The organism is Clostridium carnis, assembly GCF_054657435.1.
In genome coordinates, this window is sequence record NZ_BAAHYS010000001.1 from 1,293,014 (window position 1) to 1,337,500 (window position 44,487).

Sequence of the window (44,487 nt, forward strand, 5' to 3'; positions counted from 1 at the left end):
GTACTTGTCACTATCTTTACAAGATATAAATATAGGGATAGAATCCTTTACTGCTACAACATCAACTTCATTGCGAACTGTTTTTATATTATCATTCCATAGAAATATTACACCACTTTTAACTTGATCAATATCTTTAATTTCATTTATCATAATATTAGTAGCCATTTCTAACCATGTACCACTTTTAAATATAAAACCTTTTAAATAATCATTTAGAAATTCCACTTCAATATCATCATTATTTATTTTTTTATAGTCTATTCCCTGCATTTCCTTAAGTTTAACTAATATTTTTTCTAGTAATGTTTTTTCATTTTCATCTAGCATCTTCATTTTAACTATAACTTTTTTGGGATTTTGATAATCATGAGTAAAAATATTAGCATCATATAGTTTTTGCTTATGTTTATGCCATAAGTTAATATTTTTAGAAATTTTCCTTGTTAAATATACTAAATCTTCCTTAGTACATAAACTAGTAGAATCATCTAAAACTTCCCCTCCTGATGCTCTTACTATATGATTTATTTCTAAGTCATCAAATTCTTCTTTTAAAATATCTATTTCATTTCCTAATGTATATAAAATTTTATCTTTTATATCAACATAAATTGTTTTAATATTACTATCCCTACAGATTTTAGATAACATTAAAGAATTAATTCTTTTCCCCCCAGTTAAATTTACTAATATCTCTTTATCTTTATTTGAATTTATAATTAATTGAAGATCTTTATAGCTACCTTCATTTACTGTAATATCTTTAAAAATAACCTTAGGCATATAATTCTCATAATATTGTTTTATAGATGATATCCCTTGTTCTTCATTTGAATCTCTTATAAAAATAACTTCCCTAGGTTTGAATTTTTTAGTAGCTAATATACTACCTTGATTGTGTTCATCTAATTGGTTAATTAGTATATCTATGCTCATACCTATACCTTCTTTTCTAATTTAAACATATTCTTTATTAATTTACCCAAATATAATTCTTTATATTAGAAAAGAGAGAATTCATAAAAAAATTCTCTCTTTCCGTAGTTTAAAATAATTTTCTTGCTAAATATACTCCTGAGCATGATGCCATCATTAATCCTCTTGTTAAACCAGCTCCATCCCCAATTGCATGTAAATTTTTGATATTTGTTTCTAAATTTTCATCAAGTTTTATAGCATTAGAATAAAATTTAATTTCTGGACCATAAAGTAAATTATCTGGATTTGCAAATCCTTTTACTACTTTATCCATCTCTAAAATAAAGTTTACTATATTAGTCATTGTTCTATATGGAATTCCAAGTGTAATATCCCCTGGCATAGCAGTTTTTAAAGTTGCCTCTACTGAGTTATTTTCAAGTTCCTTTTTCCAAGTTCTTTTTCCATTTAATATATCTCCAAATCTTTGAACTACAACATCTCCATTAGATAAAAGGTTAGTAAGCTCTGCAACTTTATGAGCATACTCTATAGGCTTATTAAATGGTTCTGTGAACTTGTGTGAAGAAAGTATTGCAAAGTTTGTATTTACACTTTTCTTTTCTTTATAAGCATGTCCATTAGCTAAGGAAATCCCTGAATCATAGACTTCTGCTGCAACAAACCCATCTGGATTTTGGCAGAATGTTCTTACCTTATCCTTAAATGGTGCTATCTCTCCAATAAACTTACCTTCATACATTAATTCATTAACCTTTTGAATATCTCCCTCAGATTTCATTTCAAATCTTACTCCGATATCAACTACTCCAACAGATTTAGTTATATTATGTTTATCACATAAATCCGATAAAAAATCTGCCCCATTTCTTCCTACTGATACTACTATTTTTTCACCATAGTAATTTTGACTTTCTGTTATTACCCCAACAGCCTGTCCATCTTCTATTATTAAATCTTTAACTGGACTTTGAAATATTATTTCTACTCCATTCTCTATTAAATAATCCTCTAACTTTCCATATAATTCTCTAGACTTTTCTGTCCCTAAATGTCTTATTGGAATATCTACTAAATTTATATCATGGCTTTTAGCTTTATTTTTAATTTTTTTGATTTCATCTTTATGCTCTACACCTGCAATATTTTTTTCTCCACCAAATTCTAAGTAAATTTCATCACAGTAATCTATTAAATCCTTAGTATGTTTATGTCCTATAACCTCTGGTAAATTTCCCCCTACTAATACTTCCTCTACTTCTGTATCATATAATGATAACTTTGCATCTGAGAACGCTCCAGCTCCAGCAAACCCGGTAGTTATATGACAGTAAGGCTTACACTTCACACATCTATTTAATTTAGGAATTGGACAATACCTTTTATGAACTGACCTTCCTTTTTCTATAATAAGAATCTTTTTTTCTGGGCTAATTTTATTAAGTTCATATGCTGTAAAAACTCCACTTGGACCAGCTCCTATTATTATTACATCATATTTATTATTCTTTTTAGACATATAATAACCCCCTTATATTTGCGAATGTTTTCGTAAATCCAATAATTATTATACGCCTTTTTCTTCTTATATCAATGCTTTTTTTATTATTTTTATAAATTAAAGCATTTTTACAAGCTATTTGTGAACATTAAGTAAATATTTTAACTATATAACAAATATGATTTTAAAAATTTTAACTCTATATTGATTATTTTATCTGAAGTTTAACTATTGATATAATTTTCTAAAATAAAAAAAGACTTTGCAAACTGCAAAGCCTTACAATGGTACGGCGGAGAGGATTCGAACCCCCGACCAACTGGTTCGTAGCCAGCTACTCTATCCAACTGAGCTACCACCGCATATTGATTTTTAACATATTTATATTAACATAGATATTTGAATAAATCAAGTAAACCTATTTAATTTAGGATGGGTTTTATACCCCATCTTAAATTAAATATATATCTGAAAACTCTATTTCTAACATTTGAATTTTATCACTACGATTTAGTGGCCTATCTTCATCTACTTCTACTAGCCTACAAATAGGTAGTGTTACTATAAACTCAGAACCCTTTCCTTCTTCACTATTTAATGTAACTTTTCCATCATGAGCTTTAGTTAAATAATTTACTAAATCTAATCCTATTCCACTACCCCCATTTTCTCTATTACTCTTTTGAGATATTTGATAAAATCTATCAAATATTTTTTCTCTACTTTCTTTAGATATTCCTGGGCCTTCATCTCTTACTGATATATTAATGTTTTCATCTTCTACAAAAATATTAATATATATATTAGAATCTTTTGGAGAAAATTTAATGGCATTTGAAATTAAATTCATTACTATTCTATCTATAAGTTCAGGATCTACAGCCATTATACACTCTTCCTCATTTGTATCGAAAACCAATTGTATATTTTTTTGTTTAGCATATTTATCTACGCACCCAACTGTCCCCTCAACCATTGAGATAATATCAATATTCCTTTTATTAAGCATATAATAGTTATTCTCAAACTTAGTGGTATCAATAAGATTATTTATTAACTTTAACATTTTAAGACTATTACGCTTTACTAATCCCATATACTCTAAAGCCTTTTTGTCCATAACATTAACATTACCATAATCAATACATTGCATAACACTTAATATTACATTTAGATGAGCTCTTAAATCATGAGATATATTTAATAAAAAATTTTCCTGTCTCATGTTTTTATCTTTTAATTCTTTTATTGTATCTCTTACTTGGTTATAATACTCTTCATCAATATCGTTCTTTGGTATTTCATATAATAGTTTTTTCGCTAGATTACCTAAATTCCCTTCTTCTAAATACCCCTTATTGATCATGTGTATAAATCCTTTCCCACAAATCTATTAAAATTTTTACCACATTATATCTAGTTTACCATATTGACATTTTATCAACAACCATTTTATTCTTTTTTTCCATTTATTTTACATTTTAACTAATTAAAGTTAGCAAAACTTCCTTCTGTTGTTGCTTTTATTTCTAATTTTTTCTCTACTCTTTCCTTTAATTCAGGTACATGAGATATAATTCCAACTAATCTTCCACCCATTTGTAATTCTAATAAGCAACTTATTGCATTATCTAAAGATTCTGGGTCTAGCGTTCCAAATCCTTCATCTACAAACATAGTATCTAGTTTAATCCCACCTGATGATGATTGAATTACATCAGATAAACCTAAAGCTAAAGATAGTGATGCTTTAAAGCTTTCTCCCCCAGATAATGTTTTTACATGTCTTAACTTCCCTGTATAATTATCAAAAACTTCTAATTCCAATCCCTTTTGACCAGTACCTTTACTCTTATCTTCCTTTCTTTTTAAGATAAATCTTTCTCCTGTCATTTTAGATAATCTTAAATTTGCTGCATCTATAATTTCTTGGAAATATGCTGCTAAAACATAGCTTTCAAATGTTATATACGGGCTTTGTCTTCCATTTGATAAATTCGCTAATTCTCCAACAACTTTATATTTCTCTTCTAATCTAATTAAATTTTCACTTAGCTTTTTAACTATCTTATATCTTGAATCATTATTAGCTATCTTAGCATATAATAGCTTAATCTTTTCTTCTAACTCTTTTTCAATTAACGAGTAGTTAGTTATTTCCTCATTTAAATTGCTTAAATCTTTGAATTTAATATCCTTTGTTTTTTCACAAAGATTATTAAACTTATCTTTTAAAGACCTTAGATTTTCCTCGTAATCTTTAATAAAAGCATCTATTTTATTTATCTCGTCTTTACTAATTTTATATTTCTTATATTCTTCTATATCAATAAACTCTAACTCTATTAACTTTTCTTGATACCTTAACTTTTCTTGATTTTCCTTCTCTATAGAATTTTTTAATACTTTCTCAATTGTATTTTTATTTCCATTCAATATAGAATATTCTTTAGAAATGTTACTTTCCTTAATCTTTGCATTTTGAAGAGACTTTTTCATATCTTCTAATATATTTTTCTTATTGTTTATTATATCATTTAGATTATTTAAACTAGAAAATTCATTTGGTATATCACTTCCTAAGGTTTTTAAAGCTTCTTCTTCTGCTTGTAACTTTCCAAACGTATCTAGTTTGTTTTTTTCTAATACTTCTAGTGATTCTTCTAAAACCTTTAAATCTAACTTTAAGATTTCAACTTCTTTTTCTATATTAAATTTATTTTTAATTATAACTTCTATTTCTATTTTTCTTTTTATTAAATTATCAATTTCTAGTCTTATTTTTCCGCCTATTTCTTTAATATCCTTTATTAAATTATTATTAAATTCTAATTTCATACCAATTACATTAGAGATTTGTTCTAATGCTGGTATAATTATTTCATTGCTTTTTAATTTAATATTTTCACTTAATACTTTTATGCTGTTTAAATATTCATCTGTTTCATTTTTTATCTTTTCATACTTTTCCTTTTGATTTTTAAGTTCATATTCACTTGGTACATTTAATTGTTTTATAGCTGGCATAGGATGTTCTTTTGATCCACAAACCGGACATTCAGTTCCTTCTTTTAAAGCTTCTGCAAGTATTCCTGCCTGACCTTTTCTAAAGTTTAACTCTAGTCTATCATAGTAATTTTTACTTTCTGTATAACATTTTTCTATTTCTTTAAATTTATTAGATTTATTATTATATTCAATCTTTAACTCATTTAAGCTTGTAATCTCTTTATAAACCTTTAAAAGCTGTTCCCTTACTCTTTTCTTTTCATTTTCGTTATTATTTAGCTCTATAAGCTCTTTTTCTAATTGATTTATTTCTTTTAACATTAATTCATTTTGTTCTTGTTTTAATATATTATTTTTCCTTTTTTCCTTAAAGGTCTCTATATTATTAACTATCTCATTATGATTGTGTCTTAAACTTTCTAATATTTTTTTTCTTTCATCTATTTTATATAGTTTATTTAATTTTTCTTCTAATAAAAGAATTTCTTTATTGATATTTTCTCTTTGACATTCATTTTTTTCTTCAAGCTCTAAATTTTTTCTACATCGTTCTAATTCTTCACCCTTTAAAATTAATTCCTTTTCTATTCTTTCTAATTCTTTTTTATTATCCTCTTTATTTTTTACTTTTTCTAAATAAGAACTTTCTATTATTTCAATTTCTAATGCCTTTTTTCCCTTTTCGCTTAACTGTTTCTTATCATCAATTTCTTCTTTTCTTTTAAAGTATTCTGTTAACTTAGTTTCTGTATATTCTTTTTCTTTTAAAAGATCATTATTTCCGCTTCCTCTTATTAAATCTTCGTTAGCCTTTCCCTTTTTATCTTTTATATCCTTTAATTTTTTATCTAATTCCTTTATTTCTCTATTATCAATATTTAATATTTCTTCAATTTTATCTAAGGCAACTTTAGTATCTTCATATTGACTAAACTCTACATTGTCATCACTTTTTATTCCCTTTAAATTGCTATCTACCTCTGTTCTTCCTCTATCTACTTCTTGCTTTATAGCTAATGCCTTATCCTTTAACCTCATTTGAATTGCCTGATAATCATACGTTCCAAATATCTTTCTAAATATAGCTTCTCTATCCTTTGATTCAGATAATAATAATTTTCTAAACTCACCTTGTGGAAGCATTACTATTTGTTTAAATTGTTCCTTGTTAATACCTAAAATCTCTTCAATTTTTTCTGTAACAGCTGAATATTTAGTTATTATCTTTTCGTTAGGTAAATGTAATTCTCCTTCTGCTCCATGTGATGTGTAACCTTCACCTTTTTTCTTTTTCTTAAACTGTTGTGGCGCTCTTTTGACTAAATAAACTTCTCCTCTAAATTCAAACTCTAATTGAACATACGTCTCATCTTCATCCTTTGCAAAGTCGCTTCTTAGACTATCATTTTCTCTAACACTCCCACTTGCAACTCCAAAAAGAGCATAGCTTATTGCATCGAATATAGTTGTTTTTCCAGCTCCTGTTGGTCCCGTAACTAAAAATATATTTTGTCCTTCAAGTTTATTAAAATCAATTACTTGCTTATTTGCATAAGGTCCAAATGCAGACATAATAAGTTTAATTGGTCTCATTTTTTCACCTCCCCATTTATAGTTTCATCTATTATACTTTTAATTAAATCTCTCTTTACCTCTGAAAATTCTCCAGCTCCCATAGCTTCATAGTATTCTGTAAAAAGTTCTAACTTACTTTTATTCCTATGTCCATGAGCTACTGAATTTAAAGAATCATTTTTCCCCTTAATATTTTCCCTTTTTAGCAACATAACATTTGGATAAACACTCCTTAACTTTTGAATTGGATCTATTAATTCCCCTTCATCAGTTAATATAGCCTGTATATAATCCACTCTCCCAGCTTTCTCATCATAACCTGCTTTTATAAGCTCATCTATAGGTCCAATAATTGTTCTCAAATCCCTTTTAGCTTTTAGCTCTATATGATTAATATCTAAGTTTCTTTCACTATCTATATTAACTATAGTTACTCCTTTTTTATGATTAATCTCGGAGAAAGAATACTTTAATAAAGATCCTGAATATCTTATTTTATCTGATCCTACTTTTTGTTTACCATGTAAATGCCCTAACGCAACATAATCAAACGAACTAAATATGTTTCCATCTATTAAGTCTGTGCCTCCTATAGATAAAGGTCTTTCTGATTCTGATGCTTCTAAATCCGCAGCTTCATATATTTTTTCTTCAGCATCTAAAGCCTTTTCTCTATTCATAGTAACGTATCCATGAGTTATTAATATATTTCGATCTTCTTTATTAATTTTTTCTTCTATTTTTCCAACTAAAAATTTCATTGCATCATTATGATCTTTAATTTCATTATTATTATAATACTTTCTTACTTGTGAGGGATGAACATATGGTAGTAAATAAAAATTAACATTTCCATCTTTATCTTTAATAGTTACTTTTTTCACTTCTTCCTTTAAGGTTCCCTCCATATATAATCCTTGTTTTTCAAATAAACCACTTCCAAAATCTATTCTTTCTCCGCTGTCATGGTTTCCTGCAATGGCTAATACATTAATCTTTAAATTTAATACTACTTCACTAAAAAAACTATTTAATAGCTCTACAGCCTCTACAGGTGCTATAGACCTATCATATATATCTCCTGCTATAATTAATACATCTGGCTTTTCATTTATAATTAATTCTTTCAATTTGCCTAATATATGAATCTGATCATCTATCATCGAAAAATCATTTACTATTTTTCCTATGTGCCAATCTCCTGTATGAATTATTTTCATAAATTTATCTCCTTTTTTTCTAATTATCTATTTTAATTATACCTAATTACACTCCTTATTTACATTATGTAAAACTTATAATTAAATTTATTTAATTATTTTTAATCATTTATACACATTATATATTTATAAGTTTTATATAATTAAAATATTAATATTTTAGGAGGTTTATTATGGCTTTAGGGATTTTATCAATCATTTTTTTAGTTATATTAATAGTATCTATAGCTTTAATTTTCGCTATATTTTACAAAAAAGGATTTCTGTTAAAAAATAAGTTTATTTTTATTTCTACTATAATATTTTTATTTATTTTAACTTTTATGAGCTATACTGGACTACCAGCTAACTTTATATTACAAAAATCAATAGTATTATTTGGTGGTTTACTGACTATTATATCTATAATCTTATACTTTCTAAAAAAAGATATGTTTGTAGCTGTAAAGACTTTATTAATATTATCTTTACTAATAAATCTAGGCATACTTTTTATTTAATTGTTTATATATCTCTAAAATAAAAAATAACCAATAGCAGATTTAATCTGATATTGGTTATTTTTATTTTTAAACATTTTTTTGATCTCTTATATAGTTTATTGAAAATACTAAATACATTGCCCCAATTAAAACTGAAAAATACCTTAATGGAATTATTAAGCCTAATATTGTAGGTAATGTCATTGCAAATATTGAAAGTTTTAATATATCTGCATAAGCTATTTTTACCCTCTGCATTCTTACTGCTAATATTCCTGCAACTGATACTACAAGTGCATTTATTAGGAATAACAAATATGTTGTGAATATAGTTGGTAAAAATATAAAATATTTTAATACTGCAACTTTATCTACTATAGATAATAAGACCTCATTATCTATATGGTTAGACATAAAAGGTATTTCTGTATACTTTAATTTATATTCATTTCCATTATTTCTAGCAATTATACCATCATTAAAAAATACTGCTGACATATCTTTATGAACTACTATATTTCTAACTAATTCTGATTCATCCATAGATTTTGTACTATCAAATAGAATTATACTACTTCCTTCTTCTTTCTTGTATGTAGACTGTTTTAAATTTAAAATGCCATTATTAATTTCAAACTCAAAATTTTCACTTGATAATACCTCTCTCGAACTTTTTTCTAAAACTGTTATTATCGTTAACTGAGTTACTCCAATTAATATACCAACTATCAAACTTAATACTAAAGAATATATTAACGTCTTGCTAAAACTTTCTTTTAATAAAAGTGAATAGTCCTTAATACTAAACATGCTAGTTTTAATTTTTGCTATAAAACTCATATTTTCTTTCATAATACCTCCACTTATAAGCCATGTATTGCTTTACTAATTATTTTATCATATATAAATTTATTAATAAACATAAGTTAATTTTTTTAAAGTTAATTTTTTAAGATTAAAGATTAGATTTTTTGTTAAGTATTATATATAGACATATAAACATAAGGAGGCATTTAAATGTTTTATAATAAAACAAAACGAAGAAGTAAATTTAATATATTTAAATTATTTTTTCTTTGTATTTTATTTGCTCTATTAGGGTTTAGCTTTAATCTTTACTCTAATATGAACTATTCAACTGTTACAAATGAATTCTATACTTCATTTAATAATTATGAGTTTGATAAGGCAAAAAACATTATAGATTCAAAAAGAAAATACTTATTATTCAAAAAAGGTCTCTTATCAAAGGATTTAACTACATATTTTACAGACGTAGTAAATAAAGTCTGTACTTCTATTAAAGAAGATAAAATAAATGATAATCAAGCTCTAACTATTTTAACAGAAATAAAAAAATACAATGTATTAAACTCATCTTTAGATAAGTTAATAGAATCTTTTAATACCTCAAATACTGGATATGTAGAAAATACTGAACAAAATGGTAGTAATTTAGACCTCGGAATTAAATCTCTTAATTCAAAAAAATATTCTAATGCATTAGATTACTTTAATTCTATACCTAAAAATTTAAAAGATGACTATGCTAAGGCTCAAGAATATATAAAAAAGTGTAAAATATTATATAAAGAAGATTTACTAAAGCAAGCTGATGAGCTAATTGCAAATAAATACTATACTAAAGCAATAGATTTACTCTCATCTTATGATAAGAAAATTCTATCTTCAAATGATAAAGATATTTCTGGTAAAATAAATTCTACTAAAATGTTTAAAGAAGAATATTTAGCAAACCTTCAAGGAGAAGATTCCGAATATACATCAAATGCTATATTAGATACTATTACACCTAAAAATATTAATACTTTAAATATTGAAAGTAAAACTCCATATTTTATTTATTTAAATATTAAGGAACAAAAAACTTATATTTACAATGGTTCAAAAAACAATTGGAATTTAGAAAAAACATTATCATGTTCTACAGGCCTTCCAGGTAAAGAAACACCCAAAGGTGTATTTGCTATTACAGGCCGTGGTGAATGGTTCTTTTCTGAAGAATTTATGCAAGGGGGAAAATATTGGGTTCAGTTTATGGGCGACTATTTGTTTCACTCATTACCTTTTGATGAAACTCAAAGTAAAGTATTAGATGATACTTTAGGAACTCCCGCATCCCATGGTTGTATTCGATTAGAAGTAGAAGATTCTAAATGGATTTATGATAATGTAGGTAATAATACAAAAATTATAATAAACTAACTCTGCAAAGCCCTAATTTTAGGGTTTTGTTTTATTTCTATATTTTTTATAAGTTATGCTATTATATTTATATAAATACTAATAGTTAAAGGATGGATATATTAATGAAGATTATCATTCCTAAGGATGTTCAATTTATTATAGATACTTTTTATGAAAATGGATATAAAGCTTATATGGTAGGTGGATGTGTTAGAGATAGTATTCTAAACACTTCTCCAACGGATTATGATATTGCTACTTCTGCATTACCAGAAGACACAATTAAATTATTAAAAAAAACTGTTCCAACTGGATTACAACACGGAACTATAACTGTAATAATAAATAATGTGTCCTATGAAGTTACTACATTTAGATCTGATGGTGATTATAAGGATAATAGACGACCTGACTCAGTAAAATTTGTAAGTAGCATAAAAGATGACTTATCTAGAAGAGATTTTACTATAAATGCTTTAGCTTATAACAACTATGATGGCCTTATAGATTATTTTGATGGAATTGCTGATATTAGTAAAAAGATATTAACCTGTGTTGGAAACCCTAATGAGAGATTTAAAGAAGATGCTCTTAGAATGCTTAGAGCTATTAGATTTAGCTGTCAATTAGGTTTTAATATAAGTGATGATACCTATGATGCTATAAAATATAACTATTCTTTAGTTAAAAATATAAGTTCCGAACGTATTAGAGATGAATTATGTAAAATACTTGTATCAAATGAACCAACTAAAGGACTTCAACTATTAGCTGATACAGGAATATTACAAATTATACTTCCTGATATATATAGCTTAATAGACTATACACCTAATTGTAATAATCATAATAGAGACGTATTTAAACATACCCTGAAAGTTATAAATAATACTTATAATAATCTTATTTTAAGGCTTTCCGCTTTATTTCATGATGTAGGCAAATTAAATACAATGACTTTTTTAGAAAATGGTCATTGCTATTTTCCAGGACATAGTGAAGAAAGTTCTATTATGACAAAAAAGATATTATCATCTCTTTCATTTGATAATAAAACAATTAATAGAGTTTGTTCTATAATTAATAAACATTTAGTCTTAAATGTTTCCTATCTACCTACTGATGGTGAAATTAAAAGGTTAATAAACAAAGTTGGAAAGGATAATATATTTTTATTATTTTATTTACAACGAGCAGATACTAAAGCTCTTTGGAATCCTGACCCATTTTTAAAAAAGATAGCTTTTATGGAAAAAAGGTGTTCATCAATACTTGAAAATAATGAACCTCTTACAATAAAAGATTTATCTATAAATGGCAACAAATTAATTTCTCACTTTAACTTAAAACCTGGAAAACAAGTTGGAGAAATATTAGATTTTCTTCTTGATAAAGTATTAGATAATAGTTCTTTAAACGATGAACCTACTTTAATAGGGCTTGCAGAAGAATACTTATATATTAGCTATTAAAATCTAACTATATTTTTACTTAAATCTAATCATATTTTATCTTAAACCTAGTTAATATCTTATCTAAAAATAAACTATAGCTTTATATAAATTAAATTTTATATAAAGCTATAGCCTTTTTATTTATATTAATTCTAGTTATCTACAGAATTAGTAAATATGTCATTATTGCAAATGTTATCTTTAAATGATATATTCGCTCCTAAATAATTCAATCCACTTTCAACTCTTTGTTTAAATAAAATGAATATAAATAGCTTTCTTTAACCTTTTTATTTGTTATCTTTTCTATGGCTTCTTTGTAATACTTTATCTGAACCTTATACTTTTCTACAAGTTCAGCTTCTTTTCCATCTTCTATATAGTCTGTCTTATAATCTAATAGCACTATTCCATCCTCTTCTTCAAAGAAACAATCAATTATCCCTTGAAGTCTCACCATTTCATCTTTATAAATATCTTCTTGTAATTCTTTGTCTATAAAAATACTACTTACTTCTGTAAAAAATGGTAGTTCTTTTTGAACCTTATAACCTTTATTATAAGCTTTAAGAAGCCTTTTTCCTAGACTACTTTTAAAGAACAATTCTATCTTTTTATAATTTATAACTTTAGCTTCCTCACTTGTTAGTAACTCTTTATTAATCATATCATGAACTTGTTCCTTAATATCATCTACTATGCTAACTTTTTTAAAATCAATTTTTTGCATTACAAAGTGCATTATAGTTCCTTTTTCAGCTGCTGATAAGCCTTTTTTTTCTTGTAAAAACTTAGGTTTTACTATTTCCTTATCTCCATATATTTTCACAGTTTGCATTTCTTCTTCATATTCATTGTCATAAGCAGCTCTTTTTAAATCAGAGACCGATATATTACTTGGAATATTTGAAGCTTTTGAATATTTATAGTTATACCCAAGTCTTCTTTCTATTTCTTTATCCACAGTTTCAACTTCAGAATTTATAAACAGTTTTTTTTCTTCATTTTTATCCACAGGTTCATTATTTTTGTCCACAGTTAATAAGTTTTTATTCCAAAAATCTATACTCCATGTGGAAAAGTCATTAGTTATAATATCTGAAGATGCTCCAACATAATTTCTTAGTGGTTCTCCACATCTATGTTTACATAAAGCCATTCCTATCCAATCTAAATAACTCTTCCCCTTTAAAACTTCTGATGGTAATATTATCTCTTCATCTAATGAAGCTGCTGCTATCCAATTAGATACTGTTTTTTCTAAATTTCTAGTTGCTCCAGTAATAATAAGTTTTTCCTTTGCCCTTGTAAATGCAACATATAGTATTCTCATCTCTTCTGATAAAGTTTCAAGTCTTATTCTCTTTTTAATTGCCTCTTTAGGTAAAGTGCTATAAGAATTTCTCTTTTCTAAATCTACATATTCTGGCCCAAAACCTAAGTCATCATGATACAATATTGAATTATTTAAATCCATAAGATTAAATTGTTTTCCAACACCACTTGTAAATACTACCGGAAACTCTAGCCCCTTACTTTTATGAATACTCATAATCCTGACAACATCTTCATTTTCACCAAGAATTTTTGCACTTCCCATATCTCCAGATGATTTTCTTAACTTATTAATAAAATTAATAAAGTTAAAGAGACCTTTAAAGCTAGTTTGCTCAAATTGTTTAGCTCTTTGGAATAATATTTTTAAATTTGCCTGTCTTAGCTTTCCATTTGGCATAGCTCCAACATATCCATAATAAGATGTATCCATATATAGATACCAAATAAACTCATCAATTGGTGTATATATAGATTTTCTTCTCCATATATCTAAGTTTTTAAGTACTTCTTCACACTTCTTCTTTAAATTATCATCTACTTCGTATTCACCTTTAACTATCCCCTCTATAATTTCATAGAAGTATTTCTCTTTATTTAATGTCCTTATATCTCCAAGTTCCTCTGCATTAAAGCTCATAATAGGAGATCTAAGTATCGCTATCATAGGAATATCTTGCATTGGATTATCTATTATCTTTAAAAGAGACATTATTGTTCTTATTTCTATAGATTCAAAATATCCACTACCTGTATCTGCATAAACAGGAATACCCTCTACTCCCAATTCTTCTAAGAAAACCTCTGAGCAATTTTTTGTTGCTCTTAATAAAATTACTATATCTTTATATCTAAGAGGTCTATACTCCCCAGTATTTTTATCTAATACCTTATAAATTTTTCCGTCTTTACTATTTAGAAGTTCATTTATTCTCTTGGCCACTATTCTAGCTTCTAAAACCATTCCATCAAGTTCTTCTTCTTCATCTATACTTTCATCTAATTCCTCATATTGTAACTCCTCGCTATAATCTCCTGATTTATCTAGTATGTGAAGTTCTATTGGTCCAGCTGTTATAATATCTTCTTCATTTATATCTTTATAGTTAGCTCCTAAGTTTAGAGCTTCTTCATCTGTATATTCTAATTCTCCTACAGTTTCAGACATAACCTTTTTAAATATATAATTTACCCCACTTATAACCTCATTCCTACTTCTAAAGTTTTTATAAAGCTGTATCTTTATATTCTTTTCTCCATCAGTCATTGGATACTCACTATATTTCTTTAAAAACAGTTCTGGCTTTGCTTGCCTAAATCTATATATACTTTGCTTTACATCTCCAACCATAAATACATTAGGATTATCTAACTCTTTTCTAGATACTAAACTTATAATAGTTTCTTGAACATTGTTAGAATCTTGATATTCATCAACTAAAACCTCATCAAAGTAGTCTCTAAAATCCTCAGCTACTTTTGATGGTTTTATATTTCCATTTTCATCTTTACTTATAAGTATCTTTAAGCAAAGATGCTCTAAATCATTAAAGTCTAATAAATTCTTTTCTTTTTTCCTTTCAGAAAATCTCCTTGAAAATTCAATAGTTATATCACTTAACATTTTCATGTAAGGATATGAATTTTTTATTCCTTGAAGTGATTCTTCTGGTGACATAGAAAAAGTATCATCTTTTAGCTTATTTATTTTCTTTTTCACTGTATCTCTAATATTCTTTACAATATTTTGAGCTTGTTCATCAGAAACATTATTTTTTCTTACTACTTTCAATTTTATAAACTGAAACTTATTAAGTGATTGAAACAATGCTTCTATACCATCATTTATAGAATTCTCTACTTCCTCTAATGCTGAAATGTCACTACTAAAGGCTTCTATATATGGCTCTAACCCAGGTGTCTCATTTATTATATTTATTGCTTTATTAAGCATTTTTAAATATCCATTAACTTCAACTAGAATACTTTCTTTTAATACCCTTATCCATTCGGTTTTATTAAGCTCTTCTAATGAATTTAGATTAAACTCCTCTGCCTTTTCAAAAAGCCACTTTTCTGGCCATGGTCCGCTCATTGAAAATCTATATAAATTAAGTATTATATCTTTAAGCTTTTCATCATCTCTACTACCACTATAAGCTTCTATTAAATTTCTAAATTCTTTATTTTCCTCTTCATAGTACTCTTCAAATAAATCATTTATTATTTCCATTTTTAAAAGAGTATTTTCAGTTTCATCAGCTATTCTAAAACTAGGATCTAAATCTATAGTATGGAAATAATTTTTAATTACATCTAAACAAAAAGAATGCATTGTTGTTATATTAGATCTACTTAAAAGAGTTAATTGCCTTTGAAGTATCTTTGAGTTTGGATTTTTCTCTAAAGCTTTAGATATTGCTGCTGCTATTCTTTCTCTCATTTCAGCAGCAGCTGCTGAAGTAAATGTAACTACTAAAAGTTTATCTATATCAACTGGGTTTTCTTCATTTGTTATTATTCTTATAATTCTTTCTACTAATACAGCCGTTTTTCCTGATCCTGCTGCTGCCGCAACTAATAAATTACCCCCTCTTAAAGTTATAGATTTAAGTTGTTCTTCCGTCCATTTAGTTTCTGCCATTTTACATTTCTCCCTCCTTTCGTACTTCATCAACCTTATTTCTTATTGCTTCCCAAATTTCATCATTATCCTTTTTTAATATAATCTTATGCTTATTATCTTTTATTCCTGTATCAAATTGACATACAGAAGAGTAATCACAATAAGTACAATAATTAGTTTGTTTTGATTTACATGGCTCTATTTTAATTTCTCCACTTAACATTTCTTCACATATTTCAACCATCTTATCATTAACATACTCTCTAAGTAAATCAAATTGCTCTTCTGTTATTACAGAGCTTTTACTTGAAAAATCTCCATCCTTTTTAAAGGTTGCTGGTATAACTAATGAGTATGTTTCCATGCTATTATCCATCGCTCTTATAAGTTTAGGATCTTTTAATAATAATCCATTCATTTTTAATTTTTCTAAGACCTGCTTTTCTATTTCTTCTTCTAACAACTCTTTTTTTGATTTAATTATTGGATCATCTATTCTAAAGTATAATATTGCCCCTGGCATAGCCTGCCTCTCTAAAATATATTTAGAATTTTTTATAAGCGCATCTAAATAAACTAAAAGCTGAATTTGAAGACCATAATATAATTCATTTAAATCAAATTTCTTTGATCCTGATTTATAATCTACAACTTTTATATAAGTATTACCATCCATATCTAAAGTATCAATCCTATCAACTCTTCCTACTAAATATATAACTTCATTAGATGGTAATACTATTTTTATAGGCCCTCCATCACCAAAGCTTCCAAAAGCAAATTCATTTTTAAATACTTCAAATTCTCCCCTTTTCATTTGCTCTGAAATTACCATTACTGATTTTGTTATTGTTCTTTTAAATCTATCTGAAAAATATTGATACTTCTTATTACTATTTAATATAGAATTTTTATCTTCTGCTAATTTTAAATCTACCAAATTACCTATAATACTTTTACATCTTTCTTTATTTAAATCTGACCAAGCTATTTTTTCATTTTTAACTTTTGTAGTAAATTCATCTAATATTTCATGCATAAATGAACCTAAATCTGGTGCTGTAAACTCATATATTTTTCTATCCTTAGCCTTTAGACCATATTGGATATAATAACAAAATGGACATTGTGCATATTTTTCTATCCTAGAAACACTTAATGTAAGTTTTCCATTTTCATTAGCATATAATTTTTTTATTTTTTCTCTAGGCATTTTTTCTACTAAATTAGAATAAGTTAACCCCTTAAACATTCTTCTAGATTTTTCTTTAAATTCTTCGTTCTCTTCAAACCATTTAAAAGCTTGTGCCCAATAATCTTCTATACTTTGTTTTTCATACTCCATTCTTAGAGATGTTATAAGTTCATTAAAAGTTGGTATTGGTGCTGTTATTTTATTGAACTTATCACTTATATTTTTTTCATTATATATTTCACTCTCTTCATTTACATTAGGAAGTATTTTTTTTAGTCTAGGAATTATTATTGAAGGTCTTAAGGATTTCCCTTCAAAATCTGCCATAGGATAACTCACCATTAAATATCTAGAAGGTATTGTTAAGGCTGTATAAACCATAAACTGTTCTTCAAAAGCTCTACTTTTAGTATCTGCTGCAAGTTGTATTCCTAATTCCTTAAGCAATAATCTTTCTCTATCTGATATAATTCCCTCTTCTTTATTAGTAGCTGGTAAAACTCCATCTGTAACCCCTACTAAATATAATGCCTTTACTTCTCTCCCCTTTACTCTAGCTATATCCCCTATATTAACTTGATCTAAAGCCATCGGAATAACTCCAACTTCTTGTTCCTCAAATCCAGAAACTAATATTTTCGTAAAAGCCTTTATATCCATAACTTCATCACCAAGAACCTCTACTGCTTGATCTAATATATCAATTACTATATTAGGAACTTGATTATATTCCTTTATTTTGTCTTGAAGTCCTTCTTTATCAAATTCTTCAAGCCAAATTTCCATTGTTTCAAAAACCTTTAAATCAACTAAAAATTCATATAAAGCGGTTGATAGTTCTCTTACACTACGTTCTCCTGTTACTTTACTATGTAAAGACATTAAAGGACTCCTAATCTCTTGCATAATTTCTTTAATTAATATTTCATCTTGTGATATTTCTTCACCATTTTTATCTAATAATTCTCCTGTCCACTTATATCCCTTTATGCCATTAGCTAAAACATAGTTTTCTAGCATATCTATATAGTTTGTATCAATATTTAAAAGTCCACTTTTTAAATATTTAAATACACTTTCATAAGACCAATTTCCTATTAGTATTTCAAAGGCTGATATTATTAAAATGACTAATGGATTACTTAATATTTCTCTTTTCTTATCTAGGAAAAATGGTATATTGTATTCATTAAAAATTACAGTTGTTATTTTTTCATATGAATCTATATCTCTGCATACTAAGGCTATATCTTTAAACCTATAGTTTTTATCTCTAACTAAAGTGATTATGTCCTTTGCTATTGTTTCTATTTCATCATAGCTATTGTTAGCCTTATATATTCTTATATTTTTATCATTTCCTTTATATTCTCTAAATGGATAAGTAAAAAAATGTTTTTCTATATGTGCTAAATCACTACTTTCTTTAAACCTATAAGGAATTCCTTTATTTAAGTTTATAGGCTCCATATAACCTATATTATTATCTCTCATCATATTTAAAATTTTATTTTCAGTGTTTTTTATAGCATCAAATATATCCGTCTCATCACTTAAAGTACCACCACTTAAACTGTCACAACATAATGTAATATTTATAGTTTTAGCTATTTTTGATAAAACTTTTATTACATCTAATTGTTGAGGTGTAAATGTAGTAAACTCATCTATCCATATTTCTGAATCTTTATAAATATTACATTCACTTAATTTTTCAGCTAATATTGTTAACTCATCATCACTATCAATATAGCTTTTATGAAGTCTTTCATTAAAATTATTAAATAATAGCTTTAAATCATTTATCTTTTTTCTTAATTCTTCATCTCCTATGTCGTTTTCTTTCATTTCAAGTATTTCCGTGGAAATATTATATTTTTTGAACTCTGTTATAGTCTTTGATACTATCCCTGTAAATCCTTGTTTTTTAGCCATCTTGTTAAAGTATTGAAGCTCATTATCCTTATCTTTTAATAATTTATTAATTATCATATTTTTTCCAGAATCCTTTAATAAGGACCTAGTTCTTCCACCACATTCATTAAATACTCGATGCGTCATTCTTTTAAAGCTTAATACCTCTGCTCTTAAAAGACCTTTTTCACCTACTATATCTAAGAGCTTCTTTTCTGTTTGAAATGTATATTGTTCAGGAACTAATAAAATTAACCTGTTATCTTTATCATTACTTATTTTTTTATTTATTTGTTCTAAACAAAATCTACTTTTTCCACTTCCTGCTCTCCCAAAAATAAATCTTATTCCCATACTTCGCCTCCTTACAAATGATTATTTTATAACATATATTAATTATTACCTTTATTTTAATTTAAATTCTTTTGATAATATCCCCATAATAATTGTATCTAAGTATTCTCCCTTAATATAATATTTACTTCTTCTTAATCCCTCTTCTATAAAACCACACTTTTTATAACAATTAATAGCTCTTTTATTTTCGCTAACAACTTCAAGTTCAATTTTATGTGCTTTCTTTTTATCAAATAAGAAGTTACATATTGTTCTAATGGAGTCCTTACCGTATCCTTGTCCCCAATATTCTCTTCCTATAGTTAATCCAATTGAATATACATCTATAGTATAACTATTTTCTTTATAATAAATATATCCAATTACATCTCTTTTTCTATTTATAATTGCTAATTCCTTTTTATTCGGCCTTGTAAAATGATGAAATCTACTTACTATTTGATCTTTAGTTGGAATATCAGCTTGTCCACCATTGTATTTTAACACTTCTTCATCAACACATATGTTGTATAAGGTTTCTATATCTTCCTTTACTACTTCTCTTAAATATATTTTTTCTCCATATATCATAACCTTTTACCCCTCTCTAGCTAAATATTACTGATACTTAAATGATACTCTTATTTGTTTAAATTTACTAATTTCAATTTATCTTTTACTACCCTTTACACCAAATAAAATTTCATATTTGCTATTCTACTTCATAGAACTTTAATTTCTTTAAAATTTTACCCATTATAACAACTCTTAGTATTAAAACCATAATTAAGTTATTTTCAATTTAGATATTGATATAACTTCCTAAAAAAAAGACTCGGCACACTTGCCGAGTTTATTTCTATAATATTACTTCTACACCAAAATGATCTGAAATAATTATCTTATTTTTTTTATTAAATATTACTTTTGAAGAAGTTATTTTACTATATTTATTAGAAGTTAGTATAAGGTCTAGTCTTTTGCTTTCTTTACACTTTTCCCAACCATCAATCTCTCCATCTACAGTTATACCTGAATCCTTTTTGGTAGCAATTAAAAATGTATCTACAAGCCCAAGTCCTATTAAATAATCATATCCTTCATTTCTTACTAATGCATTATTATTAAAATCTCCCATAATAAAGCTATTTTTCTTAATGTTTTTTATTAACATATCTGCCTGATATTTAAAAGGTTCGTAAGTATCTCCCCACCATCCTAAATGACAACTTAGAAAGCTGTACTCTTTATTATCTATGCTAATTGTAGCTTCTATTATATTTCTGCTTCTATAATTATTTTTATCACTACTTTGTGAAACATAGAATGATCTACTTTCTTTTATTTTGTGCTTTGTTACTATAGCTAATCCCTCTTCATATATATCATAACCTATATGTGAAAAATCCCATACAAAGGTATAATCATATTCACCTAAAGCTTCAAGTTCTTTCTTTAACAAGTACACAAAATTGTCTTCTCTAATATTTTCATAAAGCAATTTTGTATCAACTCTTTGACTTACTTCTTGTAATGCTATAACATCATACTGCTTTTCTTTTATTGTCTTAGCTAAATATTTAATTTTATCTAGTTGATCTTTCTCTTGCCATGAATGACAATTTAGTGTTAGTAATTTCATTTTTAAACTCCTAATATATCTTGGATATTTGATTTTAATACATCTGCCTTTGGTCCATATATTGCTTGAACACCTTTATCTCTTAGTATTAGTCCAAGTGCTCCATTTCTCTTCCATTCTTTTTCATCTGCTACTAAGCTAATATCCTTTACAGTAACTCTTAAACGAGTCATACATGCATCTATATCTTCTATATTATCTTTTTCTCCTAATAATGATATTATACTTACTGCTTGTAAGTCATTCGAGCTTACTGATGATTTATTTTCTATTTCTTCATTTTCTGAATCAATATAATTCCCCTTACGACCTGGTGTTGGTATATTGAACTTCTTAATTAAGAAATTAAATATTGTAAAGTTTAATCCAAAGAATACTCCACAAGTAATAATAAAGTTTATTAAATCTTTTACTAAACCTGCATTAACCATCATCGGAACACGAGTTACAAATTCGATAAATCCAAATGCATGTACTCTTAAATTAAATATATCTGCTAAAGCAAATCCTATACCTGTAATAATAGCATATGCAACATAAAGTATTGGAGAAATAAACATAAACATAAATTCTATTGGTTCTGTAACACCAGTTAAAAATACAGCTAAAGCTGCTGAGAAAAATATTGTTTTATACTTCTTTTTCTTATCACTATCTACATTCTTATACATTGCACAAGCCACACCAATTAGTGATGCTGAAGATAGAATTACTTGTCCCATTTTAAATCTTGCTGGTACTACTGATGTTAATAAATTATTATATTCAGCCATATTTCCTGTATCTTTTAAATTAATTAAATCTGTAATCCATGCTAACCATAATGGATCTTGTCCTGCAACCATTGTTCCAGCTGCTGGTCCTGTTAACATTTGATATACTCCACCTAACTCTGTATAGTTTACTGGTACCGTTAACATATGATGTAATCCAAAAGGTAATAATAAACGCTCTAATGATCCATAAACAAATGGTGCTAATATTGGTGCTGTATCCTTTGATTGTGCAAGCCAAACACCAAAGCTATTTAATAATCCTTGTATAAAAGGCCAAACAATTGCTAATACAATTGCTGAAACTACTGATCCAACAATAACAACAAAAGGTACAAATCTCTTTCCATTAAAGAAGTCTAGTGCTTTAGGTAATTTATTATAGTTATAATACTTATTGTATAATGCAGCCCCTAAGAAACCTGCTATAATTCCTACAAATACACCCATATTTAATGTAGGTGCACCTAATATATTTGTAAAGTAATCTGGTACTACTAATGCATTTCCAAATAGTGAATTTACTGTAGCAGATTTATCTGCTAACATTGCTGTATTAACTCCAAAAATTGCTCCTGTCACACGATTAATTAATATGAAAGCTAATAATCCTGCAAATGCCCCACCTGATCTATCCTTAGCCCATGATCCACCTATTGCTACTGCAAATAAAACATGTAAATTTCCTATAATAGCCCAACCAATATCCTCCATAACTCTTGCAATTGTATCTATAAATGCTATATCAAATGACATTCCTATTAACTTTCCAATTGATATCATTAGCCCAGCTGCAGGCATAACTGCAACTACCACTAATAATGCTTTCCCGAACTTTTGCCAAAAATCAAATGAAATTAATTTTCCTCTTTTATTTGTATTCCCCATAGTAAAATTCTCTCCTTCATTAATTATTTAATAAATTCTATACATTCTCGCTTCATAAGGCTTTAATGTAAATTTAGTTATTGTTTTATGCTCTTCTACATTATAATTATTTATTAATAATCCATCATAATTTAACTTACATTCATCGTATCTATATAAAACTTTATTTTCTGATAAGTTAACTATTACTAAGTATTTCTCATTATCTAAAGTTCTAGTATATGCATATATATTTTCATTATCTTCTAATATTAAATCATAAGTTCCATATACAAGAGTAAGATTTTCTTTTCTTGTATTTATTAACTTCTTATAAAAATTTAATATAGACTTTTCATCACTTATTTGATTTTCTACATTAATATTTACATAGTTTTTATTAACTTTAATCCATGGATTACTTTCTGTAAACCCAGCATTATCACTTGAATCCCATTGCATTGGTGTACGTGAATTATCTCTTGATATTGTCCATAAAATCTTTAATGCTTCTTCTTCAGTATATCCTTGCTCTATCTTCTCTTTATAAATATTAATTCCCTGTATATCATTATAATCATTTATATTATTAAACTGTACATTAGTCATTCCTATTTCTTGACCCTGATATATAAATGGAGTTCCTTGTTGCATAAAGTACATTAATGCAAAAGCTGTTGAACATTCTCTCCAATATTCCTTATCATTACCCCATCTTGAAATTACTCTTGGTATATCATGATTTTCAACAAATAAAGCATTCCATCCTTTTCCTTCTAATCCCTTTTGCCATTTTGTTAATGCTTTTTTACACTCTTTAAGTGCAAATGCTTTTCCTTCTTCTAGATCCCATAATTTTAAGTGTTCAAATTGGAATACCATATTGAATTTTCCCTTATCTTCACTAACCCAAAGGTCTCCTTCTTCAGCACTTACTCCATTTGCTTCTCCAACTGTCATTATGTCATACTTATTAAATGTCTCTTCTTTTAATTCTTTTAGGAAATCATGTATTCCATCTATATTCATATGCTTATCAAAGGAATTTACATATTTAAGTTTTTCTGGATTAGGCATATCATTTAATCCTTTTTCCTTTTTTATATGGCTAATTGCATCAACTCTAAATCCATCTATACCTTTATCTAACCACCAATTAATCATTTTGTATATTTCTTTTCTAACTTCTGGATTTTCCCAGTTTAAATCAGGCTGCTTTTTACTAAATAAGTGTAAGAAATATTCATTAGTATTTTCATCATATTCCCACGCTGATCCCTTAAAGATACTTTCCCAATTGTTTGGCTCTAATCCATTCTTTCCTTCTCGCCATATATACCAATCTCTTTTAGGATTTTCCTTAGATGATTTAGACTCTATAAACCATTTATGTTCATCACTAGTATGATTTACAACTAAATCTATTATTAATTTCATTCCTCTATTATGAACTTCTTTTAATAGTTGATCAAAGTCATTCATATTTCCAAAATCACTCATAATATCTTGATAATCACTTATATCATATCCATTATCATCATTTGGAGATTTATACATAGGGCATATCCATATAACGTTTACTCCTAAATCTTTTAAATAATCTAACTTTTCTATAATCCCTTTTAGATCCCCTATTCCATCATTATTTGAATCCTTAAAACTTCTAGGGTATATTTGATATCCAACTGCTTCTTTCCACCATATACGCTTCATTTTTACCTCCACAGAATCTACTCATCTTTATGCAAACGATTGCCTAATGCTTAAAAAGATATGTACAGCTTTGACTGTACATTCTTCTATACACAGATTCTACTCTGTTCTCTATTAATATAAACATTTTTTCTATTACTAATTCTATTACTACTTGCTTTCTAGTATAGCTAAAGCTGCTGCTCCTAAAACTCCAGCTTTTCCACCTAATATAGCCTTTTCTATTTTGCAGTTTTTAGAAATTGTTCTTAATGCTCTTCTTTGCATTTCTTCTTCTATTTTATCAAAAACAATTCTTCCAGCATTACTTACTCCCCCACCAAGAACAACCTTGTCTGGATCAAATATATTAGCTATATTTGCTACTGTAATTCCTAGATATGATAAACAGTCATTTAAAATATCTTTTGCAACCATATCTCCTTTTTCTGCTTCTAAGAAAACTTCCCTAGCTGTAACTTCTTCATAATTTTTTAATGCTGTATCTGCATTACTAGCCACAGCCTCTCTAGCTCTTTTCATTATTGCTGTTCCTGAAGCTACACTTTCAGCACAGCCTGTATTACCACAGCCACATCTTGGGCCACCCTTCATTACTGTCATATGTCCAACTTCTAATGCATTTGCTGTGCTTCCTCTAAATAATCTACCATTTATTATTGCACCGCCACCAATTCCAGTACTAACAGTGATAAATACCATGTTATTACTTCCTTGTCCTGCTCCAAACATAAACTCTCCTAATGTTGCAACATTTGCATCATTATCTAAATAAGTATCTACTCCGTATTTTTCTTTTATAGGCTTTACTATATTAAAGTTTTTAAATGGTAAATTTGGTGTATATACTATTAACCCTTTTTCTACATCTAAAGGTCCTGGTGATCCTACTCCAATTGCCTTAACTTCATTGATATTGGTTCCCTCTAATACGTTATCTATTGTGTGTAGTATATTTTCTAGTATAGCTTGTTCGCCTTTTTCTGCTTCAGTTTTTATTGTTATTTCTTTTTTTACGTTTCCTTCTAAATCAACTAATGCAGTGTAAATTTTAGTTCCACCTAAGTCAACTCCAACTACATATTTCTTTTCCATTTTAATCCCCCTAGATATATTACTACTAACTTAAAAGTCCATTAAAACCTTTTCTTAACTTTTTCTCTTATCATTGAATTTAGTATAGCATCTCCAGAAATTGTTTACAATTTAATTAGAGACCATTTTCAGCTATATTTTTTGATTTTTAAAAGTTATCTTCTTTTTACTTACTTATATAAAGTTTTATGCAAGCGATTGCATTTACTGCTACCTTATTTTTTATTTAAAGATTCTCTCTCCACTAATTCTGTATCTATAATATAATATCTATGATCTGTTTCTCTTTTCTCAAGTTTATCTATTAATAGCTTAGTTGCAAAATATCCTAGTTTTTCAGAATTAATATCTACAGATGCTAAAGGTGGATTTTGATATTTTGCTAATGGTGTATTATTAAATCCAGCCACTGCTACATTATTTATATTCAATTCATTTAAAGCCTCTTGAACTCCAAAGGCTAATAAATCATCTGTTGTTACTATTGCTGTTGGAGAGTCTTTCTCAAATATATTTTTAGTAGCAATATAACCTTCTTTTTGAGTAAAGTCCTTCATTTCTAATAAAAAATTATTATTTAATTTTATTCCTCTACTTGCTAAGGCCTGTATATATCCATTCAATCTATCTTTAGATACATTTAAGTTTTCTTTAGCTCCTATAAAAGCAATTTCTTTATGACCTTTATCTATTAATATATGTACTAAGTTATACATAGCTTGAAAATTATCATTATCTACCCATAATACTCCATCTATTTCTTCCGGTCTTCCTATTACTACAAATGGACAATTTGTATCTTTTAAATAATTTATACAATCATCATTTTCTTTTGATGTTAATAAACAAATTCCATCTACTAAATTGCTATCTATAAATTTTTTAGTCCATAAATCATCTTCATTTTTTCCTGAATCTTTAAAGGCGTACATTATATAATAATTTTCACTTTGTGCACTTATACTTATTCCTTTCATAGCCTGAACAAAGAACGGATTAGAAAATATATCTTCCGCTTCTTCTGGTAAGACTACTGCTAATATTCTAGTTTTATTATTAGCTAACCCTCTTGCAATAATATTAGGCGTATAATTTAATTTTTTTATAGCTTCATTTACTCTTATTTTAGTTTCTTCACTTATTTTATGACTATTTGATAATACTCTTGATACTGTTGATGGTGCAACATTTGCTTCTTTTGCTACATCTTTTATAGTAACTTTCATATAATCCCTCTTCTCCCGAAATCCTTCTATTAAATTATAGTATATTATAAATTTAAAATAAATATTAAAAATTTACTTAATACAATCTTTTAAAATATATATTTTAAACTTTATAATTAATTACCTTAACTAAAAACTTCTTTAAAATAAAAAAACATCTAACTTTCGTTAGATGTTTTGGCGGAGAAACCGGGATTTGAACCCGGGCGCCAGTTGCCCGACCTACGCCCTTAGCAGGGGCGCCTCTTCAGCCACTTGAGTATTTCTCCATGTGCCTTCTTATATTTAAAATATAATGGCGGAAAGACAGGGATTCGAACCCTGGGTACCCGCAAAGGTACGCCGGTTTTCAAGACCGGTGCCTTAAACCAACTCGACCATCTTTCCACATTTATCGCCTTGCGACAAATATTATTATAGCAACCACTTAACTACCTGTCAACATTTATTTTAAAATTTATATAACTTTTTTAATGTTATCTAACCTATATAACTAAACACCCATAAATATATAGTAAAACATAGAATTTATTTTATTCTTTAGGAAGTTAGTTTTAACATCATTATTAAACTACTCCAACTTAGCTATTAATATAATTTATTAAATAAAAAAAACACCTAGCTAAGCTAGATGTTTTCTTTTGGCGGAAAGACAGGGATTCGAACCCTGGGTACCCGCAAAGGTACGCCGGTTTTCAAGACCGGTGCCTTAAACCAACTCGACCATCTTTCCACGTTTATCGTCTTTCGACAAATATTATTATATCATTTTTTTTTATTATGTCAACACTTTTATAAAATTATAAAAATAGAGAATATACTTTTATTCATATTCCCTATTTTTATTATCTATTTATTATTCTGAAAGTTCACCATGTTTTTCATATCTAGTAACTCTACTTATTCTATTCTCATCATTTACAAATACTACTCTAGGTTTATGATCTAAGACTTCTTCAGAATCTAATTGACAGTAACTCATTATTATTATTCTATCACCAACTTGCACACATCTAGCAGCTGCTCCATTAAGACATATAAGTCCTGATCCTCTTTCCCCAGCTATTGTATATGTTTCAAATCTACTTCCATTATCTATATCAACTATTTGAACCATCTCATATTCTAATATTCCAGCTGCTTCAAGTAATTCCTCATCAACTGTTATACTTCCAACATAATTTAATTCCGCCTGTACTACTTTTGCTCTATGGATTTTTCCTTTTAACATATTTAACTTCATTTTTTTCCCTCACTAAACCTCATATATAAAATTATCTATTAATCTTGTTTTCCCAAAATATACAGCTATAGCTACCAATACACTATTTCTTATATTATTAATGGCTTCTATAGATTCAGCTTCTACTATTTCTACATAATCTATCTTAGCTAGTGGCTCTTTTTTTATATTTTCTATTATTATATTTTTTAGTATTTCACTATCTCTAATTCCATTATCTAAAGCTGTCTTACACTCTTTTAAGGATTTATTTAATATAATAGAAGCGTTCCTTTCTTCTAAAGATAAATAGGTGTTTCTTGAGCTTTTAGCTAAGCCATCCTCTTCTCTTACTATTGGGCAACCTACTATTTTTATATCAATGTTCAAATCTCTTACCATTCTTCTTATAACAGCTAACTGTTGTGCATCTTTTTCACCAAAATAAGCCCTATTTGCAGGTATTATGTTAAATAATTTTGCTACTACTGTACAAACCCCTGTAAAGTGAGTTGGTCTACTTTTTCCACATAACCCTTTTGTTAATCCATTCATATTTATAAACGTTGAAAAGTTATCAAAATACATCTCTTTATTTTCTGGATTAAATATTAAATTTGCTCCTGCATTGCTACAAATAGAGATATCCCTTTCTAAATCCCTAGGATATTTATCTAAATCCTCTTTTGGTCCAAACTGTATCGGGTTTACAAATATACTAACAACAACTTTATCATTTTCCTCTACTGCTTTCTTTATTAAACTTTCATGTCCTTCATGCAAATATCCCATTGTAGGTACAAATCCAACACTTAATCCTTCTCTTTTCCATTCATTAACCTTATTTCTAACGTAATCTATACTTCCTGAAATTTTCATATTTTCTAATACCCCTTATTAATATAACTTTTCAATTACTTCATCATTAATTTTAAAGCTATGAACATCTTCTGGAAAAATTCCATCTTTTACTTCATCTATATATTTTTTAAATGCACTACTCATACTTTCTCCTAAATTAGCATATTTTTTAACAAATTTAGGGGTAAAATCATTAAACATACCTAGCATATCCTGATATACTAAAATTTGACCATCACACTTAGCTCCAGCACCAATTCCTATAGTAGGTATACTTATCTCTTTAGTTATTATTTCTGCAAGCCTCTCAGGTACACATTCTAATACAACAGCAAAAGCTCCTGCCTTTTCTACCGCCTTTGCCTCTTCTATTAATCGTCTTGCTGCATCTTCACTTTTTCCTTGTACCTTAAATCCACCAAATGCATTAACTGATTGAGGTGTTAATCCTATATGTGCCATAACTGGTATAGAAGCTTTAACTATTGCGTCTATCTTATCACATACTTCTATTCCACCTTCTAATTTAACTACATTAGCTCGTCCCTCTTTTATAAGTCTTCCTGCATTTACTACTGCATCATAAGTTGATGTTTGATATGACATAAATGGCATGTCAGCTACAACTAAAGTATTTTTTACTCCTCTACTAACTGCTTTAGTATGATGTATAATATCTTCCATTGTTACAGATAATGTATCTTCATAACCTAGACATACCATTCCTAAGGAATCTCCTACTAGTATTCCATTTATGCCAGCTTCATCTATTAATTTTGCTGTTGAATAATCATATGCTGTAAGCATTGTTAATTTATCATTTTTATTTTTTGCCTCTTTAAATGTAACTATTGTATTTTTCATTTTAATCCCCCTAAATACCCTTCTAAATTATCATAATTCTTATCAATATTTTTTCTTTTAGCTATATCTAAAATACTTAAAGATAACAATTTATATATCTCTAATTCCCGTTCATGCAAAAAAGAACAGTGTTTTTTTATAGTTTCTAAATCGCCTCTTTCTATTGGACCTGTTAAACTTTCTAATGCCCCTTTTTCCTTTATATTTTTAATATTAAACTCTATTAATGGATATAATGCTTCTATTGCTTCATTTTCATTAAACCCACACTGTTCTAATGTTTTTATACCATTATTAATAAGACCTAATACTAGGTTACTTACAATAACAGTAGAACTATGATATAAAGGCTTATTTTCTTTGTTTATAATTTTAACTTTGTTTCCTAAGGACATTATTTTATTTTCTATTTCTTTTAAGTACTTTTCATGTCCCTCAATAGTAATAAATGCTTTTTTTAGAGATTTATAAGAATTATGCTTGTCTGAAATTGCAAACATAGGATGAATAGAATACCCATAGGCACCATATTGATTTATATTTGAAAAGATATTTGAAGATAATGAGCCACTACAATGGCAAATTAATTTATTTTTAATAGACAGTTTATTTACTTCATTCCAAACCTCTTTGATTTTATCATCAGGCGTAGTAATGAATATAGCATCACTTTCACGTACTATATTTTCTAAACTTTTATATTGACTTGTATTTGTAAAAATTGAAGCTCTATAAGATGAGTCTTCACTTTTGCTATAGTATCCAGTTACTGAGATATTGTTTTCCTTTAAATATTTTCCTATGGAAAATCCCACTTTCCCAGCACCTATAAAACCTACATTTATAATTATCACCTCCTATACTAGAGTGTGATACTATTTAGTCTCATTCTTCCGATATGAGCTGTCTAATTAAAATTATCAAATATAAAATAATGGTGTAGTTTATTCTAATACTACCCAGATAAAGATTATCATATATTGTATATAATTTCAATTATTAACATGTATTATAGTTGTAAAGTTACATTTTATTTACATAATAAAATAAGTTAAAAGGACCAATATACCTTTATTAAAGTAATTATTCCTTTTAACTTATTTATTATTTATTATTTAGTTATTTTTTCACAGTTCATAAATCTTCTTAAAGCTTCTGGAATTTCTACTGTTCCATCTTCCTTTTGGTAATTTTCAAGTATAGCTGCAACTGTTCTACCTATAGCAACTCCTGATCCATTTAATGTATGAACAAATTGTGGCTTATCTTTTGGAGTTTCTTTGTATTTAATATTAGCTCTTCTAGCTTGGAAATCTTCAAAGTTTGAACAACTTGATATTTCAACATATCTATTGTAACTTGGCATCCATACTTCAATATCATATTTTAAAGCAGCAGTAAACCCTAAATCACCCTTACATATTCTAACTATTCTATATGGTAATCCTAATCCTTGTAATACTGACTCAGCATCTTTAACTAATTTATCTAACTCTTCATAACTTTGTTCTGGCTTACAGAACTTAACTAATTCAACTTTATTAAATTGATGTTGTCTAATAAGTCCTCTTGTATCTCTTCCTGCTGATCCAGCCTCTGCTCTAAAACAAGCTGAATAAGCTACATGTTTAACTGGAAGTTCTTCTCCTCTAAATGTTTCGTTCCTATACATATTAGTTACCGGAACCTCAGCTGTTGGTATTAAGAAATATCCATTGTTTTCAACCTTAAATGCATCTTCTTCGAACTTAGGTAATTGACCTGTACCAGTCATACTTTCTCTATTAACCATAAATGGAGGTAATACTTCTTCATATCCATTTTCAAAAGTATGCTTATCTAAGAAATAGTTTATTATAGCTCTTTCTAATCTAGCTCCTAAGCCTCTGTACATAGTAAATCTTGATCCTGTTGTCTTTCCTGCTCTTTCAAAATCAAGAATATTTAAATCTGTTCCTAAATCCCAGTGAGCTTTTGGTTCATATGCAAATTTAGTTGGTTCTCCCCATCTTTTAATTTCTACATTATCCTCATCAGTATCTCCTTCTGGAACTTGTGGATTTGGTATATTAGGCATTCTTAACATTATATATTCAAGTTTAGCATCTATTTCAGCAACTCTTACATCATCTTCTTTTATTTTATCACCAAGTTCTCTCATTTCTGCCATTATAGCTGTAACATCTTCACCGGCTTTTTTTAATTTTGGTATTTCAGCTGAAACTTGATTTCTTTTACTTTTTAAAGCTTCAACATCAACTAATATATTTCTTCTTTCTTCATCTAAAGCTATAATTTCATCTATAGTTGATTCCTTAAAATCCTCACCTCTATTTGCTAAAGCTTTTTTAATTTCATCTGGATTATTTCTAATTCTTTTTAAATCTAACATTTTTATATCTCCTCTCGCATAAAAGTTATTTTTGTAAATAAAAAAGAGCCTCTCTCCCAAAAAGGGACGAAAGACTCCGCGTTGCCACCCTAATTAATAGTATTATAAAAATACTATTCTCTTAAAAACTTTAACGGTTAAATCCGTACTGCTCATCACAGTCCCTCCAAGGTGGATTCATAATATTTTACTATCGATTTACACCAACCATCGACTCTCTTAAAGCAAATAATATTATTACTAGCCTTTTCATAGGTTTAATATTTTGTTTAAGATAAATATATTATAATTACTGCTATATGTCAATATTTTACTAGTTTTTTATTTATCCTTTTTTATATTATTTACTATTTTAAATTATTTATTCCTTATCTAAATCTCTTGTGCAAATAATATCTACCCCAGTATTTAAAACATTTCTACATATTATATCTCCAACATTTATAGGTACACTTGCATATAACCTACTTAAAACTTTAGATAATTCTATCCATAATGTTTTCTCTACAGGTTCACTACTTTTCGCAGGTACTACCTTATATCTTTCACTACCCTTAACACGAATTACAGATGTAAAAATATCCTTGTTATTCATATTCTCCTCCAAAATTTATACCTCTTCAAACTCTTTTATTCTTCCAGATATAATCCTAGAATTTTTAGAGTCATTAACTATATCTGTAGTCTTTTTATCTAGCTCCCTAGCTAGGATTTTTATTATTTTTTCATAACAATACGCTCCATGGCAACTACCAAATCCTGCTCCTGTTCTTCTTTTAACACCTTCAACCGTTCTTGCTCCTAAAGGTCTTCTAATACAATCAACAATTTCACCTTCTGATATATTATTACATACGCAAATTATTTTACCATATCTTTTATCTAAAGCTATTATTTCATTTAATTCCTTTTTATTAAGTTCTCTAAACTTATATACTTCTCTTCTCTTATCTAAAAAATTCTTTTTTAATGTACACTTTAAATTATTTGCTATTGTATCACAAATCATTTTAGCAATAGCAGGCGCAATTGTTATCTTGCCATAATGTGTTCCTGTAACTCTTATATATCCTCTATCAATTTCACTATCATCTATAAGCATAGAATCTTTATCATAGCTTTCTCTAAATAGATTGTTTATATTACTTTTATCTAAATTAATTAATAAATTATTAGCATAATTTAAATTATCATCTAAACTAGTTTTTTCTGTACTTTTTATTCCAATTAACGATCCAGTACTAGTTGTTGGAGTACTTAAAACAAATGTATCTTTATCAAAGGTTTCTATTACTATTTTATTTAATTTATTGTTATAGTTATCATCCACCAATAAATAACTCATATTTTTAAATTTATTTCTATCATTACAAACTTCTTTATCTTTTACAATCCCATTTTCCTGAATATAAATTTCATTTGGTATAGTATTTATAACAACCTTACATGAAAATTTATTCTTATTTGTTGTTACCCTAAACCCTTTAGTTAGATTTTGTATATTCATTACTTCTTCTTCTAATCTAAAAATTACCCCATTGTCTGAAGCTACTTCAGCATATGCAATTGCTAAATCATAAGGTGCAACAATTGCTACATTTTCAGAATACAAACCTTTTTTTATATTCATATTTATATTAGGCTCTATATCATATACATCCTTGTCATCAATAAGATATACTCCATCTATTCCTCTTCTTATTGCTCTTTCATACATTTCATTTAACTTTTTCACACCATTATCATCATTAACAACCCTAAGTGCACCTATCTTTTTAAAAGGAACTTTAAATTTTTCACAAGTTTCTTTTAATATATAGTTTCCTATATATTCAAGTCCAGCCATTACATTATCTGAAGTTTCTGATCCATCATATACAACTGATGTATTAACAAATGATATATCATCTGCAATATCATAATCCTTCTCTATAACTGCTATATTAAAATTATACTTAGATAGCTCATAAGCAACAGAGCAGCCTATTATTCCACCACCTAATATAAGAATATCATAATCCATTATTCTCAAATCCTCCTAAAAATTTATAGTGAAAAACCCTTTTCTTTTAACTCTAATTTTATACTTTCCATGTTCTCCTTAGAATCTACAGATATTGTATGAAGATGAATACCATTAGTAAGATTTGAAAGTGGACTAACTTCTTTAAATACTTTTTCAAATTTATTTAAATCATTAAGATTTTTTATCATTAAATTTCCTCTTATCTCTCCATACAAGGGATGTTCTATAATAACATCTTCTATAATCCCACCATACTTAACTACAATCTCTAATTCTTCTATAGTTTTTTCACTTGTGTGATTTACAGCTATAATTGCTTTTACTCTATTTACATCCTTATTGTATATATACCCATCAGGAGTAGCTATTATATTTTTACCTGAAGCTCTTAATATTGCTATATCCTTAACTATTACCTGCCTAGTAACATTAAACCTATTTGCTAAATCAACTCCCTTTATAGCTTCATTACTACTTACCAATATCTTTATTATCTGTTCTCTTCTCTCTATAGATTTCATTCTTCACCTCAAGTTTAATTTTTATTATCACATTTACTTATTATATCCAATATTTTATTATTTTCACCTATATCGCTATGATGATGATATTTTACCACTTCTAAAATTTCATTATCATAGTTGTAATTCCTTAATATATCTGCTCCTATTTTAGGATGATTATAATATATATCTATTTGCTTTATATTATCATATTTATTAATTTTCCCCTTAGTAGCTTTATCTAATAAAACTACCATTGACTTCTCCATAACATTCAAATGAAATTTACTTTTTCCTATATCATGTAATAATGCTGCTTTTCCAAGCTTAATCTTATCTACATTAATTTTTTTTTCATCTCTCATAATCATAGAATCCTTACAAACTCTTATACAATGATGCTTATCATTATGCTTAAGCTCATTAAAAAGTTTAATTTCATCTTCACTTAAATACTTTCTTATATAATCGTAATCTATTTTCTTAAATAATGAACTACATGCCCATAAAAATTGCTTAACTCTATATAAAGCCATACACTTCACCTTTTTTCTATTAAGTATATAAAAATAATACCATTATATATTTTTATTATCAATTTATATAACAAAAAAAGCTACGAAATACTTCGTAGCTTTTACTTGGTGGAGGTAAAGGGATTCGAACCCTTGACCCCTTGCGTGCAAGGCAAGTGCTCTCCCAACTGAGCTATACCCCCAAATATGACCTAGCGACGTTCTACTCTCCCACACAGTCACCCGTGCAGTACCATCGACGCTGTAGAGCTTAACTGTCCTGTTCGGAATGGAAAGGAGTGTTTCCTCTACGCCATCATCACTAGATGGTTTGAGATTCTAAATCTCTGATTTAGCTATCGAAACCACTCAGCTGTGCTGAGTTTCCTTCATATAAATCTTTGATTTAGTTTCTTCTTTTTAATTTTCAGAGTTTGTTCTCTGAAAATTGCACATGAATGAGAGCCAAAATTCTTTGATTTTATTTCTCGAATTTACTCAGCTGTGCTGAGTTTTCTTCTTTTTTTTATTGGTCAAGCCCTCGACCTATTAGTATCAGTCAGCTAAATATGTTACCATACTTACACCTCTGACCTATCAACCTTGTGTTCTTCAAGGGGTCTTACTAGCTTATGCTATGGGAAATCTCATCTTGAGGGGGGCTTCACGCTTAGATGCTTTCAGCGTTTATCCCTTCCCGACTTAGCTACCCAGCTATGCTCTTGGCAGAACAACTGGTGCACCAGAGGTCAGTCCATCCCGGTCCTCTCGTACTAAGGACAGCTCCTCTCAAATTTCCTACGCCCGCGACGGATAGGGACCGAACTGTCTCACGACGTTCTGAACCCAGCTCGCGTGCCGCTTTAATGGGCGAACAGCCCAACCCTTGGGACCTACTACAGCCCCAGGATGCGACGAGCCGACATCGAGGTGCCAAACCTCCCCGTCGATGTGGACTCTTGGGGGAGATCAGCCTGTTATCCCCGAGGTAGCTTTTATCCGTTGAGCGATGGCCCTCCCACGAGGTACCACCGGATCACTAAGCCCGACTTTCGTCCCTGCTCCACTTGTGGGTGTCGCAGTCAGGCTCCCTTCTGCCTTTGCACTCTTCGAACGATTTCCGACCGTTCTGAGGGAACCTTTGGGCGCCTCCGTTACTTTTTAGGAGGCGACCGCCCCAGTCAAACTGCCCACCTAACAATGTCCCGTCACCAGATTCATGGCGTCCGGTTAGAACCCCAATACTGTCAGGGTGGTATCCCAAGGTTGACTCCACCAAGGCTGACGCCCTAGTTTCTCAGTCTCCCACCTATCCTGTACAGACAATATCGGAATTCAATGCTAAGCTACAGTAAAGCTCTACGGGGTCTTTCCGTCCAATCGCGGGTAGCGAGCATCTTCACTCGCACTACAACTTCGCCGGATTTGCAGTTGAGACAGTGCCCAAGTCATTACGCCATTCGTGCGGGTCAGAACTTACCTGACAAGGAATTTCGCTACCTTAGGACCGTTATAGTTACGGCCGCCGTTTACTGGGGCTTAAGTTCACACCTTCGCTTGCGCTAAGTGTTCCCCTTAACCTTCCAGCACCGGGCAGGCGTCAGCCCCTATACATCAGCTTACGCTTTAGCAGAGACCTGTGTTTTTGCTAAACAGTTGCTTGGGCCTATTCTCTGCGGCCTACTCTCGTAGGCACCCCTTCTCGCGAACTTACGGGGTCAATTTGCCTAGTTCCTTAACTGCAATTCTTCCGATGGCCTTAGGATTCTCTCCTCACCTACCTGTGTCGGTTTGCGGTACGGGCACTATTTCTCTCTCTAGATGCTTTTCTTGGAAGCATGGAATCAGATACTTCGGTCACTTGGACCTTCCCCATTACGCCTCAGAATTGTTAAAGCGGATTTGCCTACCTTAACTTCCTAAACGCTTAGACTAGCATTTCCAATCGCTAGCACATCCTATCCTTCTCCGTCACACCATCGATAATAACGATAATAGTGGTATCGGAATATCAACCGATTGTCCATCACCTACGCCTTTCGGCCTCGGCTTAGGTCCCGACTAACCCTGGGCGGACGAGCCTTCCCCAGGAAACCTTAGGTTTTCGGCCTGTAAGATTCTCACTTACATCTCGCTACTAATGCCAACATTCTCACTCGTAATCAGTCCACCGCTCCTTACGGTACGACTTCAGCCCGATTACGACGCTCCTCTACCGCTGAAGTAAACTTCAGCCCGTAGCTTCGGTGGTAAGTTTGAGCCCCGGACATTTTCGGCGCAGGATCTCTCGACTAGTGAGCTATTACGCACTCTTTCAATGAGTGGCTGCTTCTAAGCCAACATCCTAGTTGTCTTAGAAATCCCACATCCTTTTCCACTTAACTTACACTTTGGGACCTTAGCTGACGATCTGGGCTTTTTCCCTTTTGACCACGGATCTTATCATTCGTAGTCTGACTGCCGAACTCATAGTATATGGCATTCGGAGTTTGATAAGGTTCGGTAAGCGATATGCCCCCTAGCCCATTCAGTGCTCTACCTCCATTACTCATATCCGACGCTAGCCCTAAAGCTATTTCGAGGAGAACCAGCTATCTCCGAGTTCGATTGGAATTTCTCCGCTATCCACAGCTCATCCCATGCTTTTTCAACAGCAACGTGGTTCGGTCCTCCACGGGGTTTTACCCCCGCTTCAACCTGGCCATGGATAGGTCACCCGGTTTCGGGTCTACGGCATGCAACTAGTCGCCCTATTAAGACTCGGTTTCCCTTCGGCTCCGTACCTTAAGTACTTAACCTTGCTACATACCGTAACTCGTTGGCTCGTTCTACAAAAAGCACGTCATCACCCTCATATGGGGCTTTGACCGGTTGTAGGCACACGGTTTCAGGTTCTATTTCACTCCCCTCCCGGGGTTCTTTTCACCTTTCCCTCACGGTACTGCTTCACTATCGGTCATCAGGTAGTATTTAGCCTTGGGAGGTGGTCCTCCCTGCTTCCCACAAGGTTTCACGTGTCTCGTGGTACTCTGGATCAGAACTCTAAGCTTCTTCGTTTTACCTACGTGGCTATTACACTCTACGGCTTAACTTTCCAGTTATCTTCGGTTACAAATTTGCTTATTTAATGTTCTGTCCGCAACCCCAGAGATAAATCTCTGGTTTGGGCTCTTTCCCTTTCGCTCGCCGCTACTAAGAAAATCGATTTTTCTTTCTCTTCCTCCAGGTACTTAGATGTTTCAGTTCCCTGGGTTTACCTTCCTGTAGCTATGTATTTACTACAGGATACATGGGGTTTCCCATGTGAGTTTCCTCATTCGGAGATCTCCGGATCACTGGCTATGTGCGCCTACCCGAAGCTTATCGCAGCTTATCACGTCCTTCATCGGCTCCTGATGCCAAGGCATTCACCATGCGCCCTTTGTAGCTTGACCTATTAAGGTTCTCTTATTACAAAGAGTTAATTTATTTTCACAAAGAATATTTTTCTTGGCTTGTTGTCACTTCTCAATTAGCTTTCGCTAAAAAAGTTGTTTTTAATTCATGTGCAATTTTCAAAGAACAATAAGATTGCATAACAATCTTATATTTTTGAAGGATTTTGGTCCTTCAAAATTGAACAGAAGTTAAGATACCATATCTTTTGAATACTAGTTAAACGTCTTGTTAACTAGATTTCTCCATAGAAAGGAGGTGATCCAGCCGCAGGTTCTCCTACGGCTACCTTGTTACGACTTCACCCCAATCGCTGACCCTACCTTAGGTCGCTGCCTCCTTGCGGTTAGCTCACGAACTTTGGGTATTGCCAACTCTCATGGTGTGACGGGCGGTGTGTACAAGGCCCGGGAACGTATTCACCGCGACATGCTGATTCGCGATTACTAGCAACTCCAGCTTCATGTAGGCGAGTTTCAGCCTACAATCCGAACTGAGACAAGTTTTATAGTTTAGCTCCACCTCGCGGTATTGCATCTCTTTGTACTTGCCATTGTAGCACGTGTGTAGCCCTAGACATAAGGGGCATGATGATTTGACGTCATCCCCACCTTCCTCCCGGTTAACCCGGGCAGTCTCGCTAGAGTGCTCAACTAAATGGTAGCAACTAACAATAAGGGTTGCGCTCGTTGCGGGACTTAACCCAACATCTCACGACACGAGCTGACGACAACCATGCACCACCTGTCATCCTGTCCCCGAAAGGACTTCCTCGATTAAGAGTAATGCAGGAGATGTCAAGTCTAGGTAAGGTTCTTCGCGTTGCTTCGAATTAAACCACATGCTCCGCTGCTTGTGCGGGCCCCCGTCAATTCCTTTGAGTTTTAATCTTGCGACCGTACTCCCCAGGCGGAATACTTAATGCGTTAGCGGCGGCACAGAGGTCATGACAACCCCTACACCTAGTATTCATCGTTTACGGCGTGGACTACCAGGGTATCTAATCCTGTTTGCTCCCCACGCTTTCGAGCCTCAGCGTCAGTTACAGTCCAGAGAGTCGCCTTCGCCACTGGTGTTCTTCCTAATCTCTACGCATTTCACCGCTACACTAGGAATTCCACTCTCCTCTCCTGCACTCTAGACTTCCAGTTTGAAATGCAGCACCCAGGTTGAGCCCGGGTATTTCACATCTCACTTAAAAGTCCGCCTACGCTCCCTTTACGCCCAGTAAATCCGGACAACGCTCGCCACCTACGTATTACCGCGGCTGCTGGCACGTAGTTAGCCGTGGCTTCCTCCTCGGGTACCGTCATTATCGTCCCCGAAGACAGAGCTTTACGATCCGAAAACCTTCATCACTCACGCGGCGTTGCTGCATCAGGGTTTCCCCCATTGTGCAATATTCCCCACTGCTGCCTCCCGTAGGAGTCTGGGCCGTGTCTCAGTCCCAATGTGGCCGATCACCCTCTCAGGTCGGCTACGCATCGTCGCCTTGGTGAGCCGTTACCTCACCAACTAGCTAATGCGCCGCGGGCCCATCTTGTAGCGGATTGCTCCTTTAATTACTGCTTCATGCGAAGCTGCAATATTATGCGGTATTAATCTTCCTTTCGGAAGGCTATTCCCCTCTACAAGGCAGGTTGCCCACGTGTTACTCACCCGTCCGCCGCTAGGTTTGTTTCCGAAAAAACTCTCCTCGCTCGACTTGCATGTGTTAGGCACGCCGCCAGCGTTCGTCCTGAGCCAGGATCAAACTCTCACTAAAAAGTTTAATCTGCTTGCTCAAATTACTTTGAGTCTTAATTTTAAGACTTTCAAAAGAATTGCTGGTTATACTTAACTTTTATTCTGTTCAATTTTCAAAGACCATTTTCTCTTCGCCGCCCTCAAGCGACTTCATTATCTTAACATCTTTAAGATTTTATGTCAATACTTTTTTTAAACTTTTTAAAATTAAATTCTAATTTATATTTAAGTTTTAAAGTTTGACATTTGTAGTGCTCTCTCTCGAGAACATGATTTATATTATCATTTTAATTTTAAATAGATAGTGTATATTTTTCTATTAATAAGAATTTAATACGTAAATTCTCTATTTTTCTACATTATTCTATATATTTCTTATATTGATACACTAGGATAAGTTTTCTTGTAATTATTCCATTTTATATTAAATATATATGGTTTTACTTCAAATTAAATTTATACATTATTACAGTATAACTCTACAAATTTGCAAATTATAGGTTACGCTCTTTATGTTGGAGTTAGATTTAATTATTTATATGAATATTTACTTAATATTATCTATAATTTATATTTAGTAATTATTAACTACTAAAATATTTCTTCTTAAACTTAAAATATTTTAAACATTTATAAGTAAAATTCTTTTTTTTGCTTTTAATATTAAAGTCTTTTTTTAATTTCTTAATTGATTAATTTAATAATATTTGTTAATTATACATTTAAAAGTATATCCTTAAATAATTAAAATATACGAAAAAAAAGCTACGAAATAATTCGTAGCTTTTTGGTGGAGGTAAAGAGATTCGAACTCTTGACCCCCTGCGTGCAAGGCAGGTGCTCTCCCAACTGAGCTATACCCCCAAAAATGGTGGACCTTCAGGGACTCGAACCCCGGACCTACCGGTTATGAGCCGGTTGCTCTAACCAACTGAGCTAAAGATCCTAATAACCTAGCGACGTTCTACTCTCCCACACAGTCACCCGTGCAGTACCATCGACGCTGTAGAGCTTAACTGTCCTGTTCGGAATGGAAAGGAGTGTTTCCTCTACGCCATCATCACTAGATGGTTTGAGATTCTAAATCTTTGATTCAGTTTCTTCTTTTTAATTTTCAGAGTTTGTTCTCTGAAAATTGCACATGAATGAGAGCCAAAATTCTTTGATTTTATTTCTCGAATTTACTCAGCTGTGCTGAGTTTTCTTCTTTTTTATTGGTCAAGCCCTCGACCTATTAGTATCAGTCAGCTAAATATGTTACCATACTTACACCTCTGACCTATCAACCTTGTGTTCTTCAAGGGGTCTTACTAGCTTATGCTATGGGAAATCTCATCTTGAGGGGGGCTTCACGCTTAGATGCTTTCAGCGTTTATCCCTTCCCGACTTAGCTACCCAGCTATGCTCTTGGCAGAACAACTGGTGCACCAGAGGTCAGTCCATCCCGGTCCTCTCGTACTAAGGACAGCTCCTCTCAAATTTCCTACGCCCGCGACGGATAGGGACCGAACTGTCTCACGACGTTCTGAACCCAGCTCGCGTGCCGCTTTAATGGGCGAACAGCCCAACCCTTGGGACCTACTACAGCCCCAGGATGCGACGAGCCGACATCGAGGTGCCAAACCTCCCCGTCGATGTGGACTCTTGGGGGAGATCAGCCTGTTATCCCCGAGGTAGCTTTTATCCGTTGAGCGATGGCCCTCCCACGAGGTACCACCGGATCACTAAGCCCGACTTTCGTCCCTGCTCCACTTGTAGGTGTCGCAGTCAGGCTCCCTTCTGCCTTTGCACTCTTCGAACGATTTCCGACCGTTCTGAGGGAACCTTTGGGCGCCTCCGTTACTTTTTAGGAGGCGACCGCCCCAGTCAAACTGCCCACCTAACAATGTCCCGTCACCAGATTCATGGCGTCCGGTTAGAACCCCAATACTGTCAGGGTGGTATCCCAAGGTTGACTCCACCAAGGCTGACGCCCTAGTTTCTCAGTCTCCCACCTATCCTGTACAGACAATATCGGAATTCAATGCTAAGCTACAGTAAAGCTCTACGGGGTCTTTCCGTCCAATCGCGGGTAGCGAGCATCTTCACTCGCACTACAACTTCGCCGGATTTGCAGTTGAGACAGTGCCCAAGTCATTACGCCATTCGTGCGGGTCAGAACTTACCTGACAAGGAATTTCGCTACCTTAGGACCGTTATAGTTACGGCCGCCGTTTACTGGGGCTTAAGTTCACACCTTCGCTTGCGCTAAGTGTTCCCCTTAACCTTCCAGCACCGGGCAGGCGTCAGCCCCTATACATCAGCTTACGCTTTAGCAGAGACCTGTGTTTTTGCTAAACAGTTGCTTGGGCCTATTCTCTGCGGCCTACTCTCGTAGGCACCCCTTCTCGCGAACTTACGGGGTCAATTTGCCTAGTTCCTTAACTGCAATTCTTCCGATGGCCTTAGGATTCTCTCCTCACCTACCTGTGTCGGTTTGCGGTACGGGCACTATTTCTCTCTCTAGATGCTTTTCTTGGAAGCATGGAATCAGATACTTCGGTCACTTGGACCTTCCCCATTACGCCTCAGAATTGTTAAAGCGGATTTGCCTACCTTAACTTCCTAAACGCTTAGACTAGCATTTCCAATCGCTAGCACATCCTATCCTTCTCCGTCACACCATCGATAATAACGATAATAGTGGTATCGGAATATCAACCGATTGTCCATCACCTACGCCTTTCGGCCTCGGCTTAGGTCCCGACTAACCCTGGGCGGACGAGCCTTCCCCAGGAAACCTTAGGTTTTCGGCCTGTAAGATTCTCACTTACATCTCGCTACTAATGCCAACATTCTCACTCGTAATCAGTCCACCGCTCCTTACGGTACGACTTCAGCCCGATTACGACGCTCCTCTACCGCTGAAGTAAACTTCAGCCCGTAGCTTCGGTGGTAAGTTTGAGCCCCGGACATTTTCGGCGCAGGATCTCTCGACTAGTGAGCTATTACGCACTCTTTCAATGAGTGGCTGCTTCTAAGCCAACATCCTAGTTGTCTTAGAAATCCCACATCCTTTTCCACTTAACTTACACTTTGGGACCTTAGCTGACGATCTGGGCTTTTTCCCTTTTGACCACGGATCTTATCATTCGTAGTCTGACTGCCGGACTCATAGTATATGGCATTCGGAGTTTGATAAGGTTCGGTAAGCGATATGCCCCCTAGCCCATTCAGTGCTCTACCTCCATTACTCATATCCGACGCTAGCCCTAAAGCTATTTCGAGGAGAACCAGCTATCTCCGAGTTCGATTGGAATTTCTCCGCTATCCACAGCTCATCCCATGCTTTTTCAACAGCAACGTGGTTCGGTCCTCCACGGGGTTTTACCCCCGCTTCAACCTGGCCATGGATAGGTCACCCGGTTTCGGGTCTACGGCATGCAACTAGTCGCCCTATTAAGACTCGGTTTCCCTTCGGCTCCGTACCTTAAGTACTTAACCTTGCTACATACCGTAACTCGTTGGCTCGTTCTACAAAAAGCACGTCATCACCCTCATATGGGGCTTTGACCGGTTGTAGGCACACGGTTTCAGGTTCTATTTCACTCCCCTCCCGGGGTTCTTTTCACCTTTCCCTCACGGTACTGCTTCACTATCGGTCATCAGGTAGTATTTAGCCTTGGGAGGTGGTCCTCCCTGCTTCCCACAAGGTTTCACGTGTCTCGTGGTACTCTGGATCAGAACTCTAAGCTTCTTCGTTTTACCTACGTGGCTATTACACTCTACGGCTTAACTTTCCAGTTATCTTCGGTTACAAATTTGCTTATT

Annotated in this window: 26 protein-coding genes, 7 tRNA genes, 5 rRNA genes and 1 other annotated feature (2 of these 39 only partly in view); of the genes, 2 read left to right on the forward strand and 36 right to left on the reverse strand. The window is 31.2% G+C overall.

The features are described 5' to 3' along the window. The 8 genes from ACYQ1T_RS05965 to ACYQ1T_RS06000 form a co-directional block, all read right to left on the reverse strand. Positions 1 to 939, reverse strand: the 5' portion of a protein-coding gene (locus ACYQ1T_RS05965; protein ID WP_459832905.1) for a Card1-like endonuclease domain-containing protein. 201 nt of this gene lie to the left of the window's left edge; the window shows 939 of its 1,140 coding nt (coding positions 1–939); it begins with the start codon at positions 937 to 939; the stop codon falls past the left edge of the window. A gap of 109 nt (positions 940 to 1,048) precedes the next feature. Beyond that, the gene (locus ACYQ1T_RS05970; protein ID WP_459832908.1) at positions 1,049 to 2,461 is read right to left on the reverse strand and encodes an NAD(P)/FAD-dependent oxidoreductase; all 1,413 of its coding nucleotides are present in this window, start codon (positions 2,459 to 2,461) and stop codon (positions 1,049 to 1,051) included. Positions 2,462 to 2,728: 267 nt separating this feature from the next. Continuing rightward, positions 2,729 to 2,805: transfer RNA gene (locus ACYQ1T_RS05975), tRNA-Arg, on the reverse strand. Positions 2,806 to 2,894: 89 nt separating this feature from the next. Next, positions 2,895 to 3,809: a sensor histidine kinase gene (locus tag ACYQ1T_RS05980; protein WP_459832910.1), complete on the reverse strand. Its 915-nt coding sequence runs from the start codon at positions 3,807 to 3,809 to the stop codon at positions 2,895 to 2,897. A 119-nt stretch (positions 3,810 to 3,928) separates the two neighbouring features. Further along, on the reverse strand, positions 3,929 to 7,045 hold the full coding sequence (locus ACYQ1T_RS05985) for an AAA family ATPase (RefSeq protein ID WP_459832913.1): 3,117 nt from the start codon (positions 7,043 to 7,045) through the stop codon (positions 3,929 to 3,931). Further along, positions 7,042 to 8,247 (reverse strand): exonuclease SbcCD subunit D, encoded by a 1,206-nt coding sequence (locus tag ACYQ1T_RS05990; protein WP_459832916.1) that lies wholly within the window; start codon positions 8,245 to 8,247, stop codon positions 7,042 to 7,044. The genes ACYQ1T_RS05985 and ACYQ1T_RS05990 overlap by 4 nt, the downstream gene beginning before the upstream one ends. A gap of 328 nt (positions 8,248 to 8,575) precedes the next feature. Continuing rightward, the gene (locus ACYQ1T_RS05995) at positions 8,576 to 8,734 is read right to left on the reverse strand and encodes a hypothetical protein (protein ID WP_459832918.1); all 159 of its coding nucleotides are present in this window, start codon (positions 8,732 to 8,734) and stop codon (positions 8,576 to 8,578) included. An 82-nt stretch (positions 8,735 to 8,816) separates the two neighbouring features. Next, a complete protein-coding gene (locus ACYQ1T_RS06000) occupies positions 8,817 to 9,581 on the reverse strand; it encodes a DUF1189 family protein (RefSeq protein ID WP_459832921.1) in 765 nt (254 codons plus the stop codon). A 165-nt stretch (positions 9,582 to 9,746) separates the two neighbouring features. Between ACYQ1T_RS06000 and ACYQ1T_RS06005 the strand changes: the two genes are divergently transcribed. Both ACYQ1T_RS06005 and ACYQ1T_RS06010 read left to right on the forward strand, forming a co-directional pair. Then, the gene (locus tag ACYQ1T_RS06005) at positions 9,747 to 10,955 is read left to right on the forward strand and encodes a L,D-transpeptidase (protein WP_459832923.1); all 1,209 of its coding nucleotides are present in this window, start codon (positions 9,747 to 9,749) and stop codon (positions 10,953 to 10,955) included. Between the two features lie 104 nt (positions 10,956 to 11,059). Continuing rightward, a complete protein-coding gene (locus ACYQ1T_RS06010) occupies positions 11,060 to 12,409 on the forward strand; it encodes a CCA tRNA nucleotidyltransferase (RefSeq protein WP_459832924.1) in 1,350 nt (449 codons plus the stop codon). 211 nt (positions 12,410 to 12,620) lie between these two features. Here ACYQ1T_RS06010 and addA read toward each other — a convergent pair whose 3' ends face one another. From addA to ACYQ1T_RS06150, 28 genes are all read right to left on the reverse strand, one after another. Continuing rightward, the gene (addA, locus tag ACYQ1T_RS06015) at positions 12,621 to 16,370 is read right to left on the reverse strand and encodes a helicase-exonuclease AddAB subunit AddA (RefSeq protein WP_459832926.1); all 3,750 of its coding nucleotides are present in this window, start codon (positions 16,368 to 16,370) and stop codon (positions 12,621 to 12,623) included. 1 nt (position 16,371) lies between these two features. Continuing rightward, positions 16,372 to 19,815: a helicase-exonuclease AddAB subunit AddB gene (gene addB / locus ACYQ1T_RS06020; RefSeq protein ID WP_459832929.1), complete on the reverse strand. Its 3,444-nt coding sequence runs from the start codon at positions 19,813 to 19,815 to the stop codon at positions 16,372 to 16,374. A gap of 51 nt (positions 19,816 to 19,866) precedes the next feature. Continuing rightward, the gene (locus ACYQ1T_RS06025) at positions 19,867 to 20,388 is read right to left on the reverse strand and encodes a GNAT family N-acetyltransferase (protein ID WP_459832932.1); all 522 of its coding nucleotides are present in this window, start codon (positions 20,386 to 20,388) and stop codon (positions 19,867 to 19,869) included. A gap of 268 nt (positions 20,389 to 20,656) precedes the next feature. Further along, positions 20,657 to 21,439, reverse strand: a complete 783-nt coding sequence (locus tag ACYQ1T_RS06030; protein ID WP_459832935.1) for an endonuclease/exonuclease/phosphatase family protein — start codon at positions 21,437 to 21,439, stop codon at positions 20,657 to 20,659. A 2-nt stretch (positions 21,440 to 21,441) separates the two neighbouring features. Then, positions 21,442 to 23,100, reverse strand: coding sequence for a PTS transporter subunit IIBC (locus tag ACYQ1T_RS06035; protein WP_459832938.1), 1,659 nt, complete (start codon positions 23,098 to 23,100; stop codon positions 21,442 to 21,444). A gap of 27 nt (positions 23,101 to 23,127) precedes the next feature. After that, positions 23,128 to 24,792 (reverse strand): glycoside hydrolase family 13 protein, encoded by a 1,665-nt coding sequence (locus ACYQ1T_RS06040; RefSeq protein WP_459832940.1) that lies wholly within the window; start codon positions 24,790 to 24,792, stop codon positions 23,128 to 23,130. Positions 24,793 to 24,942: 150 nt separating this feature from the next. Further along, entirely contained in the window at positions 24,943 to 25,887 is a 945-nt protein-coding gene (locus ACYQ1T_RS06045) for an ROK family protein (protein WP_459832942.1), read from the reverse strand. Positions 25,888 to 26,102: 215 nt separating this feature from the next. Beyond that, complete coding sequence (locus tag ACYQ1T_RS06050) at positions 26,103 to 27,113, reverse strand: LacI family DNA-binding transcriptional regulator (protein WP_459832944.1); 1,011 nt, start codon at positions 27,111 to 27,113, stop codon at positions 26,103 to 26,105. 178 nt (positions 27,114 to 27,291) lie between these two features. Then, positions 27,292 to 27,382 (reverse strand) — tRNA-Ser (locus tag ACYQ1T_RS06055). 27 nt (positions 27,383 to 27,409) lie between these two features. Then, positions 27,410 to 27,500 (reverse strand) — tRNA-Ser (locus tag ACYQ1T_RS06060). A 255-nt stretch (positions 27,501 to 27,755) separates the two neighbouring features. Then, positions 27,756 to 27,846 (reverse strand) — tRNA-Ser (locus tag ACYQ1T_RS06065). A gap of 123 nt (positions 27,847 to 27,969) precedes the next feature. After that, entirely contained in the window at positions 27,970 to 28,356 is a 387-nt protein-coding gene (panD, locus tag ACYQ1T_RS06070) for an aspartate 1-decarboxylase (protein ID WP_459832947.1), read from the reverse strand. A gap of 12 nt (positions 28,357 to 28,368) precedes the next feature. After that, positions 28,369 to 29,214 (reverse strand): pantoate--beta-alanine ligase, encoded by an 846-nt coding sequence (gene panC / locus ACYQ1T_RS06075; protein ID WP_459832949.1) that lies wholly within the window; start codon positions 29,212 to 29,214, stop codon positions 28,369 to 28,371. 18 nt (positions 29,215 to 29,232) lie between these two features. Beyond that, positions 29,233 to 30,060, reverse strand: a complete 828-nt coding sequence (panB, locus tag ACYQ1T_RS06080; protein WP_459832951.1) for a 3-methyl-2-oxobutanoate hydroxymethyltransferase — start codon at positions 30,058 to 30,060, stop codon at positions 29,233 to 29,235. Then, positions 30,057 to 30,914 (reverse strand): Rossmann-like and DUF2520 domain-containing protein, encoded by an 858-nt coding sequence (locus ACYQ1T_RS06085; RefSeq protein ID WP_459832953.1) that lies wholly within the window; start codon positions 30,912 to 30,914, stop codon positions 30,057 to 30,059. Before ACYQ1T_RS06085 ends, panB begins: the two co-directional genes overlap by 4 nt. 257 nt (positions 30,915 to 31,171) lie before the next feature. Next, a complete protein-coding gene (gene serS, locus ACYQ1T_RS06090) occupies positions 31,172 to 32,452 on the reverse strand; it encodes a serine--tRNA ligase (RefSeq protein ID WP_459832956.1) in 1,281 nt (426 codons plus the stop codon). A gap of 59 nt (positions 32,453 to 32,511) precedes the next feature. Beyond that, positions 32,512 to 32,714, reverse strand: a binding site (T-box leader). Positions 32,715 to 32,813: 99 nt separating this feature from the next. Next, positions 32,814 to 33,047 (reverse strand): DUF1667 domain-containing protein, encoded by a 234-nt coding sequence (locus ACYQ1T_RS06095; protein WP_459832958.1) that lies wholly within the window; start codon positions 33,045 to 33,047, stop codon positions 32,814 to 32,816. Between the two features lie 15 nt (positions 33,048 to 33,062). Then, complete coding sequence (locus ACYQ1T_RS06100) at positions 33,063 to 34,475, reverse strand: NAD(P)/FAD-dependent oxidoreductase (RefSeq protein WP_459832961.1); 1,413 nt, start codon at positions 34,473 to 34,475, stop codon at positions 33,063 to 33,065. Between the two features lie 23 nt (positions 34,476 to 34,498). Next, a complete protein-coding gene (locus tag ACYQ1T_RS06105; RefSeq protein ID WP_459832963.1) occupies positions 34,499 to 34,999 on the reverse strand; it encodes a transcription repressor NadR in 501 nt (166 codons plus the stop codon). A 14-nt stretch (positions 35,000 to 35,013) separates the two neighbouring features. Further along, positions 35,014 to 35,517 (reverse strand): HD domain-containing protein, encoded by a 504-nt coding sequence (locus ACYQ1T_RS06110; RefSeq protein ID WP_459832965.1) that lies wholly within the window; start codon positions 35,515 to 35,517, stop codon positions 35,014 to 35,016. A 106-nt stretch (positions 35,518 to 35,623) separates the two neighbouring features. After that, a tRNA-Ala gene (locus tag ACYQ1T_RS06115) sits at positions 35,624 to 35,699 on the reverse strand. Between the two features lie 7 nt (positions 35,700 to 35,706). Next, a 5S ribosomal RNA gene (gene rrf, locus ACYQ1T_RS06120) occupies positions 35,707 to 35,823 on the reverse strand. A gap of 202 nt (positions 35,824 to 36,025) precedes the next feature. Continuing rightward, positions 36,026 to 38,930: ribosomal RNA gene (locus ACYQ1T_RS06125) — 23S ribosomal RNA — on the reverse strand. Between the two features lie 252 nt (positions 38,931 to 39,182). Further along, positions 39,183 to 40,696 (reverse strand): 16S ribosomal RNA (locus ACYQ1T_RS06130). A 769-nt stretch (positions 40,697 to 41,465) separates the two neighbouring features. Further along, positions 41,466 to 41,541, reverse strand: a tRNA-Ala gene (locus tag ACYQ1T_RS06135). 5 nt (positions 41,542 to 41,546) lie between these two features. Then, positions 41,547 to 41,623, reverse strand: a tRNA-Ile gene (locus tag ACYQ1T_RS06140). 5 nt (positions 41,624 to 41,628) lie between these two features. After that, positions 41,629 to 41,745 (reverse strand): 5S ribosomal RNA (rrf, locus tag ACYQ1T_RS06145). A 146-nt stretch (positions 41,746 to 41,891) separates the two neighbouring features. Next, a 23S ribosomal RNA gene (locus ACYQ1T_RS06150) occupies positions 41,892 to 44,487 on the reverse strand (it continues 309 nt past the right edge of the window). Together the 16S, 23S and 5S rRNA genes with 3 tRNA genes alongside form the textbook arrangement of a ribosomal RNA operon.

What these genes read in the sequence shown, in the direction of transcription:
- ACYQ1T_RS05970 (WP_459832908.1), bottom strand. Translation starts at nt 2,461, where the DNA reads ATGTCTAAAAAGAATAATAAATATGATGTAATAATAATAGGAGCTGGT.
- ACYQ1T_RS05995 (WP_459832918.1), bottom strand. Translation starts at nt 8,734, where the DNA reads ATGCCTAGATTTATTAGTAAAGATAATATTAATAAAGTCTTTACAGCT.
- panB (WP_459832951.1), bottom strand. Translation starts at nt 30,060, where the DNA reads ATGAAAAATACAATAGTTACATTTAAAGAGGCAAAAAATAAAAATGAT.
- ACYQ1T_RS06000 (WP_459832921.1), bottom strand. Translation starts at nt 9,581, where the DNA reads ATGAAAGAAAATATGAGTTTTATAGCAAAAATTAAAACTAGCATGTTT.
- ACYQ1T_RS05980 (WP_459832910.1), bottom strand. Translation starts at nt 3,809, where the DNA reads ATGATCAATAAGGGGTATTTAGAAGAAGGGAATTTAGGTAATCTAGCG.
- panC (WP_459832949.1), bottom strand. Translation starts at nt 29,214, where the DNA reads ATGAAAATTTCAGGAAGTATAGATTACGTTAGAAATAAGGTTAATGAA.
- ACYQ1T_RS05990 (WP_459832916.1), bottom strand. Translation starts at nt 8,247, where the DNA reads ATGAAAATAATTCATACAGGAGATTGGCACATAGGAAAAATAGTAAAT.
- addB (WP_459832929.1), bottom strand. Translation starts at nt 19,815, where the DNA reads ATGGGAATAAGATTTATTTTTGGGAGAGCAGGAAGTGGAAAAAGTAGA.
- ACYQ1T_RS06040 (WP_459832940.1), bottom strand. Translation starts at nt 24,792, where the DNA reads ATGAAGCGTATATGGTGGAAAGAAGCAGTTGGATATCAAATATACCCT.
- ACYQ1T_RS06045 (WP_459832942.1), bottom strand. Translation starts at nt 25,887, where the DNA reads ATGGAAAAGAAATATGTAGTTGGAGTTGACTTAGGTGGAACTAAAATT.
- ACYQ1T_RS05985 (WP_459832913.1), bottom strand. Translation starts at nt 7,045, where the DNA reads ATGAGACCAATTAAACTTATTATGTCTGCATTTGGACCTTATGCAAAT.
- ACYQ1T_RS06095 (WP_459832958.1), bottom strand. Translation starts at nt 33,047, where the DNA reads ATGAATAACAAGGATATTTTTACATCTGTAATTCGTGTTAAGGGTAGT.
- ACYQ1T_RS06050 (WP_459832944.1), bottom strand. Translation starts at nt 27,113, where the DNA reads ATGAAAGTTACTATAAAAGATGTAGCAAAAGAAGCAAATGTTGCACCA.
- ACYQ1T_RS06105 (WP_459832963.1), bottom strand. Translation starts at nt 34,999, where the DNA reads ATGAAATCTATAGAGAGAAGAGAACAGATAATAAAGATATTGGTAAGT.
- ACYQ1T_RS06005 (WP_459832923.1), top strand. Translation starts at nt 9,747, where the DNA reads ATGTTTTATAATAAAACAAAACGAAGAAGTAAATTTAATATATTTAAA.
- ACYQ1T_RS06100 (WP_459832961.1), bottom strand. Translation starts at nt 34,475, where the DNA reads ATGGATTATGATATTCTTATATTAGGTGGTGGAATAATAGGCTGCTCT.
- ACYQ1T_RS06035 (WP_459832938.1), bottom strand. Translation starts at nt 23,100, where the DNA reads ATGGGGAATACAAATAAAAGAGGAAAATTAATTTCATTTGATTTTTGG.
- ACYQ1T_RS06010 (WP_459832924.1), top strand. Translation starts at nt 11,060, where the DNA reads ATGAAGATTATCATTCCTAAGGATGTTCAATTTATTATAGATACTTTT.
- ACYQ1T_RS06025 (WP_459832932.1), bottom strand. Translation starts at nt 20,388, where the DNA reads ATGATATATGGAGAAAAAATATATTTAAGAGAAGTAGTAAAGGAAGAT.
- panD (WP_459832947.1), bottom strand. Translation starts at nt 28,356, where the DNA reads ATGAAGTTAAATATGTTAAAAGGAAAAATCCATAGAGCAAAAGTAGTA.
- addA (WP_459832926.1), bottom strand. Translation starts at nt 16,370, where the DNA reads ATGGCAGAAACTAAATGGACGGAAGAACAACTTAAATCTATAACTTTA.
- serS (WP_459832956.1), bottom strand. Translation starts at nt 32,452, where the DNA reads ATGTTAGATTTAAAAAGAATTAGAAATAATCCAGATGAAATTAAAAAA.
- ACYQ1T_RS06110 (WP_459832965.1), bottom strand. Translation starts at nt 35,517, where the DNA reads ATGGCTTTATATAGAGTTAAGCAATTTTTATGGGCATGTAGTTCATTA.
- ACYQ1T_RS06030 (WP_459832935.1), bottom strand. Translation starts at nt 21,439, where the DNA reads ATGAAATTACTAACACTAAATTGTCATTCATGGCAAGAGAAAGATCAA.